This is a genomic window from Rhizobiaceae bacterium, assembly GCA_023953845.1.
GTDB lineage: Bacteria > Pseudomonadota > Alphaproteobacteria > Rhizobiales > Rhizobiaceae > Arvimicrobium.
Window position 1 is genome coordinate 563,691 of the sequence record JAMLJC010000001.1, and the last position, 57,671, is coordinate 621,361.

50 protein-coding genes (1 of these 50 only partly in view) are annotated in these 57,671 nt (G+C 65.1%); 26 read left to right on the forward strand and 24 right to left on the reverse strand.

All coding sequences use genetic code 11. The features are described 5' to 3' along the window. The 11 genes from M9955_02840 to M9955_02890 form a co-directional block, all read right to left on the reverse strand. On the reverse strand, positions 1-783 hold the 5' portion of the coding sequence (locus M9955_02840) for a PfkB family carbohydrate kinase (GenBank protein MCO5080577.1). It extends 111 nt beyond the left edge of the window; the window shows 783 of its 894 coding nt (coding positions 1-783); its start codon is at positions 781-783; the stop codon falls past the left edge of the window. Further along, complete coding sequence (locus tag M9955_02845; protein MCO5080578.1) at positions 780-1,643, reverse strand: MurR/RpiR family transcriptional regulator; 864 nt, start codon at positions 1,641-1,643, stop codon at positions 780-782. Before M9955_02845 ends, M9955_02840 begins: the two co-directional genes overlap by 4 nt. A gap of 11 nt (positions 1,644-1,654) precedes the next feature. After that, positions 1,655-2,632, reverse strand: coding sequence for a sugar phosphate isomerase/epimerase (locus tag M9955_02850; protein ID MCO5080579.1), 978 nt, complete (start codon positions 2,630-2,632; stop codon positions 1,655-1,657). 169 nt (positions 2,633-2,801) lie between these two features. Continuing rightward, positions 2,802-4,850 (reverse strand): bifunctional aldolase/short-chain dehydrogenase, encoded by a 2,049-nt coding sequence (locus M9955_02855; protein MCO5080580.1) that lies wholly within the window; start codon positions 4,848-4,850, stop codon positions 2,802-2,804. A gap of 164 nt (positions 4,851-5,014) precedes the next feature. After that, positions 5,015-6,433, reverse strand: a complete 1,419-nt coding sequence (locus tag M9955_02860) for a YncE family protein (protein MCO5080581.1) — start codon at positions 6,431-6,433, stop codon at positions 5,015-5,017. A gap of 138 nt (positions 6,434-6,571) precedes the next feature. Further along, a complete protein-coding gene (locus M9955_02865; protein ID MCO5080582.1) occupies positions 6,572-7,348 on the reverse strand; it encodes a 2,3-dihydro-2,3-dihydroxybenzoate dehydrogenase in 777 nt (258 codons plus the stop codon). Continuing rightward, positions 7,348-11,259: an amino acid adenylation domain-containing protein gene (locus M9955_02870; GenBank protein ID MCO5080583.1), complete on the reverse strand. Its 3,912-nt coding sequence runs from the start codon at positions 11,257-11,259 to the stop codon at positions 7,348-7,350. Before M9955_02870 ends, M9955_02865 begins: the two co-directional genes overlap by 1 nt. 6 nt (positions 11,260-11,265) lie before the next feature. After that, positions 11,266-11,502 (reverse strand): phosphopantetheine-binding protein, encoded by a 237-nt coding sequence (locus tag M9955_02875; GenBank protein ID MCO5080584.1) that lies wholly within the window; start codon positions 11,500-11,502, stop codon positions 11,266-11,268. Positions 11,503-11,517: 15 nt separating this feature from the next. Further along, positions 11,518-12,153: an isochorismatase family protein gene (locus M9955_02880; protein MCO5080585.1), complete on the reverse strand. Its 636-nt coding sequence runs from the start codon at positions 12,151-12,153 to the stop codon at positions 11,518-11,520. After that, positions 12,153-13,781, reverse strand: coding sequence for a (2,3-dihydroxybenzoyl)adenylate synthase (locus M9955_02885; protein MCO5080586.1), 1,629 nt, complete (start codon positions 13,779-13,781; stop codon positions 12,153-12,155). Before M9955_02885 ends, M9955_02880 begins: the two co-directional genes overlap by 1 nt. Continuing rightward, complete coding sequence (locus tag M9955_02890; GenBank protein ID MCO5080587.1) at positions 13,778-14,986, reverse strand: isochorismate synthase; 1,209 nt, start codon at positions 14,984-14,986, stop codon at positions 13,778-13,780. Before M9955_02890 ends, M9955_02885 begins: the two co-directional genes overlap by 4 nt. 166 nt (positions 14,987-15,152) lie before the next feature. On the opposite strand from M9955_02890, the gene M9955_02895 reads away from it, so the two are divergent. Further along, positions 15,153-15,656, forward strand: a complete 504-nt coding sequence (locus M9955_02895) for a cytochrome b (protein MCO5080588.1) — start codon at positions 15,153-15,155, stop codon at positions 15,654-15,656. A 21-nt stretch (positions 15,657-15,677) separates the two neighbouring features. Beyond that, positions 15,678-16,808 (forward strand): ABC transporter substrate-binding protein, encoded by a 1,131-nt coding sequence (locus M9955_02900; protein MCO5080589.1) that lies wholly within the window; start codon positions 15,678-15,680, stop codon positions 16,806-16,808. 56 nt (positions 16,809-16,864) lie between these two features. On the opposite strand, the gene M9955_02905 is transcribed toward M9955_02900, so the two are convergent. Genes M9955_02905 through M9955_02915 form a run of 3 tightly spaced genes read right to left on the reverse strand, consistent with a single transcriptional unit; the run spans position 16,865 to position 19,490 of the window. After that, entirely contained in the window at positions 16,865-17,611 is a 747-nt protein-coding gene (locus M9955_02905; GenBank protein ID MCO5080590.1) for a siderophore-interacting protein, read from the reverse strand. After that, complete coding sequence (locus M9955_02910; GenBank protein MCO5080591.1) at positions 17,608-18,438, reverse strand: ABC transporter ATP-binding protein; 831 nt, start codon at positions 18,436-18,438, stop codon at positions 17,608-17,610. The genes M9955_02905 and M9955_02910 overlap by 4 nt, the downstream gene beginning before the upstream one ends. Next, positions 18,435-19,490 (reverse strand): iron ABC transporter permease, encoded by a 1,056-nt coding sequence (locus M9955_02915; GenBank protein ID MCO5080592.1) that lies wholly within the window; start codon positions 19,488-19,490, stop codon positions 18,435-18,437. Before M9955_02915 ends, M9955_02910 begins: the two co-directional genes overlap by 4 nt. 166 nt (positions 19,491-19,656) lie before the next feature. Between M9955_02915 and M9955_02920 the strand changes: the two genes are divergently transcribed. The 9 genes from M9955_02920 (at position 19,657) to M9955_02960 (ending at position 30,777) form a co-directional block, all read left to right on the forward strand. Next, positions 19,657-20,589 carry an alpha/beta hydrolase-fold protein gene (locus M9955_02920; protein MCO5080593.1) on the forward strand — a complete coding sequence of 311 codons (933 nt, stop codon included), beginning with the start codon at positions 19,657-19,659 and terminating at the stop codon, positions 20,587-20,589. A gap of 219 nt (positions 20,590-20,808) precedes the next feature. After that, positions 20,809-21,831 (forward strand): tonB-system energizer ExbB, encoded by a 1,023-nt coding sequence (exbB, locus tag M9955_02925; protein MCO5080594.1) that lies wholly within the window; start codon positions 20,809-20,811, stop codon positions 21,829-21,831. A gap of 10 nt (positions 21,832-21,841) precedes the next feature. After that, the gene (gene exbD, locus M9955_02930; protein MCO5080595.1) at positions 21,842-22,288 is read left to right on the forward strand and encodes a TonB system transport protein ExbD; all 447 of its coding nucleotides are present in this window, start codon (positions 21,842-21,844) and stop codon (positions 22,286-22,288) included. Next, entirely contained in the window at positions 22,285-23,349 is a 1,065-nt protein-coding gene (locus tag M9955_02935; GenBank protein ID MCO5080596.1) for a TonB family protein, read from the forward strand. The genes exbD and M9955_02935 overlap by 4 nt, the downstream gene beginning before the upstream one ends. A gap of 219 nt (positions 23,350-23,568) precedes the next feature. After that, complete coding sequence (locus M9955_02940) at positions 23,569-25,824, forward strand: TonB-dependent receptor (GenBank protein MCO5080597.1); 2,256 nt, start codon at positions 23,569-23,571, stop codon at positions 25,822-25,824. Between the two features lie 115 nt (positions 25,825-25,939). After that, on the forward strand, positions 25,940-26,623 hold the full coding sequence (locus tag M9955_02945) for a Fe2+-dependent dioxygenase (protein MCO5080598.1): 684 nt from the start codon (positions 25,940-25,942) through the stop codon (positions 26,621-26,623). Between the two features lie 31 nt (positions 26,624-26,654). Next, positions 26,655-27,755, forward strand: a complete 1,101-nt coding sequence (locus M9955_02950; GenBank protein MCO5080599.1) for an alpha-hydroxy-acid oxidizing protein — start codon at positions 26,655-26,657, stop codon at positions 27,753-27,755. 203 nt (positions 27,756-27,958) lie between these two features. Beyond that, a complete protein-coding gene (locus M9955_02955; GenBank protein ID MCO5080600.1) occupies positions 27,959-29,926 on the forward strand; it encodes an AI-2E family transporter in 1,968 nt (655 codons plus the stop codon). A 146-nt stretch (positions 29,927-30,072) separates the two neighbouring features. Continuing rightward, positions 30,073-30,777 carry an SDR family oxidoreductase gene (locus M9955_02960; GenBank protein ID MCO5080601.1) on the forward strand — a complete coding sequence of 235 codons (705 nt, stop codon included), beginning with the start codon at positions 30,073-30,075 and terminating at the stop codon, positions 30,775-30,777. Positions 30,778-30,814: 37 nt separating this feature from the next. Here the strand turns inward: M9955_02960 and M9955_02965 are convergent. The 4 genes from M9955_02965 to M9955_02980 all read right to left on the reverse strand — a co-directional run bounded on the left by M9955_02965 (position 30,815) and on the right by M9955_02980 (position 36,069). Beyond that, positions 30,815-31,575 (reverse strand): IS5 family transposase gene (locus tag M9955_02965; protein ID MCO5080602.1). Its coding sequence is split into 2 segments (ribosomal slippage): positions 30,815-31,248 and positions 31,248-31,575, totalling 762 coding nucleotides; the frame shifts between segments, so codons are not numbered across the junction. Positions 31,576-31,685: 110 nt separating this feature from the next. Beyond that, on the reverse strand, positions 31,686-34,898 hold the full coding sequence (locus tag M9955_02970; GenBank protein ID MCO5080603.1) for an efflux RND transporter permease subunit: 3,213 nt from the start codon (positions 34,896-34,898) through the stop codon (positions 31,686-31,688). Continuing rightward, on the reverse strand, positions 34,895-35,857 hold the full coding sequence (locus M9955_02975; GenBank protein ID MCO5080604.1) for an efflux RND transporter periplasmic adaptor subunit: 963 nt from the start codon (positions 35,855-35,857) through the stop codon (positions 34,895-34,897). Before M9955_02975 ends, M9955_02970 begins: the two co-directional genes overlap by 4 nt. A gap of 11 nt (positions 35,858-35,868) precedes the next feature. Then, positions 35,869-36,069, reverse strand: a complete 201-nt coding sequence (locus tag M9955_02980; GenBank protein ID MCO5080605.1) for a DUF2892 domain-containing protein — start codon at positions 36,067-36,069, stop codon at positions 35,869-35,871. Between the two features lie 206 nt (positions 36,070-36,275). Here M9955_02980 and M9955_02985 point away from each other — a divergent pair, with 206 nt between their 5' ends. Beyond that, positions 36,276-36,611: a metalloregulator ArsR/SmtB family transcription factor gene (locus M9955_02985; protein MCO5080606.1), complete on the forward strand. Its 336-nt coding sequence runs from the start codon at positions 36,276-36,278 to the stop codon at positions 36,609-36,611. A 3-nt stretch (positions 36,612-36,614) separates the two neighbouring features. Here M9955_02985 and M9955_02990 read toward each other — a convergent pair whose 3' ends face one another. Both M9955_02990 and M9955_02995 read right to left on the reverse strand, forming a co-directional pair. Next, positions 36,615-37,199 carry an amino acid synthesis family protein gene (locus M9955_02990; GenBank protein ID MCO5080607.1) on the reverse strand — a complete coding sequence of 195 codons (585 nt, stop codon included), beginning with the start codon at positions 37,197-37,199 and terminating at the stop codon, positions 36,615-36,617. After that, positions 37,196-37,786, reverse strand: a complete 591-nt coding sequence (locus tag M9955_02995) for an amino acid synthesis family protein (protein ID MCO5080608.1) — start codon at positions 37,784-37,786, stop codon at positions 37,196-37,198. The genes M9955_02990 and M9955_02995 overlap by 4 nt, the downstream gene beginning before the upstream one ends. Before the next feature lie 380 nt (positions 37,787-38,166). Between M9955_02995 and M9955_03000 the strand changes: the two genes are divergently transcribed. From M9955_03000 to M9955_03020, 5 genes are read left to right on the forward strand one after another with little or no spacing between them, the layout of a single operon-like run. Beyond that, positions 38,167-39,306, forward strand: a complete 1,140-nt coding sequence (locus tag M9955_03000; GenBank protein ID MCO5080609.1) for a substrate-binding protein — start codon at positions 38,167-38,169, stop codon at positions 39,304-39,306. Positions 39,307-39,321: 15 nt separating this feature from the next. Further along, positions 39,322-40,065 carry an ABC transporter ATP-binding protein gene (locus M9955_03005; protein ID MCO5080610.1) on the forward strand — a complete coding sequence of 248 codons (744 nt, stop codon included), beginning with the start codon at positions 39,322-39,324 and terminating at the stop codon, positions 40,063-40,065. Then, positions 40,058-40,762, forward strand: a complete 705-nt coding sequence (locus M9955_03010) for an ABC transporter ATP-binding protein (protein MCO5080611.1) — start codon at positions 40,058-40,060, stop codon at positions 40,760-40,762. Before M9955_03005 ends, M9955_03010 begins: the two co-directional genes overlap by 8 nt. A gap of 5 nt (positions 40,763-40,767) precedes the next feature. After that, positions 40,768-41,625, forward strand: a complete 858-nt coding sequence (locus tag M9955_03015) for a branched-chain amino acid ABC transporter permease (protein MCO5080612.1) — start codon at positions 40,768-40,770, stop codon at positions 41,623-41,625. After that, positions 41,622-42,587 (forward strand): branched-chain amino acid ABC transporter permease, encoded by a 966-nt coding sequence (locus M9955_03020; GenBank protein MCO5080613.1) that lies wholly within the window; start codon positions 41,622-41,624, stop codon positions 42,585-42,587. The genes M9955_03015 and M9955_03020 overlap by 4 nt, the downstream gene beginning before the upstream one ends. A 31-nt stretch (positions 42,588-42,618) precedes the next feature. Here the strand turns inward: M9955_03020 and M9955_03025 are convergent, their stop codons facing one another. Together M9955_03025 and M9955_03030 are read right to left on the reverse strand one after the other, a co-directional pair. Beyond that, complete coding sequence (locus tag M9955_03025) at positions 42,619-43,437, reverse strand: SDR family oxidoreductase (protein ID MCO5080614.1); 819 nt, start codon at positions 43,435-43,437, stop codon at positions 42,619-42,621. After that, a complete protein-coding gene (locus M9955_03030) occupies positions 43,437-44,291 on the reverse strand; it encodes an NAD(P)-dependent oxidoreductase (protein MCO5080615.1) in 855 nt (284 codons plus the stop codon). The genes M9955_03025 and M9955_03030 overlap by 1 nt, the downstream gene beginning before the upstream one ends. Before the next feature lie 210 nt (positions 44,292-44,501). Here M9955_03030 and M9955_03035 point away from each other — a divergent pair, with 210 nt between their 5' ends. The 4 genes from M9955_03035 to M9955_03050 all read left to right on the forward strand — a co-directional run bounded on the left by M9955_03035 (position 44,502) and on the right by M9955_03050 (position 47,613). Beyond that, the gene (locus tag M9955_03035) at positions 44,502-45,104 is read left to right on the forward strand and encodes a cysteine hydrolase (protein MCO5080616.1); all 603 of its coding nucleotides are present in this window, start codon (positions 44,502-44,504) and stop codon (positions 45,102-45,104) included. 44 nt (positions 45,105-45,148) lie between these two features. Beyond that, a complete protein-coding gene (locus M9955_03040; GenBank protein MCO5080617.1) occupies positions 45,149-45,730 on the forward strand; it encodes a MarR family transcriptional regulator in 582 nt (193 codons plus the stop codon). A gap of 14 nt (positions 45,731-45,744) precedes the next feature. Continuing rightward, positions 45,745-46,947, forward strand: a complete 1,203-nt coding sequence (locus M9955_03045; GenBank protein MCO5080618.1) for an amidohydrolase family protein — start codon at positions 45,745-45,747, stop codon at positions 46,945-46,947. A 111-nt stretch (positions 46,948-47,058) separates the two neighbouring features. After that, complete coding sequence (locus tag M9955_03050) at positions 47,059-47,613, forward strand: hypothetical protein (protein ID MCO5080619.1); 555 nt, start codon at positions 47,059-47,061, stop codon at positions 47,611-47,613. Between the two features lie 11 nt (positions 47,614-47,624). Here M9955_03050 and solA read toward each other — a convergent pair whose 3' ends face one another. Beyond that, positions 47,625-48,788 (reverse strand): N-methyl-L-tryptophan oxidase, encoded by a 1,164-nt coding sequence (gene solA, locus M9955_03055; GenBank protein ID MCO5080620.1) that lies wholly within the window; start codon positions 48,786-48,788, stop codon positions 47,625-47,627. Positions 48,789-49,160: 372 nt separating this feature from the next. Between solA and M9955_03060 the strand changes: the two genes are divergently transcribed. Genes M9955_03060 through M9955_03080 form a run of 5 tightly spaced genes read left to right on the forward strand, consistent with a single transcriptional unit; the run spans position 49,161 to position 56,252 of the window. Next, on the forward strand, positions 49,161-51,209 hold the full coding sequence (locus M9955_03060; protein MCO5080621.1) for a hydantoinase/oxoprolinase family protein: 2,049 nt from the start codon (positions 49,161-49,163) through the stop codon (positions 51,207-51,209). Next, positions 51,206-53,227: a hydantoinase B/oxoprolinase family protein gene (locus tag M9955_03065; GenBank protein ID MCO5080622.1), complete on the forward strand. Its 2,022-nt coding sequence runs from the start codon at positions 51,206-51,208 to the stop codon at positions 53,225-53,227. The genes M9955_03060 and M9955_03065 overlap by 4 nt, the downstream gene beginning before the upstream one ends. A 44-nt stretch (positions 53,228-53,271) precedes the next feature. After that, on the forward strand, positions 53,272-54,114 hold the full coding sequence (locus M9955_03070; protein MCO5080623.1) for a sulfurtransferase: 843 nt from the start codon (positions 53,272-53,274) through the stop codon (positions 54,112-54,114). Beyond that, the gene (locus M9955_03075; protein MCO5080624.1) at positions 54,072-55,466 is read left to right on the forward strand and encodes an FAD-binding oxidoreductase; all 1,395 of its coding nucleotides are present in this window, start codon (positions 54,072-54,074) and stop codon (positions 55,464-55,466) included. Before M9955_03070 ends, M9955_03075 begins: the two co-directional genes overlap by 43 nt. 18 nt (positions 55,467-55,484) lie before the next feature. Next, entirely contained in the window at positions 55,485-56,252 is a 768-nt protein-coding gene (locus M9955_03080) for a VOC family protein (protein MCO5080625.1), read from the forward strand. Between the two features lie 9 nt (positions 56,253-56,261). Here M9955_03080 and megL read toward each other — a convergent pair whose 3' ends face one another. Further along, positions 56,262-57,464 (reverse strand): methionine gamma-lyase, encoded by a 1,203-nt coding sequence (gene megL / locus M9955_03085; GenBank protein MCO5080626.1) that lies wholly within the window; start codon positions 57,462-57,464, stop codon positions 56,262-56,264. Between the last annotated feature and the right edge of the window lie 207 nt (positions 57,465-57,671).

Sequence of the window (57,671 nt, forward strand, 5' to 3'; positions counted from 1 at the left end):
AGCCCCGACAAAGGCATCGCCTGCCCCATGCGTGCTGACGAGTTTTACCGGAAGTGCAGGCAGGCTGACCGTCTGTCCGGAGGCGGCGTCCCGGCCGGCAAGCCCGGCGGCGCCAGCGGTGACGACAACTCTCGGGAACGTGCGCGCAAGCATTTCCGCGGCGGCCGTTGCCGAGGCGAGATCGTCGACCGGCAATCCGCAAAACTGCTCGGCCTCGATGGCATTGACGACGAGGATGTCGACCAGTCCGGCGAACTCCTGCCCGAGAGCGCGATAGGGAGCGGCATTCAGGCAAACCGGCACGCCGGCGCGCCGCGCCGCCATGGCGGCGGCGAGGTTGGTGGTTTCCGGCATCTCGTTCTGAAGCACGAGCAGCCCGGCGTCGCTCCACAAGGTTTCGTCACCAAGGGCGGCGACGTCAGCCGCGAGATTGGCTCCCGACACGATCACCGCGCCATAGTCGCCCTCGGCGTCCATGATGGCCACGCTCATGCCGGAGCCGACGCCATCCAGCACGGCAACGCGCGAGGCGTCCACGCCGGAACGGTCCAGGCGGCGCATCAGATAGCGACCGAAATCATCGTTCCCCACCGCGCCGACCATGCGCACCGGGGCGCAGGCCCGCGCCGCCGCCACGGCCTGATTGCCGCCCTTTCCACCGAATTTCGGCCGCCAGCCATAGCCTGCCACAGTCTCGCCCTTGCGGGGCCTGTCCGGCGCATCGACGACAATGTCGTAGTGGAGACTGCCGACCACGACGACGGCGCGCGAGGAAGCGTTCACGGCCTGCGTCTCCTGCCGGCAACGGCGCCCATGGTGGCCGCAAGGTTGCGTTCCGCCGCCGCGAGATCGCGCCGGGCAACGGCGGCGAAAACCGCGTCGAAGAGGATCAGCTGCGCGATCCGTGCCGCCGCATTCTCGCCCAGCAGCGGCGATCCCTCGGCCGTGGAACACAGCACGACATCGGCGATCCCGGCGAGCGCCGAGGTCGGATAATTGGTCAGTGCGATGGTGCGCGCGCCCCGGCGCTTCGCGAATTCCAGCGGCTCGATCACCGCCTCGGTCGTCCCCGAATGCGAAATGCCGACGGCGACATCGCCTTCGCCGAGCAGCGCGGCGGACATCAGCATCATATGCGCGTCGTCGAACACATTGCTCCGGACGCCGATGCGCAACAGCTTGTGCGAGACGTCCCGTGCGATCTGTGCGGAGCCGCCGATGCCGTAGAAATCGCGCTGCCGCGCCGAGAAAATCGCCTCGGCAGCCTGCTCAAGCGCCGCCGGATCGAGGATCGAAAGCGTTTCCTCGATGGCCCGCATCGTCGTCCGGAACACCTTGGCCGCGATGTCGGCATCCGTATCGTCGTCCGAAAGCTCGCCTCTCTGCCCGCTGGTCGGCAACCGGTTGTAGGTGGCGAGCCCGGCGCGCAGCTCCTTGAAACCTGCAAAGCCAAGCTTCTTGGCGACCTTCACAACCATGGCCTCCGAGACCCCGGCATCGTCGGCGACTGATCTGAGCGACGTCGTCTCGTCGAAATCGCGCCGGGCGCGGATCGTCTCGACCACCTGTGCTTCGAGCGGCGTCAGCTGCGGCATCATCATTCGGATGCGTGGACCCACCGTCTTTGGATCGAGGAGAGACATGCCATCCTGCCTCAAAGGCCGATCAGCGCCTTGTTGACGCTGACCTGACTGGCGACCGCGTCCTGCATCGCGACGGCCGCCGCGAGCTGATTGTCGCCGTCCAGCCTGTCGGCGACCTCCATCAGCCGGTTCACGACGGCGATGTTGGCTTCGCACTCGGCCACGGGGTCGAGGCCGCTCGCGTCCGGAAAAGTGTCGAAATAGAGCGCACCGTCATAGCCGTCGCGGCGGATCTGGCGCAGCAGTTCCAGCGTCGAGCGTAGATGCACCGCGCCGACCATCAGGCCGTCGTCGCGCTTGCCATAGCCGTCGTTCAGGTGAACGCCAAGCAGGCGGCTTCGCCGATGCACCAGATGGGCGGCAAGCGCAGGCTGCTCGCCGGCATAGAGCGAATGCGCGAAATCGATGGTCACGCCGAGATTGGGTGACCCCGCCTCCTCGATCGCCAGCAGCGTCGTCGCGGCATCGCGCAGCAGCGCCTGCGCGCGCGGCTCGTCCGGCTTGTATTCGATACTGACGCGGCAGGCGGGATCGTGCGCCGCCACCTCCCGGATCGCTTCCACCTCCCAGTCCCAGACCTGCGCATAGTCGATCTGGAAATTGTAGTCGAACCCGTCCTGTCCGAGCCATATCGTCATCAGGTCGATGCCCATTTCCCGCGCTGCATCGATGCCGCGTTTGGTGAGGTCGATCGCCTCTCGCCTCACGGATGCGTTCGGATTTGTGAAGGCGCCGCGCTTGTAGACAGGATTTGTGTAGTAGCGCATGGCGAGACCGTTGATCGCCAGCCCGGCGCCGTTGATCCTGCGCGCAAGTTCCGACGGCTTTTCCTGCACGTGGTCGGGAAAATTCAGATCGACGTCCGTCAGGCCCTTCACCGTGGCGGCGCGTTCGACCATCTGCATGAAGGTGGGCTTGTCCCTGAGATCGGGCCAGAAAAGCTCCGGAGCGGAGCCGAACGAATTCAGACGAGTGGCAAATCGGGTCATTTCGCGCGGGCTGCTGATCAATGGATACTTCACAAGAATATATTAATTCGTGAAGTAGTCAAATCCAATCGAAGCGCAGAACGACGCAGTTCTGCTGGACAGACCCAAGGAGGCTAGGCAGACGCGCTGCTACGGAACCAGGTTTCGCTTTAGCCGCCTGCCGGCGCGCCTATCGCATCATCGCGGCGACGTTGCCCCCGTCGACCGTGACGACCGCGCCGGTGGATGTGCGGGCCTTGGCCAGATGCACGAATGCGGCGGCGACGTCGGCGCCGGTCACCTCGCGGCCGACGAGATTGCCGCGCATATAGACTTCGGGCGTGACGCCGCGCGCCTTGCTGCGTTCCGCGACCATCTGGTCCGTCATCAGCCCGGTCCGGATACGGTCCGCATTAACGGCGTTGGCCGTGATGCCCGAGGGACCGTGCTCGATCGCATACTGGCGCATCAGTGCCATGAGAGCGGCCTTCGACGTGCCGTAAGGCCCGAGATCGGGGCCGGGATTGACCGCCTGCTTGGAGACGTTGAAGACAAGGGCGCCGCCGGTCTTCTGCTTTTCCATCACCCGCACCGCCGCCCGCGCCATATAGTGATGGCTCCAGAAGTTCAGATCGAAAGCCTTCCGGAACGTCGCCTCATCCACGGACAGAAGCTTGCCCTGGAAGGCGGCTCCCGCATTCGAGATCAGGATATCGACGCCGCCGAAATGTGCAGCCACCTTCTCGACCGCCGCATCGACTGAAACCGGATCGGTGACGTCGCAGACGACCGGAAACCCGCCAAGCTGCTTCGCCTCACGCTTCAGCGCCTCCTCGTTGATGTCGAAAAGGGCGACTTCGGCACCCTCGGCCTTCAGCGCCTCCGCCACGGCCCGGCCGAGGCCGCTGGCGCCGCCGGTCACGATGGCGATCTGCCGGGTGAGCGGCTTCTCCAGATTCTTCGCGAGCTTGGCCTGCTCCAGCGACCAGTACTCGACGTCGAAGAGGTCCGGTTCCGGCAGCGCCTCGAAGGCCTCGATCCCTTCTGCATTGGTGATGACCTCGACGGTCGCCTCAACGCAATCCGCTCCGACCATGGCGCTCTTGCGCGTCGCACCCGCAGCGAAGATGCCTACGCCGGCGACGTAGAAGACGCGCGGCATGGGATCGAGCATCTTCTTGATGCCGCCGACGCGCACATTGTTGCGCTCGAAATACGCGATGTAGTCATCCTTGTAGGCGGCGACGGCATCGCGCACCGCCTTCGCCCATTGATCGAGCTCGCCCTTGACGGGTGCGGGCAGCGCGACGCCGAAACGCTTGATATGGATGACATGCTCGGGCGTCGCGTTGCCACGGCGCACCAGATCACCGGCGTTGCCGGCGTTGCAGAAATCCAGAATCTTCTCGCTCGTGCGGTATTCCAGCACGAAGCGCTTCGGCGCACCTTCCAGCCCGCTGTCGAGGGCGATGGCTCCGCGCAGGATCGGCGCGACCTCGCCGACTGAAGCGAGGTTTTGCGGCAGCGAAACGCCCGTGAACGGCCTGGCCCTGCCCTGCGCGATACGCTTTTCGGCCTTGTCGATCTTGGCGATCATATCCTCGTAGGACGTGCGCGAATCGTCGGACCAGGTGAAGATGCCGTGTTTCAGCAGGATCATGCCGTCGGCTTTCGGCTGCGCCTTAAAAGCCTTGTCGCAGGCCTTGGCGAGATCGAAGCCCGGCATGACGTAGGGAACCACGATGGAATCCGGGAACAGTTCACGGATGAGGTCCTCGCCATGCGGCTGGTCGGTCAGCGACACGATGGCGTTTGCGTGCGTGTGGTCGATATGCCGGAACGGCAGGATCGCGTGCAGGATCGCCTCGATCGAGGGATTCGGCGCATAGGGATCTAGCAGCAGCCGACGCTGAAGCATCACCATGTCCTCGTCAGAAAGCGTCTCAAACTCGACCATCGCCTGCAGCGGATGGAGTCTTACGGCGGGCAGGCCGGCGGGCTCGATGACACCCATGTCCCAGCCGCTGCCCTTGACGCACAGTACGTCGACCTCGCTGCCGTCCATGTCGGTCAGGACGGTCTTCACCGACGTATTGCCGCCGCCATGCAGCACGAGTTCCGGATCGCTGCCCAGAAGGCGCGTCGTATAGGTGCGGATGGCGAGGTCGCGATTGACGCCCTTCGCGACATAGGCATCCACGACCGATGCGAATTCGGCGTCGGACCAGCGTGACTTCATGATAATCCTCTCTTCGCCCGGCGTTTTTCCGGCGCCGGCTTGATGCACCGAAGAGAGGATTCATTCAAGGCCTGCATCCGTCGCGAACCCGCTTCGTATGCCGGCGCAACCTGCGGACGACGAACCGACGTATCCCTCCGCCGGCTGCGCCGCGTTCGGGATGATCAGGACTTCGGCGAAAGCCGCGTGATGCGGTCGCCCTGCTCGTCTTCGGGATTGCGCGCCTTGTTCACGGCGAAGGCATTGCCCTTGCCGTCGACAGATACGTGGTTCGAGAACGGCGCATTCTCCAGATTGGCGACGATGTTGCCGTCGACATCGACCACGGTGACCGTTCCGGCATCGCGGCTGGTGACATAGGCAAGGCGCTTGACCGGATCGAAGGCGACGTTGAGCGCGCCCGCGCCCACCGCGACATTGTGCAGGGTCTTGCCCGACTCTGCATCGACGATCAGCAGATTGTCGCTGCCCTGTCCCGCAACGAAGATGCGGTTCGTCTGCGCATCGTAGCTGACGCCGATCGCGGTGCGGGCTCCCTCGACCGGGAACACCTTGTCCACGGCAAGCGTCGCGACGTCGATGATGGCCGCCTCGGAGGTCGTGAGGCTCACGGTGTAAAGCTTGCCAGACGTCGCATCGAACCGCAGGCTGCCGACGGAGAAATCCTCGCCGCGCTTTGTCGACTTGATCTCGATGTTCTGGACGAATTCCAGCGACTTCGCGTCGAATACGGCGACGTTCGGTGTGCCGGTCGCGGAGGCGAACACCTTGCCGTCCTTCTCGTCAACGGCGACGTCGCGCGCGTGCTGCACGGTGCCGGGATCGAACTGCTTCAGCAGGGAAAGGTCGGACTGCTTGTAGGCGGCAACCGTATTCTGGCGAGTATTGGTGACCCAGACGGTGTCGTTCGCGTCATCGACGCCGACGCCATAGACCGCGAACACGCCGCCGTCGTTGTTTTCGGCACCCTCGCGCGCAGGCGCCGCGCCCGGCGTCACCTGAGCCTCGATCGCAAGCGTCTCCGGATTGACCTTTACAAGCGCAGAACTCTTTACCGGCGGCCGGCCGGTCGCCGCAGTCACGAACAGCACGTTGTTCCTGGCGCTGTAGGCGGACTGGTAGAGACCCGGAACCAGTTTCGCCGTTTCGGCGGAGAACTTGTCGGCGCCCGAAAGCGGCACGACTGGCGAAATCTTAAGGTCGATGGTTTCGGCGTGGTAGGGCTTGGCCGTGGTGACGACCAATTGATGCGTGCCGACAACCGCGTCGGCCGGCAAGGTAAATTTTACTTCGAACTTGCCTTCAGCATCGGCGACGACGGGGCTGCCGATGACACTGATGCCGCGCGAGATGGTGATCTCCTGTCCCGGCTTGAAGTCCTGACCCGAAACCTGGACTTCGCCGCCCGCAAGCACCGGGACACCGCGTTCGGCAGATGACGCCCGGGCGCGACCCGTATAGTCGGCATCCGGCGCGTCGAACGCGACCTGCGCCAACGCCGTGCTGAGCCCGGCCGCGAGGGCCGAGACGAGGATCACGGACCGCAGGCCGGCCCGGAAAGTGACGCCACGAAAATCTCTCATGCTTCTGTTCCTGTTTGCATTCGATTGATCGACAAGCGACGGAAGAAGCTTGCCGCGGCGCGCGGCTGGCAGTTCGTCGGCTGTGTCGGTCCTATATAAGATGACCTGTGTACTCAAGTTAATTTCGGGCAATGCGGCTCAGGCGCGTTGCGTCGCGCCGCCGTCGACATAAAGGTCGGCCATGGTGATGTGACCGGCACGGTCGGAAAGCAGGAAGACGACGGCGTCGGCGACGTCTTCCGGCGTCGCAAGCTTGGCGAGCGGTATGCCGGCCTTGAAGGTCTCCGGCGAGCCGGCGATGACCCGTTCGGCGCCTTTCTCGTCCGCCCACATGCCTGTCTGCATCGGCGTAAGCGTCGAACCCGGTGCGACGATGTTGCAGCGTATGCCGTGGGGGGCGAGTTCGAGGCCGAGCGAGCGCATGAACATGGTCGCGGCGGCCTTCGACGCGGCATAGGCGGCCATGCCGTGGCGCGGCACGCCGGCCGCGTTGGAGCTCACCGTCACCATGACGCCCCGGCGGCGCGGCGCCATGCGGCGCGCAAGCGCCCGGCACAGATGGAAGACGCCATCGACGTTCACCGCGAACACATGCCGCCATGCCGCGTCGTCCGTATCGACGGCGAGCATGTTGCAGAGAACGCCGGCCACGTTGACGCCGTAGCGGATCGGTCCCCAATCGGCTTCGACCTCTTCGACCAGCGCATCGACGGCGGCGCTGTCCGTCACGTCGAGCGGCATCAGGCAAAGGCTGGCGCTACCGCCGCCAAGCGCTTCATGCAGACCCTCGACGTTGCGGTCGGTCGCGACGACGCGCGCGCCCTCCTCCAGCAGCAGCCGTACCACGGCCGCGCCGATGCCTCCGGCCGCGCCCGTCACCACAGCGACGCCGCCGTCAATTCCGCTCGAACGCATCAGGCTTCCCCTTCGTCCATGCTTGCCAGCCGCCGCGCCAATTGCGGTGCGATGATTGCCACGGCCTCGCGGCTCGTCAGTTGCGGATGCAGGAACGGCACATCGATGACGTCGACCGCCGCCGCATAGGCGTGCCAGAGTTCGGGCTTCAGCGGCTTGTCCTTGTGGTCGAGCGCAGCGCGGACATGGACGATCGGCCCGTCAAGGCGGCAGTGATAGTGGCCGCGAACCAGTCGGTTCGTGTCCGGCACGACCCGCACGACGCCGGTAAGCACTTGCGGCGGCAGATTGCCGAGCAGGCTGTCGCTGGCGCGCAGGAAGTCCACGATCGCCTCGCGCGTCACCAGTTCCGGATACTGGTCCGCGTCGAAGCCGGCTATAGTCAGCAGCGAGCGCAGCGCCGCCGCCTCGTCCGGCTCGGGCTCGGCCCGCCAGCAGTCGGCCGGGTAGGAATCGAGCAGTGCGACCAGTCCGACCTCCTCGCCCTGCGCCCTAAGCTCGCACGCCATCTCCTGCGCGATGATGCCGCCGACCGACCAGCCGGCCAGATGATACGGTCCGTGCGGCCGAATGTCCTTGATCCTGCGCACATAGTCTTCGGCGAGCGCCGCGAGGCTTTCCGGCACGGGCACTCCGGGGTCGAGCGCAGGCGCCTGCAGGCCGTAGACCGGCCGATCCTCGCCAAGCGCCCATGCCAGCCAGCGATAGCCCCAGGCGATGCCGCCAGCCGGATGGACGATGAAGACGGGCGCGCCCTCACGGCCCTCGCCTGCCAGCCGGATGAGCGGCCCCAAGCCTTGATCGGCCGGCATCTCGTCGCGGTCGATCAGGCCGGCGAGCGCGCCGACTGTCGGATGCTCGAAGAGGGTGGCCAGGCCCGGATCGCGCCCGAATTCCTCTTTCACCCGGAGCATCAGATGGATCGCAAGCAGCGAATCCCCGCCCAGCGTGAAGAAGTCGCCGGACGGACTGGCTGGCTTTTCGAGGCCGAGCACATCGGCGAACAGCGCACCAAGACGCGCCTCGGTTTCGGTCGCGGGGTTTTCATCCGCACCGTCCTCCAGCGCGGGGGCCGGCAGCGCCGCACGGTCGAGCTTGCCGTTCGCCGAAACCGGCAACGCCTCGATCTGCACGAAGGCGGCAGGAATCATGTAGTCGGGCAGGGTCGCGGCAAGCCGTGCCTTCAGCGCCGGTACGTCGACAGGGCCGTCGGCGACAAGATAGGCCACGATCCGCTTCGCGCCCGGCATGTCCTCACGCGCGATGACACCGGTCTGCCGCGCCAGACCCGACGCCATGATCGCCGCCTCGATCTCACCGAGTTCGATCCGGAGGCCACGTATCTTCACCTGATGGTCTGAGCGGCCGAGAAACACCACCGCCCCGTCCTCGCGCCGACGCGCAAGATCCCCCGTCTTGTAGATGCGTTCGCCGGGCAGGAAAGGGTCGGGCAGGAAGCGGTCCGCCGTCAGGTCGTCGCGGCCGAGATAGCCGCGCGCAAGTTGCACGCCGCCGAGCCAGAGATGGCCGACGCTGCCCGGCGGCAACGGCCTCAGCCGCTCGTCCAGCACATAGAGCCGCGTGTTCCAGACCGGGAAGCCGATCGGAACCGGCGACGAAACGTCGTGCGGCGCGGCCGGCCAGTAGCTGACATCGACGGCGGCCTCCGTCGGGCCGTAGAGATTGTGAAGCTCGGCATCGATTGTCTTGTGGAAGCGGTCGCGCTGGTCGGCCGTCAGTTCCTCGCCGGAGCAGAAGACCCGTCTGAGCGTGAGCCCGTGCGAGGCGGGCGAGGCGAGGAACGCCGACAGCATCGACGGCACGAAATGCGCCGTCGTGATGTTCTCGTCCTGGATCAGGGCGGCGATTGCTTCGGGATCGCGATGCGCGCCGGGCGGTGCGATCACCAGCGTCGCGCCGGTCAGCAGCGGCAGGAAAAACTCCCAGACAGACACGTCGAAGGTCGCGGGCGTCTTTTGCAGGATGCGGTCGGACGCCTCGAAACCGTAATGCGTCCGCATCCATTCCAGCCGGTTGACGATGGCGCGGTGCTCGATGACGACGCCCTTCGGCTCGCCGGTCGAGCCGGACGTGTAGATGACATAGGCCATGTCGGCCGCTTGCGCCCGACTCGGCGGAACCGCGCCCTCCTGCGGCCATTGCGAAACGGGCAACACTCCCGCGTCGGCAGGAAACAGCCCGGCATCCGCATCGAAAGCCAGCACGCAGACCGGGCTCGCCGAGCGCAGGATGCGCGCCAGCCGCTCAGGCGGATGGTCGAGGTCGAGCGGCAGATAAGCGCCGCCGGCTCTCAGCACCGCCACCAACGCCACCACCAGTTCGAAGGAGCGCGGCAGCGCCACGGCGACGATGGTTTCGCGGCCGACGCCCAGCGCCGCCAGATTGGCGGCCAGCGCAGCCGAGCGCCTGTCGAGCTCGGCATAGGTCAGCGTCTCGCCGGCATAGATCAGCGCCGGCGCGTCGGGCGTCGCCGCGAAGCTGCGCTCGATCAGGGTAACCAGCGTGGCATCCACCACGTCATGGTCCGTCGCGTTCTCGCGGAAGATCGTGCGTTCGATCTCGTCGGGGCTTGCTGTCGGCACTCCGGCAAGGCTGGCCGACGTGACGGCGCGCGCGAGGAACGCACGAAGCCGAGCCGAATGGGCCTTTGTCTCCGCCTCGGAATAAAGGTCGGGATTCGTGTCGACCTCGAAGACCAGCGCCTCCGTCGCATCGCCACGGAAGGTGAAGGTGATGTCCTCGACCGCGCCCGCGCCGAGAATGTGCAGCTTCACGTCGAGGCCGGTCATCTTCGGCGGCAGATCGAAGGGCTGGACGTTGATGAGCGGGCCGTAGAGCCGGCGGTTGCCGCCGATCAGGCCGAGTTCGCGGCGAAGCTGCTCGCTGCGGTAGCGGCCGTGGCGTCGCGCCTTCGCCAGTTCTCGCGATACGCCGACCAGAAAATCGCCAAGCGGCTGGTCCTCGTCCGGCGAGACTCGCAGGGGCAGCACGTTCATCAGCATGCACGGCACGCGCGCGGCGGCGCTGCCCAACCGCCCCATATGCGGCACGCCCGCGACCAGTTCCGGCGCACCCGCCATGCACCAGCAATAGGCCGCGACCAGAGCGGTGAGCGCGTCGGGCCAGGTCACGCCGGTCGAGTCGGCGAGCTGCCGCAGGCCCGCCAGCAGTCCTGCATCGAGACGCGCCGTCTCGCGGCGGAACCAGTGCGCCGAGACCGGCCGGCCGGGCGCGAGGCTGGCGACTTCCGGCAGATCCCTGAGCTTCTCATGCCAATAGGCGCGGTCGGTCTCGCGCCTTTCCGACGCGCGATAGGCCGCATCGTCATCGAAGGCGCGTTGCAATGGCGGTGGCGGAGCGCCGGCCGGCTTGCCGCCCTTCATCGCGGAATAGAGTTCCGCCACCCGGTTGGTGACAAGCACGATACCGTAGCCGTCCGTCGCCAGATGATGGATGCGCTCGTACCAGAAGAAACGTTCCGGCCCCAGCCTGAACAGGGTGAAGGCGGCCATGCCGTCGCGGGAAAGGTCGAGCGGCGTGTCGGTATCGCGCCGCATCGCCGCATGCGCGGCCGCCTCTGCATCGGCCTCTCCCGACAGATCGACGATCCCGAGTTTTGGCCGGAGCGCCGGATCGACCACCTGCCTGACGCCGAACTCGTCCTCGACAAAGCGCAGCGACAGCGCTTCCGTTTCCGCCGCCATCCGGTCGAAAGCCTGCCGGAAGGCATCGATATCGAGCGCCCCGGCGATTTCGAGATATTGCCCGGTGTTGAGGATCGGGTTCGCCGGATCGATGCGCTGCACATACCAGAGGCCGGACTGCGCCTCGGTCAGCGGCACCCCATCGGACGCGCCGGAAAGATCGACGATGCGGACCGCGCCGGACATGGGCGGTCAGGCTTTCGCCTGATGGCGCTGCACCGCTTCCCACCATGCGGCAAGCGTGAAATTCTCGGCGGCCTCGCCGAAATCGAAATCCACGCCGGATTCCGTCCACTTCACCAGAAGGTTCATAACCCGCATGGAATCGAGGCCGAGATCCATCAGATTGTCGTCGAGTCCGATCTCCTCCGGATCCTCATGGATTATCGCGGCAATGTCGGCGCGCATCTGTTCGAGCGTGATGGTCATGGCAATTCCTTCCGGTCAGACCAGCGCGGCGACAAGCTGGTCCGTGGTCATCGGCACGCCGCAGCGCCCGGCCACCCACTTCACCGCCATGTCGTGCTCGGCGCGCGAAAAATCCGCCAGCGCATCGGCCGGGAAAAACGTCTCGATGTCGCGCTGGAACGCTTCGCCGGCCGTCATCAGGCAGCCGATATGGGCGTAGATGCCGGTGACGATCAGCTGGTCGCGCCCTCGAACCCGCATCATCGTCTCCAGATTGCTGCGCTGGAAGGCGCTGTAGCGATGCTTGACCAGCACGAAATCGCCGGGTTGCGGCGCAAGCTCCGGCACGATCGCCTGATGCTCGGGGATGCCGCGCATGCCCGGCCCCCACAGGTCGGCCTGCAAGCCACGGTCGCGGCGGTCCTGATCGCCGTCCTGAGCCGTGTAGAACACGGGGGCGCCCTTTTCCCGGCAGTGAGCGGCGAGACGCGCGATGTTGGCGGTCGCGGGAGCGATGGGCGAAGTGCCGGGCGTGAAGGCGCCGACGAAATAATTCTGCATGTCGTGGATGAGCAGCGCGGCGCGCGCCGTCTCCACCTTCCACGGTCCGCGCGACGCAGGAAGCTCCTCGGCGCGTGGCAGGTCATAAGGCGGGATCTTCGGCAGCGCCATCACGCCTTCTCCTGCTCGGCCTTGAGGAAGCGCTCGCGCAGCGCGGCGCGCAATTCCTTGCGGCTGATCTTGCCGACAGCCGTCGTCTGGAATTCGGAGACGAAGACGATCTGGTCGGGAACCTTGAACTCGGCGAGGTTGCGTCCGCGCACGAAAGCCTTCAACTCGGCGGCCTTCAGCTTGTCGCCATTCGGAATGATGAAGGCGCAGCTCCGCTCGCCGAGATAGGGATCGGGGATCGACACCACCGCCGCATCGAAGACGCGCGGATGCGCCAAAAGATGATCCTCGATCTCCTCGGCCGAAATCTTCTCGCCGGCGCGGTTGATGTGATCCGTCGCACGGCCCTGCACGACGAGATAGCCTTCCGGCGTGCGCTTCACGACGTCGCCCGTGCGGTAGAAGCCGTCCTCGGTGAAGGAGCGCGCATTGGCCCCGGCGTCGTTGTGGTAGGCGCGGATCGTGTAAGGCCCGCGCGTCAAAAGATTGCCCGGCTCGCCCTCCGGCACGGGATTGCCGCGATCGTCCATGATCAACACCTCGTCGTCGGGGCAGATCGGACGTCCCTGCGTCTCCACGACGAGGTGTTCGGGGTCGTCGAGGCGCGTGTAGTTGACCAGCCCCTCGGCCATGCCGAACACCTGCTGGAGCTGGCAGCCGAGCGTGGCGCGGACCCGCTTTACCGCTTCCGGCATGAACTTGGCCCCGCCGACCTGCAGCACCCTTAACGACGACAGGTCGTGTTTCGCAGCGGGTGCCGCCTGCATCCACAAGAGCGCCAGCGGCGGCACGAGGCCAGTGATCGTCACCTTCTCGCGCTCGATCAGCGGAAATGCCGTTTCCGGGCTGGGCGACGGGCAGAGCACGACACGGCTGCCCGCAAGGAGCGCTCCCATATAGCCGGGCGAACTCATCGGGAAATTGTGGGCGGCCGGCAGCGAGACCATGTAGACGCTGTCCGCGTCCAGCCCGCAGATCTCGGCGCTCGCGCGGAAACTGTAGATGTAGTCGTCATGCGTGCGCGGGATGAGCTTGGACAGGCCCGTGCTGCCGCCCGAAATCTGGAGGAAGGCGACGTCCGACGGATCGGGCCTGTGCGCTACGAAGCCCGGATCGGCCGCGAAAGCATCGAACGGCACGAATTCCTGCGCGTCGCCGACGACGATCACGTGCCGGAGCGCGGAAACTTCAGCCTGCACCTCGCGGGCGAGCTTGCGATAGTCGAAACCGTCCTGCGTCGCGGCGACGACATAGGCGACGGCCTCCGATTTCCGTGCGAAATGCGCGATCTCCGTCAGGCGATGCGCGGGCAGCGCGTAGACCGGCACGATACCCGCCAGGAACAGCCCGAACACGGCGGGGAAGAACTCGGGGATGTTGCCGAGCTGCACGACGACGCGGTCTCCGGGCGCCAGTCCGAGCGCGAGGTATCCGGCGGCGGCCGTCTCCGCCCGCCTCAGCAATTCGCCATAGGTCCAGCGCTGTTCGCCGCCGACGATGGCGACACGGTCGGGAAAGGCCGCCGCGCGTTCCTGCAGCATCGCCGGAAACGTCTCGCCGCGCCAATAGCCGGCGCGACGGTAGCGCTCGGCGAATTCGGCCGGCCATGTCTGGGCGAGCGGTATCATGCCGCCCTGCCCGCCACGGCGCGGCCCTGCTCGTCGACGCCGAGCGCCTTCAGCATGGCGAGGAATTTCGCCGAGGTCTCGTCCACCTCGCCTGCCGGGTCTGAGCCCGGCACGATGCCGGCTCCCGCGTAAAGCCGCGCCCGCGACCCGGCCACCTCGGCGCAACGCAGCGAGACGAACCATTGTCCATCGCCGCTTTCGTCGGTCCAGCCCACCGCGCCGGCATAGAAACCACGGTCGTAGCTTTCGAGTTCGCGGATCACCTCGGCAGCATGGTCGCGGGGCAGGCCGCAGACTGCCGGCGTCGGATGCAGCACCGCAGCCAATTCCGCCGCCGAAGTCGACGGATCCTTGAGTTTGCCGACAATGCGCGTTCCGAGATGCCACATGGTGGCCGTCGTCACCAGCGTCTCTGGGTCCGGCGCCGAAAGCTTGGAACAGTAAGGGTTGAGCGCATCGAACACGGCTTCCACCACCGCGCGATGTTCGCGTTGGTCCTTGTCCGAGGATTTGAGCGCAGCGGCGGCTTCCCGGTCGGATACGGGGTCGGCGTGGCGTCGCGCCGAACCTGCGAGCGGATGCGAGACGACCTCTCCGCCGGATTTAGCGACCAGAAGCTCCGGCGTCGCTCCCACCAGCACCCTCGGAACGTCTCCGGTCGAAGGCAGCCGCGTCAGGAACGTCGTCACGCTGCGGTCCGCCACGAGGCTGGCGAGCAATCCGTCTATATCGATCGGCGCACCCGCCACGAGCGAAAGGCTTCGCGACAGCACGACCTTGCGGAGACCGGCCGGAGGCTGCATGCGCGACAGCGCCGTGCGCACGGCCTCGCTGTAGGCCGCCGCATCCGGCTCGGGCGTGACCAGCCATCCGGTTGTGGCGGGATAGTTCGTCCTGCGTCCCTGCGTATTCGGCAGCGTATCCCCATCAAAATCGATCGCAACGGGCTGGAACAGGAAATCATCGGCGGCGCGATCGAAAGGTATGGCGCCGACAACAATCCGGGGACCATCCGAGACTCGTGCGAAAAACGCGTCCAGCCTCCCCACGAGCGTCGAGACCGGGCCCGCGGTCACCGGCCGCCGGACGCCTCGGGCGACGATCGCGGCTTTTTCCGAAAGCAGTCCGAAAGTCACTTTTCCGGCATCGCCGCCGCGGTTCTGCGCAAAGGGGGCATTGCCCGGAACCTCATGGTTATTTGACATTTCCTGCCGCCGACATGCACTGGTTTGACCGTTCCGGCCTGCCTCCGGCACGCCGTTTTCCCTCCCGATCGCGGGCAGACATATAAACATGAGATTGAATGTCAACTTACAAAACGGCAATACATCGGCTCATAGCGATGCGCCACCGCAGCATGGGAACAGCCGATTGCCGCAGAACGACAGATATGACCGCATAGCCGTCTGGCTGCACTGGCTGGTTGCGGCCGCCGTCATCGCGCAGTTCCTCACCGGCTGGATCTGGAGTTTCTTCGAGCGTGGCTCCGAGCCGCGATTCTATCTATTCCGTGCACATATCATGGTCGGGTCGGCGATCCTCGGACTGGCGATGGTCCGCCTGGGATGGCGTCTTACCCATCCCGCGCCGCCTCTGCCCGCCGGGATGAATCGCATGATGGTGCGGGCCTCGAAACTTACCCATGCGCTGCTCTATCTCGCGATTCTCGTTCAGCCGGTGCTCGGTCTCGTTTCCATCACGTCGCTCGGCAAGAGCATTGGCCGCTGGCCGCGCGAACTTCACGTGACGCTTTCCTTCCTCATCGCCGGCATCGTGGCGCTGCATGTAGCGGCGGCGTTCTGGCATCATTTCATCCGCCGCGACGGCCTGCTTCGCAGGATGTCGCCGCATGGCAGGACCCCGCGCGTGGCCTGACCGGAGGGATTTCACCAGATCATGCATACCTCCAGCCTTCGAAACCTTGGACCGAGATTTGCTCTCGCGTGGACCATCCTCGTCCTGGCGCTCGGCCTGCTTGGCCCGGCGACGACCGCGCGGGCCGAGATTTCCGCAACCGACGTGACGGGCAGGCAGATCGTGCTGAAGGAGCCTGCCAGGCGCATCCTGATCGATGACGGCCGCTACCTGATCGCGCTGTCCCTGATCCATCCGGATCCCGTCAGCGTGCTTGCCGCGTGGCCGAGGGACATCAACAGGATCGGGCCGGCGGTTTACGCCCAATACGCCGAAAAATTTCCGGCGCTCGAAACGCTGAAGGTGACGGCCAGCTCGGCCGGCAATTTCTCCGTCGAACAGGTGCTGGCGGCGGAGCCCGATCTCGCCGTCTTCTCGCTGACCTCGCGGCCCTCGTCGGAACAGATCGCGCAGGTCGAGACGGCGGGCATTCCCGTCGCGATCGTCGACTTCTTCGACCAGCCTTTGGAAAATCTCGAAACCAGCCTGCGTTTTCTCGGGGCCGTCACCGGCCATGGCGAACAGGCGGAGGCCTTCATCGCCTTCCGCGAAGGGAAGATGGAGGAAATCACGGCCAAGCTGGCATCCGACGGCGCGCCGAAGCCGCGCGCCTTCCTGGAACCGCATGCGGCGCGCACCGAGGAATGCTGCGCCTCGCCGGGCAAAGGCAATATCGGCAACTACATCGAACTGGCGGGCGGCCAGAACATCGGCAGCGCCGTCATTCCGGGCGTCACCGGCACGCTCAACCTCGAATATGTCATCGAGGCCGATCCGGACGTCTATATCGCCACGGGAGGGCCGCACATGGAAGGCACGAATGGCCTGCTCATCGGTCCCGGCTATGACGAGGCGACGGTGCTGGGCACCTTGCGACGCGTCGCGGCCCGCAACGGCATTTCGGAGTTGAAGGCCGTACGCGAAGGACGCGTGCACGGCATCGCACACCAGCTTCTGAATTCGCCGTTGGACATCCTGACGATCGAGGCGCTGGCCAAGTGGATACGTCCCGATCTTTTCGCGGATATCGATCTCGACGCCACACGCGATGAGATCAACAGGCGTTTTCTCGCAGTGCCTCTGGCCGGCATAAACTGGATCGACCTGAAATAGAGCGATTCCAGGCAAAGGCGGGTGGTTGGTCTGGGTTCGGAGCTGCGCCGTAGCGTTCAGTCGTCCACGTGATCGTGACCGCCGACGCGATCCGGCCGCCAGTAGCCTTCGGACGATATCTGTTCGCGCGCCATCCCCCTGGCGATCAGCGCGTGACGCTGACGGCGCACATTGCTCGTCTCGCCGATCACGATGGCGTGGCCCCTGCCCTGCGGCAGCGAAAAGCCCTCGATCGCCGATACCGCGACGTCATTCGGCCCACGGGCGACGCCGTTGCGATGCAGCCACCGTATGTCGGCGTCGGCCTGCGTTTCGATCGCGATTTCGTCACCGGGTCCGTCGACCTCGATCAACGTGAAGACGCACGCCCCGGCCGGCATGTTTTCGAGCATATGGGCGATCGCCGGGATACCCGTTTCGTCGCCGCTGAGCAGATGCCAGTCCGCGTCCGGCCTGAACCACGCGCCGCCGCGCGGACCCTTGGCTTCGATCCGATCGCCGCGCCTTGCATTCCTTGCCCATCTCGGTGAAGGCGTGTCGCCATGCAGCAGAAAATCCACGTCGAAGGTGCCGCGTTCGCGATCGGCGTTGCGTATCGTGTAATGCCGCCGGCCGGTCTCGCCATTCGGCAAAGGCATGGAGAAGACGATCGCCTGTCCCGGCTTGTAGTCGAATTCGGAGACATCGGGAGCCGTGAACACGACGCGGCGCATATTGCCGGGTGCGTCGAAACTGTCGACCACTTCGAGGTCCCAGCTTCGGAGGTTGGGGCGGCCGGACGGCTTCGCCGGAGCGTTGTTCATCGCTGATGATCCTGATGCTGTGGCGCGATTAGAGGGTTCGCCGCCTCGTCGAGAATCCCGTCGACCAGGACCTGGACGAAGCCGCGTGAACAGGACTCGATACGCGCCGCCACGCCATACACCTCCGCGAAAAGGCCGGGCGTCAGGGCGGTCGCGGGAGGGCCGTCGGTTGCGATCCTGCCTTGCGAAAGCACGATCATGCGATCGCACCAGCGCGCCGCAAGCGCGATATCATGGAGCACAAGCACGGTGACCATGCCGCGCTCGCGCGTGAGTTCGCTCACCACCTGCATCACCCGCCATTGATGCAGCAGGTCGAGCGCGCTCGTCGGCTCGTCGAGCAGCAGCACCGCAGGCTCGCGCGCCACGGCCTGCGCGAGGCTCGCCATCTGCCGCTGCCCCCCGGACAATTGATCGAGCGGCCGCATGGCAAGATCGGCGATGCCGAGCCTTTCCAGAGTCGCCAGCGCTCGCTGACGCATGTCGCCGGACACCGCTCCCATCGGCCGGCTCGCATGAAGCGCGCTGAGCAGCGCCTCGAAGACGGTCAGCGCTACACGCTGCGGAAGCGCCTGCGGCATATAGGTCACGTTCTGTGCATATTCCTGCGGCGTGAGCTTCAGCAGTTCGCGACCGTCCAGCCGGACGGAACCATCGGCGCGGATCAACCCCGCCAGCCCGCGCAGCAGCGTCGTCTTGCCGGCTGCATTCGGACCGACGAGCGCCACCATGGTGCCGCCCGCGATCGCCGGGATCGACAGCCGGTCGATGATGCGCCGCCCGGGGTAGGAGACGGAAAAATGCTCCACGACGAGGCTCCGCGTCATATCCGCTCGCGCCTCATGAAAATCAGCACGACGAAAAACGGCACGCCGACCAGAGCCGTGACGATGCCGACCGGCATCACCGCGCCCGGTACGAGAAGCTTGCTCGCCACCGACGACAGCGACAGCACCAGCGCGCCGGCGATCATGCTCGCCGGCAGCAGGAAACGGTGATCCTCCCCGACCAGCAGCCGCGCGATGTGCGGCCCGACGAGGCCAATGAAACCGATCGTCCCCACGAACGCGACGGACGTGGCGGCAAGCAGGCTGACCCGCAGCAATGACAGGAAACGAAGTCGCCCGACATTGACGCCGAAACTCATCGCCCTGTCCTCGCCGAGCCGGAGCGCAGTCATCTGCCAGGAGGCCATGAGGGTGAGAGGCGTCACCACCAGCAGAACGAGCGCGAGCACGCCGAGCTTGTCCCAGTTGCCGCGCGACAGGCTGCCCATGCTCCAGAAGACCAGTTGCTGAAGCGCCTCCTGGCTGGCGATGAACTGAATGAGCGCGACCAGCGCGTTGCAGGTGAAGACCAGTGCGATGCCGATGAGGACCAGCGTCTCCGGCCCCGCACCTCTCAGCCGTGACAAGGCTTGCAGCAGGAGCACCGACCCGAAGGCGAAGACGAAGGCATTGACCGACACGATCCACGACATCGAAAGGCCGGGAACGCCGATGCCGAGCACGATGGCCAGCGCCGCGCCGAGCGATGCCGCCGAAGACACGCCGAGCGTGAAGGGGCTGGCGAGCGGGTTGTTGAGCACGGTCTGCATTTCAGTGCCGGCGAGCGACAGGGCCGCGCCGACCAGAATCGCCAGCAAAGCCTGAGGCAGCCGCACATCCCAGATGATGACCCGCATCGGACCCGAGAGGCTGTCCGGCGCGAACAATCCGGAAACCGCGTCGAGCGGCGACAGGCTGGAAGGCCCGGTGACGAGATCGGCCGCGAAGGCGACCAGCATCGCCACGGCGAGCGCCGCGACGATCAGAATCCGCCGCCGCACAAGGCGCGAATAGTGCTCGAGTTGCGGCAGGGCGGTTGAATGGTCGCTCAAGGCGTGGACTCGGACGGCGCCGCGCGAGCGGCTGAAATCGGTCCCGAAAAAGCCGGTCGGGCTTTGCGGTCGCCGCGCTTATGCGATAGGTGAAATTTCCCGTCAAGTTTTCGCCATGCAGCGCTGGCACTGGTTTCCGCCGGCATTGCATGCAGAGTTGGAACCGATGACCGTTGCGCCGACCCGGCCCGAAGCCGCCATAGCGCCTCCCTCGCCCGCCGAGGCGAGACTGGCAATCTTCGACGCGCCTGCAAGCAGTCATTTATTATCCCGGCGTTCGCTTAAGATCGGGGACCGAACCTATCGCCTCTTTCTCGCAGCGCCGCTGGAGCCTGTCCCGGCAGGCGGCTTCCCGATCCTTTATGCTCTGGACGGCAACGCTATCTTCGATCTGCTGGACATCCCGCTTCTGGCATCGGTTCCGGGCCTCATCGTCGCCGGCATCGGCCACGACACGGCTTTGCGTTTCGATCCGCCGATGCGCTCCCTGGACTACACGCCGGCAATAGACGGCGCCGGCCCACGTCCCGATCCCGATCGTCCGGACCGCCGGATCGGCGGCGCCGAGATTATGCTCGACCGACTTTGCGGAATTTTGCGCGCCGAGGCCGAGAAGACCCTGCCCGTGGATGCGGCAAGACGAACGCTTTTCGGCCACTCCCTCGCCGGTCTCTTCGCGATCTACGCCCTGCTGACGAGGCCTGCCGCGTTCTCGCAGTTCATGGCCGCGAGCCCTTCCATCTGGTGGAACAATGAAGCGCTGCTGGACGTTGAGGCCCGCACCCCGCGCGACGCTCTGTTCGACAATCGCGTCTTCGTCACGCTGGGCGACAGCGAGAGGCGGTCGAGTGCGAGTGGTCCGCACTGGAACGGCCCTGCGCCGCATACGCTGGAGATGATACGCCGCCTGCGGTGCCGTTCAGGCATCGCCGTGGAGGCGACGGTCCTGCGGGGTCTCGGCCACGCTGCGACATTGCCGGCATCGCTGCCCCTGGCCCTTCAATTCGCCGCGACCGGAGCCTATTCCGGTCTCACCGATCCGGGCATTGTTGCAGCCGGTTGCGACACCGCACGGCATCCATGCGGAAATAATAGTTGAATGAAAAAGTCAAGAATGATAGCTGCGCTGTAAAAACGCAAGGTCGAAGAAGGCGGGATCGATATGCCGAAGGAAGGCGCCCGCAGCCGGCCAGCGAATTCGCCCACAGGCAGCGAAGACCAAGAGCAGACACCCATGACGTATGCATCGAACATTGCGCGCCCTCTTCGGTTTTGGGGAACGCGATACCGCCGGGCGACGCTCGCGGCGTTTCTGCTGGTGAGCGCCCTTGGTCTTACTGCCCTGCCCATCCATGCGCAGGAGAATCCAGCGCCGTCAGAGGCTCCCGCCGTCCAGCAGACGGCACCGGCAACACAAGCTCCCGAGCCTGCCACCACGCCGACTGCGCCCCGTGCGACGGGAGAGGCGACGCCGCCGGCTGAAATGCAGCAGGCCCAGCCTCCGGCGGATACCGCCACGCCTCCGGAAGCCGAGGAGACCGTTATCGGGGACGAGATCGTCCCTGCCGGGCAGGAGCGCGATTCCAACCTGCCGCATGACCTGTCGCCCTGGGGCATGTTCATGGCCGCCGACTGGGTGGTCAAGGGCGTGATGATCGGCCTTGCCTTCGCATCCCTGCTTACCTGGACCGTATGGGTCGCCAAATCGCTGGAGATCGCGGGGGCGAAGGCCCGCCTGCGAACCGCGCTCAAGGCCATCTATCAGGCGAACTCCCTCGAAGACGCGCAGAAACGCCTCGAACGACGCGGCGGCACCGGCGCCGCGCTGGTCCGCGCGACTGTCGAGGAGGTCAAGCTCTCCGAACCGGTGATCGATCATATGTCTGCGGACGGTCTGAAGGAACGCGTCGCCTCGCGCCTGTCTCGTATTCAGGCCCAGTCCGGTCGCCGGCTGATGCGCGGCACCGGCGTTCTCGCCACGATCGGCTCCACCGCGCCCTTCGTCGGCCTGTTCGGCACCGTCTGGGGCATCATGAACTCGTTCATCGGCATTTCCGAGGCGCAGACCACCAACCTCGCCGTGGTCGCGCCCGGAATCGCGGAGGCGCTGCTCGCAACCGCCATCGGCCTCGTCGCCGCCATTCCGGCCGTCATGATCTACAACGTCTTCGCCCGTTCGATCACCGGCTACAAGCAGGCATTGGGCGATGCGGTGGCCGGCATCGAGCGCCTCGTGAGCCGCGATCTCGATTTCCGCAAGCTCGGGCGGCTCTCGGCCGCACACGCCGCGAGACAGTCCCAGGCCACTCCCCGCCTCTCTCTGGCCGAAGCCGCCGAATAGGAGAAGAGCCATGGCCGGCGGCATTCGCGAAAGCGCGGACGACGACGAATTGCAGGAAAGCCACGAGATCAACGTCACGCCGTTCATCGACGTGATGCTCGTCCTGCTCATCATCTTCATGGTCGCCGCGCCGCTGGCGACCGTGGACATCAATGTCGATCTGCCGGCTTCGACGGCGACGGCGCAGCCGCGCCCCGACAAGCCGCTCTATGTGACGCTGAAGCAGGACCTCACCCTCGCGATCGGCAATGATTCGCTCCCGCGCGAGGCGCTGGGACAGGCGCTCGATCGCCTGACCGGAGGGGACAAGGAGACCCGCGTCTTCCTGCGCGCCGACCGCGCCGTCGACTACGGCGAGCTGATGGACCTGATGAACGTCATGCGCGCTGCCGGCTATCTCAAGATCGCGCTGGTCGGGTTGGAAACAGCCGGATCGGCTCCGGCCCCGGCACAATGAGCGCGTACAGCGCCGCATTGCCGGAACTTCTGCAGCCGCGCACCAGCCCGCGTGAAATCGGCATGTGGGTCGCTGCCGGCATGCTGGTGGTGGCGCTTCACGCCTATGCGCTTTTCCATGCACAGCAATGGAAGCCTTCCGAGCCGCCTGCCGAGGAAGCCGCTTCCGCCCTCATGATCGAACTCGCGCCCATGGCGGTCGCCCCGGACGCGGTGCCAGCCGAAATGGCTGAACTGGTCGAGAGCATGGAAGTGCCATCCGAACTCCCGCCGACGGAAATGGCCGAGCCGGAAACGACTCCGGCCGAAACCTTGACGAGCGAGATCGTCGAGGAGACCATGCCGCCCGAAACCGAACTGACGCAGGCCGAGCCGGTTGAGACCGAACCTGTAGAGACGGAGCCGCTGGAGACGGCCGAACCCGAGCAGGTGGAGCCTGTCGAAGCCGAGCCCGTCGAACCTGAAACGACGGCGCCGGAGCCGGTGCAGCAGGAGACCGTCGAGGAGGTCATTCCGGATCTCGTGGAGGCGCCGCTGCCGGAGGTAGCCATGGCGCTGCCGACGCCCAAACCCGACGTCGTCGAGGCCGAGCCTGAACCGGAACCCGCGCCGAAGCCGGTCGCCAAGAAGCCGGCGGAGAAGAAGCCCGCTCCCGAAAAGCCCGTCCGGAAAGAGGCGAAGAAGAAGCCGGTCCAGCCGGCGGTCGCGGCGAAGGCGAGCGCCAACGATGCGCCGAAGAAGGCTGCTCCTCGTCCGACCGAAGGCGCAAAGTCCTCGGGCGAATCGCCTGCCCGCTGGCAATCCCGCGTCAACGCCCATCTCAATCGCTTCAAACGCTATCCGGCCGGTGAGCGGGAGACGGGCCAGGCCGCCGTGCGCTTCAGCATCGATCCGTCCGGACGCGTGCTCAGCGCAGCGCTCGCCCGCTCGTCGGGCAATGCGGCGCTCGACCGCGCTGCGGTGGAAATGGTACGCCGCGCCTCCCCGGTGCCGGCCCCACCCCCTGCGATTGCGCGGTCGAGGATGAGCCTGACCGTGCCCGTCCGCTTCAGCCGGCGCTGAGCAGAGCGGCAACATCGTAGAATTGTGGCGCGCTCGCCACAATTCCCATACGAACGTCATCTTTTTGCCTCAACATACTTGACTCGTATTGTCATCTTTTCATAGTGGCGCTGCCTTTACAGGCATTTCACCCAGCGTGCTGACGCGCCAGGCAATCCACAATCTGAACATTTGACGGGGTCGTGCCGATCGGCCCCTCGATTATCGCAGGAGCAGAATATGAGCGGGGCAAACGGGACATCCACGGACCGGAAGATGGAACCGGCCGCGGTGAAAACGACTTTGGGGCTTCTGCCGCTCATCGCTTTTTCCGCCGCGCTTACGGGCCCGGCCTTCGCGCAGGAGGTCCAGCTGGAGGAAGTGAACGTCCAGGGCGGTTCCGGTACCACCGGCAACACGCTCAACACCGGCACCGCGTCGGGCACCGGCGGACGCCTGCCGGGAACCGTCAAGGACATCCCGCAGACCGTCAACGTCGTCCCGCAGGAAGTGATGCAGCAGCAGCAGACGACGACGCTCGAGCAGGCGCTGCGCAACGTGCCGGGCGTCACCATGCGCATCGGCGAGGGCGGCGGCGGCCTCAACGGCGACCAGTTCATGATCCGCGGCTTCGAAGCCAAGGGCGACATCTACACGGACGGCCTGCGCGACATCGGTGTGCGCGTGCGCGATTCCTTTGCCTATGAGGACGTGCAGGTGCTGAAGGGCGGTTCTTCCGAAACCTTCGGCATGGGCACCACCGGCGGCGCCATCAATGCGCGCATCAAGAAGGCCCATCTCGGCGACCAGACCTCGATCGATGCGGCCGTCGGCACCGGACCGTTCGGACGCACCGTCGTGGACTTCAACCGGCAGCTCAGCGAAACCTCGGCCGTCCGCTTCGTCGGCATGGGCAATCTGCAGACGCTTACCGACCGCGACCATATCGAGCAGAACGCCGCCGGATTTCTGGCGACCGGCAGCCTCGGAATCGGCACCAACCTGCAGTGGGACATCAGCTACCTGTACCAGTACGGCGACCGCAGGCCGGACTATGGCGTGCCGATGATCGCGCGCGGCACGGCAAGCATCGACAATCCAAGCCTGCCGATTACGGAATTCGGCGTGGCGCGCGATACCTTCTACGGCAAGAAGAAGGACCACGACATCACCAACTCGCATGTCGTCACATCGAACGTGACGTGGGAAGCGAACGAGAACGTCACCTTCTACAACGACACGCGCCTTTCCTACGACACGCGCGATTTCGCGACCTCGGTTCCCAGCATGAACGCCGACACCACGGCCGCTTTCTTCGCCGGAGACCCGAACGCGAAGCTGAGCGGCTATGGCGGCGGCAATCCGACCTACGATCAGGACACGTTCGGCTTCCAGAACGTCTCCACCATGGTGGCGGAGGTCGAGACAGGCAGCCTCAAGCACCAGATCGTCGCCGGCATCGACGTGTTCTACCAGACGAACACCCGCTACAACCACGCGCTGATCGGCACCAAAACCATTCCGAGCATCTGGAATCCGGACGCCACCTACGATGACGACGGCTATTCCTTCGACAGCGCAGCGTCGCAGATCCGCGAGGGCAGCGGCACCAATTTCGCCGTCTTCGCCAGCGACCGGGTCTGGTTCACGCCCGAGATTTCGCTGCTGGCAGGCGTCCGCTGGGATTATCTGGACAGCGACTTTTATACCGAAACGGCCACCGCCGTTACCGACGTCTCGCAGTCGAGCGATTTCGTCAGCCCGAAGGCCAGCCTGATCTGGGAGCCGACCCCCAATCAGACCTACTACCTGACCTATTCGTCCTCGGTCTCGGCCGTGCCCGGCCAGTTCGTCGCGAACGACGTCAATTCCATAAACGCCGCGCAGCCGGACAAGACCGAGGAGCGCAACCACATCTACGAGGTCGGTGGCAAGGTGAGCCTGCTCGACGGCAAGCTCGGCCTGACCGGCGCGGTATTCCAGGTCGACAAGGACGACGCCACCTACACGGACCCGACGACCGGCGATCCTGTCGCGACCGGCGAGAAGCACCGCGCGCGCGGCGTCGAGATCGGGGTGACCGGACAGATCACCGATGCCTGGAACGTCACCTTCGCCTATGCCTATGTCGATACCGAGGTTTTGGAATCGACGACTCCGGCGAATATCGGCAACAACATCCCGTTCGCCTCAGAGAACTCGCTGTCGCTGTGGACGGCTTACGAGATCGTCGAGCCGTTCGGCAAGGACGGCAAGCTGACGCTCGGCGGCGGCATCACCTATTCGGACGGCTACTACACCAACTCGGCCAACACCGGCTGGATACCGGAAAACTTCTCGCTGGATGCATTCGCCTCCTACGAGTTCGACAAGTTCCGCGTCGCCATAAATGCCTATAACCTGACCGACAATCTGAATTACTCGACGGGGTGGGGCAATCGCGCCGTCGTGGCCCCCGGCCGCAGCTTCGTCGTGTCGGCTGGGATGAAGTTCTGATCTCGCGGGGGCCGGCTAATATAACGCCGGCCCCCGCGCCAATGCAAACCGCCGCTCCGTCGTGATCGCACGGCGGGGTGGTATCGCCGTTTCTGCCAGTTGCCGGAATTTCCAGATGCTCGTCGTCATACCCGATATGCTCACCCCCGAAGAAGTCGCCTATGTGCGGCAGGTGCTCGAGCGCACCACCTGGGTCGATGGCCGCGCCACCGCGGGTGAACAGGCCGCACTGGTCAAGAAAAACCTGCAGGTGCCGGTCGATTCTCCCGAGGCGAAGGAGCTCAGCCAGATCGTGGTGAGGGCGCTGGCCCGCAACGCGACTTTCTCCTCGGCCGCGCTGCCTCTCCATGTGCTGCCGCCGATGTTCAATCGCTATGACGAAGGCATGACCTTCGGCGCCCATGTCGACGGCTCGATCCGCGTCATTCCGGGCACCGGGCATCGTATCCGCACGGATGTGTCCTCAACGCTGTTCCTGACGCCGCCCGAGGACTATGACGGCGGCGAACTGGTCGTGCACGACACCTACGGCACGCATCAGGTGAAGCTGCCGGCCGGCCACATGGTCGTCTATCCGGCCACCAGCATGCACAGCGTCACGCCGGTGACGCGGGGCAGCCGCTGGGCGTCGTTCTTCTGGACGCAGTCCATGGTCAAGGACGACTGGCAGCGGAACATGCTCTATGATCTCGACATGTCGATCATTCAGGTACGTCAGACCATGCCCGACGATCATCCCGCCGTCGTCGGCCTGACCGCCCACTACCACAACCTCATCCGTCACTGGTCCGACCTTTGACCAAGCAGGCGCCGCGCGACGGGGATCGGGGATGACCGCGACGCCGCTGGTCCCGACGGGCGTTGTATCGCTGGCCGACTATGAACGACTGGCGCGAGAGCGCCTGCCCGCCGCGACATGGGCCTATATATCCGGCGCGGGTGCCGACGGGTTGACGCGCCGCTGGAACCGCGAGGCCTTTGACGCGCTGAAGCTCGAAGGCCGTGTGTTCCCCGACATGCGAAACGCCTCCACGGCGACGAGCCTGCTCGGCGTCGACATCGACGCGCCGATCATTCTGGCGCCGGTCGCCTTCCAGAAGCTCGCGCATCCGGACGGCGAGGTCGCGACGGCCGTCGGTGCCGGCGCCACCGCCACGGTGATGACCGTGAGCACGCAGGCGACTTGCACGATCGAGGACGTCGCCGCGGCGGCCCATGCGCCGTTGTGGTTCCAGCTCTACATGTCATCCGATCGCGGCTTCACGCGCAGCCTGCTGCGGCGCGCGGAAGCCAGCGGCTATCGGGCAGTGATGGTGACGGCCGATGCCGCCGTCAACGGCGTGCGCAACGAGGAACAGCGCGCCGGATTCGAGCTCCCGCCGGGCGTCGGCGCGGTCAATCTGCTCGGTGCTCCAGTCCCGAGCGTCCGCGCCGGCCCCGGCGAGAGTCCCGTCTTTCGGGGACTCCTTGATCTGGCGCCCACATGGGACGATCTGGCCTGGCTTTGCGCCGAAACGGCGTTGCCCGTTCTGGTGAAAGGGATCGTCAGCCCGGCGGATGCCGAGCGCGCCTGCGCGCTCGGCGCGAAGGGCATCGTCGTCTCCAATCATGGTGGACGCACACTGGACACGCTGCCGGCCTCGATCGAGGCGCTTCCGGCCGTGGCGCGACGCGTTGCCGGGCGCGTTCCGCTCATTCTCGATGGCGGAGTGCGGCGCGGCACCGATGTGCTGAAGGCGCTCGCACTCGGCGCCAGCGCCGTCATGATCGGCCAGCCCGTCATGCATGCGCTCGCCGTCGCCGGCGCCACGGGCGTCGCGCACATGATCGCCATCCTGAAAGCCGAGTTGGAAGTGGCGATGGCGCTCACCGGCCGCTCCGACATCGCCAGCATCGATCATACGGTGCTGTGGGATAAAAGCGCTCGCTGACCCGCGATCGATCCCCGCTTTTGCGAAAACCATCGGCACAGAACCGCGAACCCCTCGCCTCGGCGGGAGTCCCCGCGATTTTCAACTGCTTTGATTTGCCGTTTCGCGCAGCGCGCTCTAATTCGTGAAGCTGAAAGGTTCGGGATCGGAACCTCGGCGACGAAAGCCTATGGAGGAGGGGCCGGCGCAGCCCGGAACGCACCATGTCATCACCGGCTAATGAACAGCCGTCGCGCGGCGTCCGGCCTGCTATGACGGTCCAGAACTATACTAGGATCGCCGTTCCGCCGGTGGTGACGCTGATCGGCGTGACAGCCTTGCTTTATCTGGGACGCGATGTCCTGCTGCCGCTGGCGGTCGCGCTGCTGCTCACCTTCGCACTTGCGCCGATCGTCTCGTTCCTGCGCCGGCGCGGCGCGCCGAGACCCGTCGCCGTGATCGCCACGGCGATCATCGCCTTCTCGATCATCGGCCTGCTGTCGTTTCTGCTCGCGGCGCAGGTGACGACCCTCGCCCAGAACGTGCCTTCATATCAGTCGAACATCATCGGCAAGATACGCTCGCTCAAGGCAGCCGGCGGAGAAGGTGGCATCATCGACCGCATCGCGGCAGCGATAGAACGCGTTGGCGCCGAACTGCGGGCCACGCCGGCTCCCGAAGCGCCGGTGGCCACGCCGGTCGATCCCCAGCCGAAGCCGATCCCCGTCGAGGTGGTTTCGAGCGAAGGGCCGCTGGAGATTCTCCAGAACATAGTGGTACCGCTCGTCCAGCCCTTCGCGACCGCCGGCCTGATCGTCATTCTGGTGATCTTCATGCTGATGGAGCGCGAGAACCTGCGGGACCGCTTCATCCGTCTGGCCGGCTCTGGCGACCTGAACCGCACGACGGAGGCGCTGCAGGATGCCGGCAAGCGCGTCGCGCAATATCTGCTGATGCAGCTCATCATCAACACGACCTATGCGATCCCGATAACCCTGGGACTCTGGGTGATCGGCGTGCCCAATGCCTTCCTGTGGGGCATGCTGACGCTCGTCCTGCGTTTCGTGCCTTATATCGGCCCCGCGATCGGCATGTTCCTGCCGATGCTGGTGACCTTCGCCGCCCTGCCCGGCTGGACGCCCGTCCTGATGGTGGCGGGCCTTTTCATCCTGATGGAACTGATCAGCAACAACATGATGGAGCCGTGGCTCTACGGTTCCCGTACCGGTCTGAGCTCGCTCGCCGTCATCGTGTCCGCCATTTTCTGGAGCTGGCTGTGGGGTCCCCTGGGCCTCGTCCTGTCGACGCCGTTGACCGTGTGCCTGGTCGTTCTCGGACGCCACGTTCCGCAGTTCGAATTCCTCGACGTTCTGCTCGGCAACGAGCCGGTGCTGGAGCCGCATGCCCGCGTCTACCAGCGGCTGCTCGCCGGCGACCCGGACGAGGCTGCCGACTATGCCGAGGAATTCCTGAAGGAGGAATACCTCGTCGACTTCTACGAGAAGGTCGGCATTCCCGCGCTGCTTCTTGCCGAGCGGGACCGACAGCGAGGCGTCATGGCGGAGGAGCGTCAGGCCCTTTTCGCCTCGTCGGTCCGTGCTCTGGTCGAGGATCTGGAGGAGACCGCCGAGGAAGAGGAGGATTCGGACGAGGAAGACGCTCGCACGGACAATGATGGAAATCCGACGATCGAACTGCCTGACGGCGAGGGCAAATCGCTGCTTTGCATCGGCGGGCGCGGCGAACTGGACGACGCCGCGGCCATTATGCTGGCCCAGGTGCTCGAAGTGCAGGGCGCACGGATTTTCCGTGCGACCTACAGGCAGCTTTCGAGCGACAGCATCATCCGCCTGCCGCTTGGCGAGATGCAGACCGTGGTCATCTCCTATCTTAACGCGGCGTCCTCGACGCAGGCGCGCTACGCCGTGCGGCGGCTGAAGCGGATGCGACCCGCACTGCGCGTCGGGCTTTTCATGCCGGATTTGCCGCCGCCGGACGAGACGCAGGGGGAGCTTTCGGCTGAAACGACGGGAGCCGACTTCATCGCGCGAACGCTGGCCGAAGCGGCCGAAAACGGCTTTGCGGACACCAAACCCGTCAAGATCAAGGGAACGCCAAAGCGGCTGGGGCCGCGCAAGCGCGCGAAGAGCACATCCCGGAAACCCGTGGAGGAAGCCGCCGCGCAGGCGTGATCGTCCGGACCATCATGGAGCACATGGCCACGGGACGCCGTGACGATGCGGGAGCGGCCCACGTTTCAGGCGCAGGCCTATGGGGTTCTGGCCGAACATTGTAAGGCTGTGCCGACAACGCAAGATCATGAAAAATGGAGTTTGAGATGTCGGCAGGAAAAGTGGCGCTTGTCACCGCAGGCGGCAGCGGCATGGGCGCGGCGGCGGCGAGGCGGCTCGCAGCCGACGGCTTCAACGTGGCGGTCCTGTCGTCCTCGGGCAAGGGCGAGGCACTCGCGACCCAACTTGGCGGTATCGGCGTTACCGGTTCCAATCAGTCGAACGACGACCTGAAGCGCCTGGTCGACGGCGCGCTCGACCGCTGGGGGCGTATAGATGTGCTGGTCAACAGCGCCGGCCACGGTCCGCGCAAGCCTATCCTCGAAATCACCGACGAGGACTGGCATACCGGCATCGACGTCTATTTTCTGAACGCGGTGCGCCCGACACGGCTGGTGACGCCGGTGATGCAGAAGCAGAAGTCCGGTGCCATCATCAACATTTCGACGGCCTGGGCGTTCGAACCGGGCGCCATGTTCCCGACCTCGGCGGTGGCCCGGGCGGGGCTGGCATCCTTCACCAAGATCTTCGCCGACACCTACGCCGTCGACAACATCCGCATGAACAACGTCCTGCCCGGATGGATCGACAGCCTGCCGGCGACGGAGGAACGGCGGGACAGCGTGCCGCTGAAGCGCTACGGCGCGGCAGAGGAAATCGCCGCCACCATTGCCTTCCTCGCCTCGGACGGCGCTGCCTACATCACCGGCCAGAACATCCGTGTCGACGGCGGCGTCACGCGGTCGGTGTAGACCGCAAGGTTCGTGCTAGGCTGTAGTGACGATTTAACTATCTGATCCAAATAGCTATGGCTGCGATGAGGACGAAGCCTCGGAAGTTTGCGAGGAGCTTGTCGTATCGCGTTGCGACGCGGCGGAACTGCTTGAGTTTGGCAAAGAAGCGCTCAATGAGGTTTCGTTCCTTGTAGATGCGCCAGTCGCAAGCGTGAGGACGCCTTCGTTCGGGCCTTGGCGGAATGACGGGGATAGCTCCAGCATCGAGAATGATGTCGTGGAAGGCCTCGGCGTCATAGGCGCGGTCGGCGATGACGTGGCGAGGTTTAAGGCCTTCCAGCAGGTCCTTGCCGTAGATCACATCGCCTCGGTGGCCCGGCGAGAGCACGAAGCGCACCGGCAGGCCGAGCGCATCGACGGCGGCATGGATCTTGGTTCCTAGCCCGCCGCGTGAACGGCCAAGACCCTGGGCGTCCGCTCCCCCCTTTTCCGCCGTGCCCCGGCGGCTTGGGGCTGTGCGCGGATGGAGGTGGAATCGATCGCGACCCAATCGAGGTCGGCTTCTTTGGCCAGTGCCTCGAACAGCTTTTCGAGCACACCCATCTCGATCCAGCGGTAGTAACGCCGCTTGGCTGTCTGATAGTTGCCATAACGCTCGGGTAGATCACGCCAGCGTCCACCCGAGCGGGCCATCCAGATCAAAGCGTCGACAAAGCGCCGGTTGTTGGTGCGTGGACCACGTCGACCCTTGCGACCACCCGGCACAAACGGCTCAATCCGCAGCCACTGTTCATTGCTCAGCCCATCCACATCCATGACTGACCTCCAAAAGCCAGAATGGAATCTGATTTGCGACTTAACTGGAATCCCTAAATCGTCACTACAGCCTAGAGCATTTCCTGTGAACCTCGGTCACAGGAAATGCTCTAGCTGCGCAGCACCCGGTAGATGGCCGGAATCACGAGAACCGTCAGCAGCGTCGACGATGCCAGGCCGAACAGCAGCGAGATCGCCAGCCCCTGGAAGATCGGATCGGTCAGGATGACCGCCGCGCCGATCATCGCCGCGAGCGCGGTCAGCAGGATCGGCTTGAAGCGGATCGATCCCGCTTCGATCAATATGTCGGTCAGCGTGCGCCCCTCCATGGATGCGTGACGGATGAAGTCCACCAGCAGGATCGAGTTGCGCACGATGATGCCGGCCAGGGCGATGAAGCCGATCATGGACGTCGCCGAAAATGGCGCGCCGAACAGCCAGTGCCCGCCGAGAATGCCGATGAAAGTCAGCGGGATCGGCGTCAGGATGACGAGCGGGATCTTGAACGAACCGAACTGCGCCACCACCAGTATGTAGATGGCGAGCAGCGCGACGATGAACGCACCGCCCATATCCCTGAACGTCACCCACGTCACTTCCCATTCGCCGTCCCACAGCAGCGTCGAGACCCTGTCGTCCGCCGGCTGGCCGTGCAGTGCGATCGCGGGCTTGGGCAAACCGGTCCAGTCCTGCGCGTCGAGCGCCTGCTGGACCGCGAGCATGCCGTAGAGCGGCGCCTCATAGTGGCCCGCAAGTTCGGCCGTCACCATTTCGGCCGCACGGCCATTGTGACGGAAGATCGGGTAGGACGACTGTTCCGTCACCAACCGCACAACATCGCCCAGTTCCACCACACCCCTGTCGCCCGGAAGGACGTTGGCGGGAATGGGCGTCGTCAACAAATCTTCCGTGATGCGCCGGTCGGCCTTGGGCCGTTCCAGCACGATCGGGACGGGCTGACGTCCCTCGCCGCGATGCGAGTAGCCGATGGTCGTGCTGCCGTTGAGGATGGCCAGCGTATCGAAAACGTCGCTCTCGTCGACCTTGAAGAAATCGAGGTCGTCGGTGGAGACCGTCGCCCGCAGGCGCCGCGCCGCCACGCCGTAGGAATTGTCGACATCCACGATGAACGGCACCGAGCGGAAGGCCGCCTCGACCTTTTCGGCGACGCCGCGGCGCGTGGCGGCGTGCGGACCATAAATTTCCGCGAGCAGCGTCGCCATCACCGGCGGTCCGGGCGGCGGCTCGACCACCTTGAGACTGGTGCCGGCGGGGACCGGAAGCGACTTGATGCGCTCGCGGATGTCCAGCGCGATCTGGTGACTCGACCGGCCGCGCTCCGATTTGGGCAGGAGATTCAGCGCCACTTCGCCCATGTTCGGGTCCGCACGGTAATAGGCATGACGGACCAACCCGTTGAAATTGAAAGGTGCGGCAGTACCCGCATAGGTCTGGACCGACCGGACCTCGTCCATCTGGGTGACGATCCGGGCAATGTCCTGAGCTACGGCATCCGTCGCCTCGATCGACAAGCCTTCAGGCAGATCGACGGTGATCGAAAGCTCGGACTTGTTATCGAAGGGCAGCAGTTTGACGGTTACGTCCTTCGTGTAGAAGAGGCCGAGCGAGCCAAGGGTCAGGACACCGACGGCGAGCAGGAACAGCCAGCTCGACAGCTTCGAAGCGAGGATGGGGCGCGCGACAGCGGCATAGACGCGTCCCAGCATGCCTCCATGCGCATGGTCGTCATGCGTGGTGGCCGGCATCCTGCCCGCCGTCTTGAGCATCAGCCACGGCGTGACGGTGACAGCGACGAAAAACGAGAAGATCATCGCGGCCGACGCATTTGCGGGGATGGGGCTCATATAAGGCCCCATCATGCCGGACACGAAGAGCATGGGCAGCAACGCGGCGACCACCGTCAGCGTCGCGACGATGGTCGGATTGCCGACCTCGGCGACCGCCGCGACGGCGGCGTCCCTACGGCTCGTTCCGCCGCGCATGCCCCAATGCCGGGCGATATTCTCGATGACCACGATCGCGTCATCGACGAGGATGCCGATCGAGAAGATCAGCGCGAACAGCGAGACCCGGTTCAGCGTATAGCCCATCACCCAGGACGCAAAGAGCGTCAGCAGGATCGTCACCGGTATGACGACCGCCACCACGATCGCCTCGCGGCGGCCGATCGCAAGCCACACCAGCGCGATGATCGACAGGGTGGCGAGGCCGAGATGGTAAAGCAGTTCGTTGGCCTTCTCGTTCGCGGTCTCGCCATAGTCGCGTGTGACCTCCACGACGACGTCAGCCGGCACGAGTGGTCCCCGCAGTTCCTCCACCCTGTGGAGAATCTGTTCGGCCACCGTCACCGCGTTGGAGCCGGCGCGCTTGGCGATCGCCAGCGTGACGGCCGGCACGCGGACCGGACCGGCTTCTCCTCCGGTGACAGTGGAAGCAAGGGTCTCCCCGGGCTCCGTGACGAAATCCACGGTGGCGACGTCGCGGACATAGACAGGGCGCCCGTCGCGCGTCGTCACCAGCAGGTTGCCGATCTCGGCAGGCGTCTTCAAAGTTTCGCCTGCGACCAGCATCACCTGCTCGCCTCCGTCCCGGACACGCCCCGCCGGAAAGGCGCGATTGGCGCCCCGCACCTTGGCCGCCAGTTGCTGCAAAGTGACGCCGCTCAGGGCGAGTTTGGCCGGATCGGCCGCGATGCGGATGCGCTCCTGGACCTCGCCGACCAGATAGGTCAGTCCGACATTGTCGATCTTGACCAGTTCCGTCCGCAGTTCACGCGCGATCCGTGTCAGCGCGCCGGCGTCGATGGCCGGCATCGCATCCGGCTTCGGCGTCAGCGTGAGCGAGACGATCGCCACGTCGTCTATGCCCCGGCCGACGATCTGCGGTTCGGGTACGCCGACCGGGATGCGGTCCATGTTCGCCCGCACCTTGTCATGCACGCGCAGGACGGCGGCGTCGGCCGAAGTGCCGACGAGGAAACGGGCGGTGACCAGAACGCCGTCATCCCGGGTCTGCGAATAGACATGCTCGACCCCGTCGATGCCCTTCACGATCGTCTCGAGCGGTTCGGCAATCAGCTTGACGGCATCGTCGGCGCGCAGGCCGTCGGCGCGCACGCGAATGTCGACCATCGGCACGGAGATCTGCGGCTCCTCCTCGCGCGGCAGCGAGACGAGCGCGATCAAACCGAAGGCAAGGGCTGCAATGAGGAAGAGCGGCGTCAGCGGCGACGAGATGAAGATGCGCGTCAGCCCGCCCGCTATGCCCAGAGCGGTTTTCCCTGCCGGTGTCGGTGTCGTCATGGCGTGACCACCATGTCGCCGGTCGTCAGGCCGGTGACGATCTCGACCATCGGCACGCCGTCATGTTCGATCCTTTCGCCGATGACGACTGCGCGATCGACCGTCGCTTCGCCTTCGGCCACCTGCACGTAATCCAGGCCGAACCAGCTGCTGACCGCAGCCGCGGGCACCAGGAGCGCGTCACGCTCCCCGACCGGCAATTCGACCAGCACGCGCGCATTCACGAACGCCGTATCGAGCCCCGGCACATCGACATCGGCCACCACGCGGCCGTTCTCGATCTGCGGATAAAGCTTCGCCAGGCGGCCCGTCATCTCGCCGCCATCCGTCGTCACCCGTATCGCGGCGCCCTCTTCCAGGCCGGTTGCATGACGCTCGGGCACGGCGAGGCGAAGATAGAAGCCGCCGCTGCCGATGGTGGCGACCGCTTCGCCAGCCATGACCACGCCGCCGCGCGTCAACGGCGTCGTGAGCACTTTCCCGGCAAGCGGCGCAAGCACGTCCCCTTCGGCCTGCTGTTGCAGGACGACGGCCTTCTGCGCCTCTGTGGCGGCGATCTGGTTGCGGGTCACCTCGACGTCGGTGCGCAACTGCTCCAGACGCTGAGCCGTAATGACGCCCTTGTCCACCAGCGCCTGTCCGCGCGCAAGCTCGGTCTCGGCCCGGTTGAGCTGGGCTTTCAGCGCCGCCAGTTGCGCATCGATCGCAGCCACCTGGAAGGCGAGCTTGTCGTCGCTGATGATCGCGATCTTCTGACCGCTTTCGACCGCATCGCCCTCGCCGACCATGAGCTGGACGACCGTGCCGCCGATACGGGCCCGCGCCGGAACGAGGTCCCGGGCCTCGACCTGACCGTAGACCGCCTTCCACTCCGTGGTCCGGACGGGTGCAATCTCAATCGTGCCGGCGACCGCCGCATCGGCGGCGAAGGTTGCGGCCAGGACAAGGAAGAAGCGCACCTTCCGTCTCCTCAGAATGCGCAACCCGGCTTGATGCCAAGCTTGCGGAAGACGAGCGCCGCCGGACAGAAGCCGGTCACCGACGATTGCAGCAGGTTCAGTCCGATGAACACGGTCAGCCAGACGAAGAGCGGCGATACCCAAAGGGAGAGCGCGACGGATGCGAGCACCATGCATCCGGCGAAGGCGAGAACTGTACGGTCGAGCGTCATCACAAATTCCTTTCATATGATGATGTGTTCATGTATAGGGATGCTCCATGAAATGCAAGAGCAATCGTCGTGCGTCGATGTGTGGAAAGTGCCCGTCAGACGCAGGCAGACCCCGGTTCGATTGTAGCCGCCGGAATGGAATGACCGTCGGGCGCCCTTGACGCGCTCCGGTCGGAAGCCGACTCTTATGAAAAGTCCATCAGATGATGATGCGAAAGATGCTAGCTATTGACACCGAGAAACTGGACGCCAATGCGCGCGACGCGGCCGCCCTCCTCGCCGCGATGGCGAACGAGAACAGGCTTCGGATCATGTGTCGCCTGCTGGAAGGCGAAGTGAGCGTCAACGATCTCGCGGCGCAGGTCGGGATGAGCCAGTCGGCCATTTCGCAGCAGTTGAGCAAGCTGCGCGCCCTGAAACTGGTGGACACGCGACGCAAGGCCAAGCAAATCTACTATCACCTCGCGTCGCCGGAGGTGCAGCGCATCCTGGAAACCTTGCACGGCATCTACTGCATGCCGTCTCCCGCCGAAGACGGCTGACGATCAGTTGAGGCCGTCCTCGCCCTTGACGTCTTCCTTCCGCAGCCCGCCGACGCGGGGGAGCGGTCGCCCCGAATCCGTGAGCCCTACCGCCACGACGATTTCGTCGGCGCGCGGCGCGTCTGGGATGCGCACTTCAATGCCGTCGAAATGGCTGCGCACCTTGGCTGCATCCTTGTGGCCGAGCGGCAGGTCGAAAGGCGACCCCGGGCCGCAACGTTTCTTCGAGGACGGGATGAGCGCGGCGCCCTTGCCCAGCAGGCGACGGACAGGCGCGCCGAGACGGGGGTGCAGAAGCGCGGCGGCATGCTCAAGTTCACCGTCTTCGCCCACGGCTGCGGCCTTGCCGAAACTCTCCACGCGATCGCCGGGGATACCGAGCGCCGCGATCGCACGCGCGGTAAGCAGTTCGCCGAGCTCCTCGCCGATCTCCATGAGCGGCGTGAGATCCTCGACGTAACGTCTCGCGAACGGGTTGCTGATGACGGCGGCCGCGACCGCGCGGCGGGTCGGCGGCGAGATCGCCTTGCCCGCCTCCATGGCGGTTTCCTCGACGAAGGTGACGATGCGGCGGACGGGAGCCTTCATCTCAGTCCGTCCTTGCCGCTGACCTGGGAAGCCTCAAGGCCGCCGGAGCGGGAATGGACGCGTGCGCCGGTGGTCATGGCGAGGACCAGCAGCATCTCGTTCGCGCGGGGCGCATCGGGAATTCCGACCTCGATCGCATCGAAGTGACTGCGGACATAGGAAGCGTTGGTGTGGGTGATCGGGATGTCGATACGCGTGCCCGGCCCGCCGACCTTCTTCGTCGACGGCACGATCGCGCGGCTGCGCTCTTCCCCCAGCAGCTCGCGCATGGCGTACCCGCCGGGGTTGTGCCAGAGCGCGCCGTGCTCCAGTTCGCCGGCTGTGCCGACGATGGCGCCTTTCCCATAGCCCTCGACGCGCGCCGGATCGCCGCCGAGAGCATCCAGCAGACGGCGGGCCATCATGGCGCCCAGTGGCTTCAGGTCCGCCATGAACGGCTGGATGTCCTCGACATAACGTCCGGCGAAGGGATTGGTGGTCACCGCCAGCACGGCTGCGCGCCGTGGCGGCACGGCGGCGGCGGGCCCGCCCTCGTGGAAGATCTCCTCAACCTGAACAAGGATTTTCCGGATCTGGATCTCGGCCACGGGCCCCTCCTTCCGCTCACATCAAATTGCAGTTCGTATGATTGGTAACGATCTGGAGCGCGAATGCAAGCCGCACCGCGCATCGTCGCCACGAGGAACGACGCGTTCCGCGATCAACCCGGCGGGACCCTCATGAAAAGCGGATGGAAAGGCAGGGTCGCAGTCGTTCGAACCTCACCGCCGCACCGATCTCGGGCAATCGCCGGGGCGGCTTAAAAATATGTTGACTGTTTGTATTCGCATGAAATGATCCGATAGCCGTCCATGACGGCCCACCCTGCGGGTGGCGGCATTCAAAACGACAAGAGGGAATAGCCATGAACCGGAACGGAAAAGTGACACTTGGTGGTCTGGCGTCACGTCGACGCTTCCTCGGCGGAATGGGCGCCGTGGTACTCGCGCCCCTCGCTGCGCCGATGATCGCGCGAGCCCAGGCTTCGACTTTCAAATTGGGCGTCCTGCTGCCCTTCTCGGGCGGGCTCGAGCTTTTCGCCGAGCAGGGGATGCAGGGCGTCCAGATGGCCGTGGACGAATATAACGTCGACGGCGGCGTGCTGGGCCGCCAGATCGAGATCGTGCAGGCTGACGACAAGACCGACCCGCGCACCGCCGTGGAACGTGCAACCCAGCTCATCCGGCGCGATCAGGTCAACGCGATCGTCGGGCCCGTCACCAGCGCCAACCGCGATGCCATCAAGTCGACCATCGAGCGCGGAGAAACGCCGCTGCTTTACGCCACCGACTACGAGGGCGGCGTCTGCAGCCCGTGGATCGCGTGCTATTCGGCCGTGCCTGCCCACTTCGTGGAGCCGCTGATCCCGTTCCTCGCGGAGACCAAGGGCGCCAAGAAGATCTATCTCTTCGGAGCCGATTATACGTGGCCGCAGAAGATGAACGCGGCGATCCGTGCGAAGATCGAGGCCACCGGCGGATCTGTCGCGGGCGAGGAATACACGCCCTTCGGAACGAAGGATTTTGCGCCTACGCTGCGCAAGATCGAGGAATCCGGCGCCGACTTCATCATCCTCACCCTGCCGGGCGCCGATGGCGTGACGTTCGTCAAGCAGATGGCGAGTTCCGGCCTGAAGAGCAAGGTCGGCATCTCGTTCCTCGGCTTCAACGAAAATTACCTGCCGGGCTTCAGCGGCGACGAGGCCGAGGGCATCATCGCCCCGCTGCCGTTCATGCAGGGGCTGGATCGTCCGGAGGCGAAGGAATTCGTGGCCAAGCAGCTGGCGAAATATGGCGAGAAAGCCAAAGTCACCTACTACGCGGATTCACACTACAATCTGACCCGCTTCTACCTGAACGCGGTGAAGAAGGCGAACACCGACGACAAGAAGGCCGTCATGGCGGCATTGCCGGGCCAGTCGCTGATGTCCGGCAACGGCGAAGTGACGTTGCGCGCCGGCGATCTTCACGTAGACCTGAACATTCTGATCGCTTCGGTTCAGGGCGGAGCGCTTGCGATGGAAAAATACATCGGCAAGGTGACGGCTCCGGACCAGTGCACGCTCTAGGATGACTCGGCAAGCATGTTCCTGACAGTCAGGGAACTCAAGAAGAGCTTCGGCGGCATCCACGCCCTTCAGGGCGTCAGCTTCGGGCTGGGTGCCGCCGAGATCAAATGCATCATCGGTCCGAATGGCTGCGGCAAGAGCACGCTGTTCAATGTGCTGACGGGCGTACTGGCCCCCGACAGCGGGACCGCCGAGCTGGAAGGTGTCCGCATCAGCGGCCTGCCGGCGCATCGGATCAGCCGCATGGGCATCGGACGCAAGTTCCAGGTGCCGGGGGTGCTGGCCGACCTGACGGTGATGGAGCATATGGAGATCGCGCTGGTCGCGCGCGAGACGGACGGGCGTCTCTGGCGTGCGCTTGGCTGGGGCGGCGACCGCGCCGCCGTGCTGGCGCGGCTTGAAAGCGCCGGATTGGCGGACTACGCGGATCAGGTCGCCTCGCAACTGCCGCACGGCATAAAGCAGAGGCTGGAGATCGCGGTGCTCGTGGCCCGCGGAGCGCGGCTCCTGCTCCTTGACGAGCCGACGGCGGGCATGACCGCCGCCGAGACGCAGGCGACCATCGATCTCATCCGCCGCATCAATCGCGAGACCGATACCGCCATCCTCGTCATCGAACATGACATGGCGTTCGTGCGCGGGCTCGCCTGCCCGCTGATCGTCATGATGCGTGGCCAGGTGCTGCACGAAGGCACATATGACGAGGTGCGCGCCGATCCGCAGGTGCGCGCGGCCTATCTGGGGGATCGCCATGCTTGAGATCGAGAAGCTCGTCTCAGGCTACGGCAAGGGCGCGTCGGTGCTGAAGGGCATCGATCTGCGGGCGGAACGCGGCGATCGTCTGGCGATCATGGGACGGAACGGCATGGGCAAGACCCTGCTGGCGAAGACCCTGATGGGCCTGGTCCGCCCGTCGGCGGGCAAGATCCGCTTCGACGGCGCCGAGATCGGCGGACTGCCCGCCCACCGGATCAGCAATATGGGCATGGCCTATGTGCCGCAGGGCCGCGAGATCTTCGCCGACTTCACCGTGCTGGAGAACCTGCGCATGGGCGTCATCGGCAAGCCCGGCCTCGGCATGGACCACCTGGACCGTATCTATGGCTGGTTCCCGATCCTGAAGGAGCGCGAGAACCAGCGGGCGGGCACCATGTCCGGCGGCCAGATGCAGCAGCTCGCCATCGCACGCGCTCTCATCGGCAGGCCGAAACTCCTTCTGCTCGACGAACCGTCCGAGGGCATCCAGCCCAACATCGTGCACGAGATCGCCGAGAAGCTGCGGATGATCTGCGCCGAGGAAGGGCTGACCGTCGTGGTGATCGAACAGAACTTCGACATGGTGGAAATCCTGGCCGAACGCGTGGCCTTCATCGAGAACGGAAAGATCACCGGCGAGGTGCCCGTGGCGCGGCTTTCCGCCGATCCCGACCTGATCACGCATCATATGGGGCTTTGAGGGCGATGGGCGGTTTTCTGGCACTGGCGCTGGATGCTTTGAACTACACCTCGGTCCTGCTTCTCGTCTCGATCGGGCTGGTGATCGTTTTCGGCATGATGCAGGTGATCAACCTCGCGCATGGCGAGTTCTTCCTCGTCGGCGCCTATGCCGTGCTGGTGCTGCAGGGTCTCGGCGTGCCGTTCTGGCTGACGCTTCCCCTCGCCTTCATCGTCGGCGGGCTTTTCGGATTGATCTGCGACGCGGCGATCCTGCGCTTCATCTACGACCGGCCGACCGACACCATTCTTGCGACCTGGGGCCTGTCGCTGGCGATAAGGCAGGCGATCGTCATCGTGTTCGGGCCGAATTCCCAGCAGGTGGTGGCGCCGCTGACCGAACCCGTGAATTTCCTTGGAATCTCCTACTCTTCATACCGGCTGGCGATCATCGCCATTGCCATCGCCGTCGCCGTGGTGGTCTTCCTGATCCTCTATCGCACGGCCTTCGGCCTCGCCGCCCGCGCGGCGATGGCAAACCGGCCGATGGCGCAATGCCTCGGCATCAACACGCGGCGTCTGGACCGCGTGACCTTCAGCCTCGGCGCAGCACTGGCCGGCTTCTCCGGCGCGGTCATGGCCCCGCTGATGAGCGTCGATCCACAAATGGGCATGGGCTTCGTGCTGCCGGCCTTCCTGTCGATCCTCGTCGGCGGCGTGGGCAGCCCGGCCGGCGCCATATGGGGTTCGGTCGTCATCGGCGGCTCGACCACGGTCGCCGCCTCATGGTGGACGCCAGTCATCGCTCAGATCATCGTCTTCTCGCTGGCGGTGGCGGTCATCCGCTTCCTTCCGGCCGGTCTCTCGGGGCTTCGTCGCAGATGAACATCCGGCTTCTTCTCACGCTCGCGGTCTGGCTCGTCCTGGGGCTGATGCCTTTCATGCTCGGCCTTTGGGAACTGGCCATGATGAGCCAGCTTCTGATCTATGGCATCGCGGCGCTAAGCCTCTCATTCATCTGGGGCGAGGTGGGGCTGGTCTGCTTCGGACAGGCCCTGTTTTTCGGGACGGGCGCCTATGTGATGGCGCTGACGGCCAAGGGCATGATTCCCGGCCTGCCTGAATCGGCGTGGCTTGGGCTCCTGCTCGGCATTGTGGGCGGAGCGCTGGCCGGGGCTCTCGTTGGGGCGGCGCTGTTCTTCGGCAAGGGACTAAGGACGGCCTATTTCGGCATCGTCACCATTGCCGCAGCGGTCATCGCCGAGCGGCTGACGACGAACTGGCGCTATATTGGCGGCTTCAACGGTCTTCTCGACGTGCCGCCCCTGACGCTGCCGGGAGCAATCGACAGCGCCGATCCGCTCGCTGGCTACGTTCTCGTTCTCGGTTTCGCGGTGCTGTCATGGCTTCTGCTGCTTGCCTTGCAGCGTGCGCCTTTCGGCACGATCCTGCGCGGCATACGCTGCGACGAGCGCCGCATGCAGAGTCTCGGCTTCTCGGTCCCTGTCTACAAGATCGTGGCGCTTGCGATCTCCGGCGGCGTCGCCGGCCTCGCGGGAGGCCTCTTTTCGCTGCAATTCTCCTTCGTCTCGCCAGCGGTGATCGGCCTCGCCATGTCGACCGAAATCCTGATCTGGGCGGCGGTCGGAGGCAAGGCGGTGCTGCTGGCAGCCTTCATCGGCGCACTGGCCGTGAAATGGGTCGAGGGCGTACTGTCGGAAACCATCGGCGCCTACTGGCTTCTGGTTATCGGGCTCGCTTTCGTGGCAGTGATCGTCATTTTCCCGCAAGGCTTGTTGGGGCGGCTGCTGGATCTCCGCCTGCCCCGGCGGCTGCGACGCACCTGAAGCGATTCGCCCTCCAGGGCGTGCAGTCCTGTCACGCCGGACTATTGCGAAGATGCCACGGAAATGCGGGCGCAGCAGGAGCGTTGGCCCATGACTGGAGCGTCTGTCCGCCGTCGATCAGCCAGTCCACGCCGGTAATATGGCGCGCTTCGTCCGAAGCGAGGAAAGCCACGGCGGCAGCGACATCTTCCGGCTGACCGATGCGGCGAAGCGGGATGCGGTCGGCGAAACGGCGCACGCTCTCCAGATAGCCTTGCCGGTCGGCGGCGGGCACGCCGAGCGAGGTTTCGACGACGCCAGGGCAGATGGCGTTCACCCGGATGCCATATCCGGCAAGGTCGAGCGCCGCCGAGCGGGTCAGCCCCGTAACCGCGTGTTTGCTGGCGATGTAGCCGGGGCTCCTTGACAGCACGTCCCACCCAGCCATGGAAGACCCCATATTGACGATGGAGCCGGGGCGTCCGCCCGCGATCATCGCACGGGCCGCCAGCCTCAGCACAAGGAACTGGCTGCGCAGATTGGTGCGGATCACATGGTCCCAATCGTCCGGAGAAATCTCGTGAACCGGGCTGACCGGACCCGATATGCCCGCATTGTTGAAAACCACGTCAAGCTGCCCGAATGCCTCCAGCACGGCTTCGACCGCCGCCCTCGCCCCGGCCTCCTCGGCCACATCCGCGCCGACCCCGACCCCGTCATTCAGCGTCGCGGCGAGTTCCGCGGCGCGTTCGTCGTTCAGGTCGGCCAATACGACGCGCGCGCCTTCAGCCGAAAAACGTTGCGCCGTCGCCCAGCCGATCGACCCTGCGCCGCCCGTCACCAGGACGGCCTTGCCCTCGAAGCGCTTCATCATATTTTCTCCGGCTCTGGATATTCGCGCCAGCCATGGCGCGGACGAAACCCGAGTTCACGTCTCGCCAATCCGGTGTCGATCAGCCCGGCATGGCCGCCAAGCGCGCCGCGCATTTCCGGCGCGTCCCCGAATGCCTCTGCCACCAGTTCCCGGCTTGGATGCTCGGAATAGCTGTCATCGGCGGATATATAGCATCGCAGATGACCGTGACCCTGCCACGTCAGGGCGGAGGCGAAGGCAGCGCCGGCGTCGCGGGCATCGAGATAGGCCCAGAGATCGGCCGCGGCGGCGGCCGTCTGCCGCCGCCGGCCGATATCCCGGTAGAAGGTTTCCGGTGTCTGCAACCACGGCATGCGCAGGCTGACGGCGCGGAACGCGCCCTGCCGCACCATCGCGTCCACAAGTTCCTCGCCGAGCCACTTGGTCGTGCCGTAAATATCCTGCGCGGCCACCGGATGGGTTTCGTCGAGCGGCAGGAAACGCGGAATTGGCAGAGCCGGCGCGAAGGGATAGCCTAGCACGCTGAACGAAGAGGCGTAGACAAAGAGCTTCGCGCCGCCAAGGCGGGCACCCTCCGCCGCGCTGTAGACGGTCGCCATGTTCACCCGGTAGATTTCGACGGCCGCCGTGCCCGTTGGGCGCGGGATGGCGGCGCAGTGGAGCACCGCGTCGGCGCCGGAAAACAGCTGGACAGACGCGCCGAGATCGGCGAGGTCCGCCGAGATCGTCTCCCAGCCTCCGGCTGGCTGGGGCGCACGGTCGATCCCGAGCACTGAGTGCCCGGCGGAAACGCAGGCGGCAGCCACGTGACGCCCCAGAAGACCGGCTGCGCCGGTGACAACGACCTTCATTCCGCTACTCCGTACCGACCCTGCCGCATTTTCGTTTGTCATCCAACAATACCTTGCCCAGACACACACCGGAAGGCGGCGAATTATCCCATATTATCGAAGCATTCTCTTGACTTTGCGCTGCTCGTCAATCCTTATGAATACAAACAATATCGATGATGGAAAGAGGCTCCTATGGACGTTTTCTCATCACATCGCCTGGCAGGAGGCATGGTTCTCGATCCCGCTACGGTAGCGGTGGTGGTGGTCGACATGGTCAACGATTTCTGCAAGCCGGGCGGCCTGATGGTTCTGCCCGGATATGAGCGGCTCGTGCCGCCCCAGCTTCAGGTGATCGAGGCCGCGCGGGAGCATGGCGTGCCGGTAATCTGGGTGCATGACGCGCACCGGGCCAACGTCCGCCAGGACCGGGAGTGGCTGAAGCGGACGCCGCATTGCGTGGAGAACACCTGGGGAGTCGAGATCATTGAGGATCTTGGGGCGAAGCCGGAAGAGATCCATGTCATCAAGCGCCGTTACTCGGCCTTCTTCCAGACGGACCTCGACCTGACGCTGAAGGATATGGGCGTCCGGCAACTGGTGGTCTTCGGCGTCGTGACCAATATCTGCGTCCGCTCCACGGTGCATGACGCCTTCTTCAACGGCTATGAGGTCGTGGTTCCGCAGGACTGCTGCGCGGCGACCGGACCGCGCGAACAGGAAAGCTCGCTCTACGACATCGCCACGCATTTCGGCACGGTCAGCGACGCAGCGACAGTCGCGGCGGCCCTGGCCGGAGCGGGCACGATCCAGGCCATCGAGATCCCGGCCTGAAGGCCGCCGGATATCGGATATGACCGACCTGAGCACAAGGGATGATGACGATGGCAGCGAAGCCCGAGAAAAGTCGCGGCCGCGTCCGCAGCATGACCGGTTTGTCCCGCGAGGAAGCGATCGTCCAGTTCGCCCGCAGCGGTTATGATCTCGACGTGCATCCCGCGCATCTCGTTCGCCGCGTGCATCAGCGCGCGACGCAACACTTCCAGCAGGTCATGGACGGCGACAATGTTTCGCCGGCTCAATTCGGGGCTTTGGCAACCATCCTCAAGCATGGCGCGATCTCCCAGAACCATCTCGGGCGGCTGACCTCCATGGACCCTTCCACCATCCTTGTCGTGGTCAGGAATCTCATCTCCAACGGTCTCGTGCGGCGACTGAAATCCGAGACCGACCAGCGCCTGACGATCCTGACCCTGTCAGACAAGGGCCAGAGCTATACGCTGGAACGATTGAAGAAATCGGTCGAGGTCGGGAAGAGACTGCTGGCTCCGCTGAGCGCCGCCGAGCAGGCGGTCTTCATGTCGCTGCTTGCCCGGCTTTGCGAGGAGGAACCGGGCGAAGCCACGGTGGTGCAGGAAGATTCATCGCGGCGCAACGGCGCCGCTGCCGCACCGATCTGACGGGAGTACGACAAATGGCGCACGAAGAAGCGTCGGCTTCGGCCGCAGGGCGGATTATTGTCCAGAATATCGGATTGATGCTCAGCGGCGACCTTTCGAAGCCGCTGCTCGAGGCCGATTCGATTCTGGTGGAAGATGGTCTGATCCGAGCTGTCGGACGGTCGGCCGACATGCCGGCTCCGGTCTCCGGCGAGGTCGTTATCGATGCGCAGAATTCGGCCGTGTGCCCCGGACTGATCGACAATCACATGCATCCCGTCGCAGGCGACTGGACGCCGCGCCAGAACCAGATGGGCTGGATGGAAAGCTCGGTGCATGGCGGCGTCACCACCATGATCTCCGCCGGCGAAGCGCATTATCCCAACCGCCCACGCGATGTGGTCGGCGTGAAGGCGCTCGGCATCGCCGCCCAGCGCAGTTTCTCCGGCTTCCGGCCGCTCGGCATGAAGATCATCGCCGGGGCTCCGGTGCTGGAACCGGGCATGACGGAAGCCGACTTCAAGGAACTGGCCGAAGCCGGCGTCACCCTCATCGGCGAAGTCGGCCTCGGCGGCGTCAAGGACGGACCGACCGGGCGCCGGATGATCGCCTGGGCGCGCAAATACGGCATGACCTCGATGACGCACACCGGAGGCCCGTCCATTCCGGGCTCCGGACGTATCGGCGCTGAGGTGGTGCTTGAAGTGGACGCCGACGTCGTCGCGCACGTCAATGGAGGTCCCACGGCGCTGCCGGACGAGGAGATCCGCCGCATCTGCGAGGAAGGAACGCGCGCGCTGGAGATCGTGCACAACGGCAATCTGCGCACGGGCCTGATGGTGCTGGAGATAGCGCGGCAGCGGAACGAGATGCGCCGGGTCCTGCTCGGAACCGACGGCCCTGCTGGGTCCGGCGTGCAGCCGCTCGGAATACTGCGCACCATCGCCCATCTCGCCTCGCTGTCCGAGGTCGCCCCGGAGGTGATCTTCTGCTTCGCGACGGGCAACACGGCGCGCGTCCGCAACCTGTCCGACCGTGGCGTCATCGAGGTTGGCCGCGCGGCCGATCTCGTTTTCCTGGATGCGGCCGAAGCCAGTGCGGGCGACGGCCTGCTGGACTGTCTGCGGCTGGGCAATCTGCCCGGCATCGGCATGGTGATGATCGATGGCGTCATCCGCACCGGGCGCAGCCGCAACACGCCGCCAGCGCGCAGGGTTCCGGTCCAGTCGGCGGCCTGAACCACGAGTGCCGGCGATCTTCACATTTGCGGCGGGTTGCCTTATGCGATCTGCCATTCAGATCTGGACGCTGCCGCATAGCCACACCAAAGCAAGCCAAAGCAACAACCGATGTCTCTTTCCTCCTTTGACTGGCACGCAACCGAAGCGTCGCCCGAAATCGTCGCTCTTGCCGAAACGGAAAAGAAGCGCGCAGGGCGCGTCACCAACATGAAAGGCGTCCTGCTGCATTCGGCTCCGGCGTTCCGCCTGTTTTCCGCGGTGCTTCCACTGAAGGAGAGCCTGCGTGCGCGCCTCGGCGCCCGCGCGGTCGACATCTTCTCGCTGGCGATCTCGGAAGACTCGCACTGCCTGCTCTGCTCGCTCTATTTCCGCCGGGCGCTGAAGAGTTATGGCGTCGATCCCGATGGCTACCAGCCGACCGAGGACGAGGCGGCGCTGATCGAGATCGCGCACCGCATCGGCGCGCATGAGGACGCCCATCGCGCCGCGCCGCCGGAAGCGCTGAAGCTGCTCGAGGCGAAGTACGGCGCGGCGACGGTGGTCGAGATCGTCGCCTACGGCGCGGCAATGCTGGCGACGAACAGGCTGAACACGACGCTGGGCATTCCCATCGACGACGATCTCGTCGCGACGGCCGACGCGGTCGAAGCGACCGCTGCCTGACAGGCGCCCGCCTACCCCTCCGGCAGGTTCCAGACACCCGGCATCGCAAGGCCCGGACGCCCGAACCGGAAGGCCCCGATGTCGGCGGGCGTGGAGCCGTCGACCAGCAGTTCCGACAGCGTACGTCCGATCACGGAGGCGAACTTGAAGGCATGCGTGGCGCCCACGACGCACACGCAGTTCGGATGGCCGGGAATCCGGTCGAGCACGAAATCGCCGTCCGGCGTATGCGTAAGCAGGCATGTCTTCGTGTAAAGGGTCGGGCCGGCGGCGCGCGGGATATGGTCGGCGAGGAAACGCAGCACGTCCGTTTCGTTCTTTGCGTCCGGCTCGAAACTGCGCCAATCCGGATCGACCGGCCGGAAACGGTCCTTGGCGATCTTGACGCCGGGCGCTCCATAGACCGGAAAACCATAATAGTTGTCATGGATCATCCAGATCCACACCGGGAAGCGCTCCGGCGTGAATTCCTGAAGGTTCGGGCTGTCGACATAGGTGACCTGTTCATGCGTCACGAGCAGCGGCAGCTCGACGCCGAAATGCGCCAGCAGCCGGTTCGTCCATGGGCCGCCCGCAAGCACGATCTTCTCTGCGGAGATGGTGCGCCCGCCCGCCATGATCCGGTATCCGCCGTTCTCCTGCCTGATCTCGGTCACTGGCGCGTTGTCGAGGAAGGTCGCTCCGTTGCGGCGCGCCAGACGACGATGGACGTCATTCGCCTTGATGGCTCCCACGAGCCCGCCGTCGGGCTGGTACACGGCATGGATTTCGTCGTCGAACCTGAATTGTGGGAAACGTCGGCGGATGGCGCCCGCATCGAGTATTTCATACGGCACATCGCACGCCGTCATGCTCTCATTGTAGGCGGCTTCATCGAGTGTCGTCTGCTGCGGCCAGAAATTCAGTTCGCCCGTCTTGACCACGACCTGCTCGCCGGCGTCCTTCTCGACCGCATCCCATGCCTCGTAGGCCTGCTGGGCGAACCGCACATACGGCACGGTGTGATAGGTGAGGCGGATGATGCGGGAATGGTCCTGCGACTCGCCCCGCACATGCCCGATCTCGAACTGCTCTATGCCGAGCACGTCGGCGCCTGCCCGCCGCGACAGCCAGTAGCAGGCGGCGCTGCCGAGCCCACCCAGTCCCAGAACGACATAGGTATAGCTGTCCTTCATGGCGCAACCTTCCACTCGCAGAAATTCCAAATATCACAACAATGATCCGGAATGCGATACAATTTGCCTTTCATTCTGCCGCCATCGGGATAAAGTCGTCGCCGGAACAAGTCGCGTCCGGCCTTGTCCATCCTGCTCTGCGGAAGGCGCGGTGATCAGCCGCCCGACGATCCGTGTGAAAAGCCGGGGCCGGGCTGGCGGAATGAGGCGGTCGGGCGCGGCTTGTTCCCGGCGACGCCGCAGCGACCGGTCGCTGCGGCGCGCGGCTCCTTTTCATGTCGCCGAAAGCAATGACATTCGGGAGCAGTGGAGGCCAGCCAATGGCTGCTTCGCCGCATGTGAGTTCGCCAGCTTGAAGGAGCGTCTTTGTCGATGAGCCAGAAGTCCATACGGTATCGTCTCGGCGTCGACATCGGCGGCACATTCACCGACGTCCTGCTCATGGAGGAGGACAGCGGCCGGCTTGTGGCGCTCAAGGTGCCGTCGAACCGTCAGAATCCGGAGGACGCAATCATTGCCGGACTCGAGCAACTGCATTCGCGGCACGGCATCGCGGCCTCGGACATCGTCTATTTTTCGCACGGCACCACGCTTGGCGTAAACACGCTGCTGGAGCGTGATGGAGCGGAAGTCGGCCTGCTGACCACGAAGGGCTTTCGCGACATCCTCGAATTGCGCAGGCTGAGACTCCCGAGGGCCAACGACCTCTTCCATCCGCGACCCCGCGCGCTTACGCCGCGCCGGCGCGTCGCCGAGATCGACGAGCGGATGGCGCAGGATGGCGAGGTCATCGTCCCGATCCGCCGCGACGACGTGCTCGCCGCCGCAGGGCAGGTGATCGAGCGGGGCGCCTCCAACATCGCCGTCTGCTTCCTGCACTCCTATCGCTTTCCCGAGCATGAGAAACAGGCGAAGGCATGGATTCTGGACGCGTTCCCGGATCTCTACGTCATCGCCTCTTCGGAACTCTGGCCGCAGCAACGCGAATACGAGCGCTGTCTCGTCAGCGTCATCAACGGCTACATCGGGGCGCGCATGCGCACCTATTTCGACACGCTCGAAACGAAGACAAGGAATGCCGGCCTCGCCACCCGCATCTTCTCGACCAAGTCGAACGGCGGTGTGATGGGGCTGGAGGCCGCCGGAGAACGGCCGGTCGAAACTCTGCTTTCAGGCCCGGCTTCGGGCGTCATCGGCGCGGCCTTCATCGGCCGCATGATCGGCGACGAGAAACTGATCACGCTCGACATGGGCGGCACCAGCGTCGACATCGCCGTGGTCAATGGCGAGATCCCTTATTCGAACGAGAACACGGTCGGCGATTTTCCGGTGCTGTTGCCGGCCGTCGACGTCTCAGCCATCGGCGCCGGCGGCGGTTCCGTAGCCTGGCTGGACGCGGAGGGCGTGCTCAAGGTCGGTCCCCGCAGCGCCGGCGCGCGTCCCGGCCCGGCCTGCTATGGCCGCGGCGGCACGGAGCCCACCGTCACGGACGCCTATGCCGTGCTCGGCATCATGGCGCCGAGCGGCCTGCTCGGCGGCGAGATGAAGCTCGACATCGAAAAGGCGCGCACGGCGCTCGCGACGATCGGCGACCGGCTTGGCAAGACGCCGGAGGAGACGGCGGACGCGATTCTCCAGGTCGCGACCGCCAACATCTACGCCGAACTCGTGCCGCAACTGGCGCGGCGCGGCGTCGACGCGCAGGAATTTTCGCTGCTTGCTTATGGCGCGGCGGGGCCTACGCATGTGTTCATGCTTGCGCGGGAACTGAACATACGTCGCGTGCTCATCCCGCCGACGCCGGGGCTGCTTTGCGCCCTCGGCTGTCTGGTGGCGGACCTGCGCGCCGATTTCGTCCGCAGCCTGTGGCAGGATGCGCGAGACCTTTCGGATCACACGTTGCTCGACACCTTTGCGGCGCTGGAGACCGAGGCGCGCGACTGGCTCGAACGGCAATATGTCGACGTGAGCCGCACCTATCTGATCCGCTCCGCCGACATCTGCTATGTCGGGCAGTCCTTCGAGATCAACGTCGTCTTCCCGGACGAGCCTCTGTCGGTGGATGCGCTCCAGAACTGGTTCCACGATCACTACGAACGCGTCTACGGCTTTGCCGACCGCAGCAATGCGATCCGCATCCTCGAGGCGCGCGTTCAGATCGTCGGCGTGACGCGCAAGCCCAACTTCGACGACCTGCGGCCCTTCTCCGCGGTCAGCGAAAGGCAGGTATCGTCGCGTCCGATCTACGAGCACGGCAAGTCCGTGAGCGGCGCCGTGATCCAGCGTTCGTCGCTGAAGCCCGGGGACACGTTCAAGGGTCCGGCCGTGGTCGAGCAGTACGACACAACCGTATATGTGCCGGAAGGTTTCGACGTCAGCGTCGACAGATGGTTCAATCTCGTCGGGGAGAGCGCGAAATGATCGAGGACAAGATCGGTCTCGAAATCCTCAGCAATCGCTTTCAGGCGATCGTCGACGAGATGGCGCAGGCGCTGTTCCGCACCGCGCACACGGTCTTCATCAAGGAGACGCAGGATTACGGCGCGGTGCTGGTCAGCCCCGGCGGCGAGGTCTTCGCCGCGTCGCGTCGCTATGGCGTGCTTATGATGGTCGGCATGCCGATGGACGATGCGGTCAAGGCGATGGGCGACGATGTTCGCGAAGGCGACATCTTCATGACCAACGACCCCGAGGCGACCGGAGGCATGTGCACGCATCTCAACGACGTGTTCCTGTGGAAGCCGATTTTCCATGACGGCAAGCTGATCTGCTACGCCTGGACCTTCGTGCATATGTCCGACGTGGGCGGACGCGTCTCCGGCTCCATCGCGCCGTCGAGCTACGAGATCTATCAGGAAGGCATACGCGTTCCGCCGCAAAAACTGTTCCGCGAGGGCGTTCTGGACGAGACGTTCCTGAAGATGTTCCTAGTCAACACACGGACCGGCGAGCAGAACTGGGGTGACATGAAGGCCTGTATCGCAGGCCTCACGACGGCGGAACGGCGCGTCAAGGAACTGCTCGGCCGCTTTGGAGCCGAGAAGATCAGCCAGGGCATCGTTGATGTCATGGATTATGCCGAGACGCAGGCGCGGCGCGTGATCTCGACCGTTCCGGACGGTATCTACAGGTTCAGCGACTTCATCGAGGCCGACATGGTCGGCCAGGGCCTGCTCCGCGTGAACTTGACGCTGACGATTTCCGGCGGCGAGATGCACATGGATTTCACCGGCACGGCGCCGCAGGTACGCGCCGCGCTCAATCTGCCGAGCTTTTCGAAGACCGGCCACTGGATGCTGATCACTGGCGTGGTGAACTGGCTTTGCACGCGCGAGCCAAACATCGCCTACAATGCCGGCCTCGTGCGGCCGATGAAGATCCATATCCCGAAAGGCACGATCATCAATCCGGAGCCCGGCGCGGCTTATGGCGGGCGCTATTCCACCTCGCACAAGGTCTGCGACGTCATCATCGGCGCGCTGTCGCAGGCCGTGCCGGACCAGTTGCCCGCGACCGATTCCGGGCAGGGTTCCATCCTGCTCGTCTCGGTTCCCGACATGGCGAGCGGCGAGACGCGCGTCAGCGTCATCCAGCCGCTGGTCGGCGGCTCCGGCGGCCGGCCTGTCGATGACGGCGTGGACGGCACCATGGTGATCCTGAACTTCCTCAAGAACGTGCCGACGGAACTGCTCGAACACGAAATGCCGAACCTGCTCATCCGACGCTATGCGCTGCGCGAGGATTCCGGCGGCGCGGGCCGCTATCGCGGCGGCACGGGCTCCATCGTCGAGTTCGAGACGAACGTGCCGTTCACGACGATCACCGCCCGCAACATGGAACGCTACCTGTTTCCGCCGGCCGGCCGCAAGGGCGGCACGCCGGGCACGACCGGCTACACCATTCTCAACCCCGACAGCGACAGTCCGGTCGACATCGGCAAGATCGATATTCTGGAGATGGATGCGGGCGATGTCCTGCGCCTCGGCACGCAGGGCGGCGGCGGCTATGGCGATCCGCTCGAACGCCCGGCCGCGACCGTCTGGGAAGACGTGCTGGACGAATATGTATCGATCGAAACAGCGCGGGAAAAATATGGCGTCATCGGCACGCTGGAGAGCGGTCTGGATGCCGCCGCCACCGAAACCTTGCGCAGGGAGATGCGCGATGCGCGGCGCGGCGCTCCGCTCAAGGAGTTCGACTTCGGGCCGGTGCGCGAAGCCTATCATGCGAAGTGGCCGGCGGCCCTGCATGACGCGATCAGCGCGATCACCCAGGACATGCCGCGCGTACAGCGCCAGACTTCCTATCGCGCGCTATATGCCGAGATCGGCAGGCGGCTCGACGCCGGCGAGTCGATCAGACCCGGCGACGTGCCGGATGTACTCGCGGCATTGCAGACCAACGGGCGGCGAGGCATGCGCGCCGCGTCGGCGAGGTGATCCGGGGCAATACGCGTTCAGGCGTTCACTGCGGAGGTACTACGATGAGCGAATGGCTGGTGACGACGGAATGGCTCGCCGGGCATCTTGGCGACCCGAAACTCGCGGTGCTCGACTGCTCCTGGTATCTACCGGAAGCGGGCAAGCATGCGATCGATGATTTTCGGCGGGCGCATATTCCCGGCGCACGGTTCATCGACCTCGGCGTCGTGTCCGATCCCGATTCGCCCTATGTGAACATGCTGCCTTCGGCGGATATCTGGGCGCGGGAGATCGGTCGGCTCGGCATCGATAACGACACGCTGGTTGTCGTCTATGACGCCGGCTATGTATCGGCGCGACTCTGGTGGATGTTCCGTGTCTTCGATCACGACAAGGTCCGCATTCTGGATGGCGGTTTCCGCAAATGGATGGCGGAAGGCCGGCCCACCGAGGCGGGCGATCCGAAACCTGCCGAAGCCGTCGCGTTCAATGCTAAAGTCCAGCCCGGCAAGGTGGCCGCGCTTGGAGAAGTGCGCGCCGCGCTCGATCTTGGCATCACGGTCGTGGATGCACGCACGGCCGCGCGCTTCGATGGAACCGAAGGTTCCGGCTATCCCGGCGTCGCCAGCGGCCATATGCCCAACGCCATCAACACGCCATGGGCGAAATTCTTCGATCCGTCCCGCAACCACGCATTCATCGACGCCGAAGCCGCCGCGAAAGTGTTCGCGGAAGCGGGCGCCGACATCCACGGTCCCGTCATAACCACCTGCGGCTCTGGAGTCACCGCCGCCATTCTCGGCTTCATGATAGAGCGAGCCGGCAACAGGGACTGGAAGCTTTACGACGGCTCCTGGCACGAATGGGGTCAGCGGCCGGATACGCCGAAGCTGGTGAAAGGCTGACGGCGCTGACCGCGGCGACCGGCAGCAAATCCTTCTGCGACGGGCTTCTTGTACGGCCGGTCGCAGGGGATGCGCCCCTTCCAAAGGCGGTTGATGTGGTCGTTGTCGGCGCCGGGATCGTCGGCGCGTCCACAACATGGTTTCTGGCACGGCGTGGCCTCAAGGTGGCGCTCTGCGAGAAGGGCGTGGTGGGCGGCGAACAGTCCGGTCGCAACTGGGGCTGGTGCCGCAACACGCTGCGCCATCCCTCGGAAATCCCGCTGATGCGGCAGGCGATGCGCGACTGGCGCGATCCTGCAGTGTTCGGAGGTCTCGACACCGGCTTTCGCACAAGCGGCATTCTCTATTTCACCGGCCGCAACCGTGACGACGAGAGCACCTATCGAAACTGGCTGGATTCCGTCGCGGAATATCGACTCGACAGCCGCATGGTCACTGCCGCGGAAGCCGCGCGGCTCGTGCCTGGCGGCACCCAGCGTATTGGCGGTCTCTACACCGCGTCCGACGGCGGAGCCGAACCGGAGCGTGCCACCGGCGTCATCGCCGAAGCGGCGCGAGCCGCAGGCGCGACGATCCATGCGGCCTGCGCCGTACGAACCATCGAGACGGAAGCTGGCAGGATTTCCGGCGTCGTCACCGAGCGCGGCCCGATCCGTTGCCGGGCCGTGCTGCTTGCCGCCGGAATTTGGTCGCGGCTTTTCGCCGGCAATCTCGGCATCGACCTGCCGCAACTCAAGGTCATGGGTTCCGTCATGCGCACGCATCCGCTGCCGGGCGGGCCCGATGTTTCTGTCGCGGGACGCCGCTTCGGTTGGCGCAAGCGCGATGACGGCGGCTATATCGTCTCACAGGCCGACGCCACGGTCTTCGATATCGTGCCCGACAGTTTTCGCCTGCTTCGCGATTTCCGTCCCGCCCTCGCCTCCGGTCTGCGCAGCCTCCGCCTGCGCGTAGGAAGACGCTTCATCGAGGAAGCAAGGCTTGCGCGCCGATGGACTTCCGATGCCGCAACGCCGTTCGAGCAGGTTCGCATTGCCGACCCGCAGCCCGCCAGTTGGGTGTTGAAGCAGGCCGCCGAGAAAGTGGCGGAAGCCTACCCGGTCTTCGCAGGCATGCAGATCGCGGGCTGCTGGGGCGCCCTGATCGACGTCATGCCTGATGCTCTCCCCGTCATCGGACCGGTCGCGGCCATTCCCGGTCTTTACATGGCGACCGGCTTTTCAGGCCACGGTTTCGGCATTGGTCCCGGCGCGGGCAGGCTTGCCGCCGAACTGGTGTGCGGAGAAAAGCCCTGCGTCGATCTGTCAGCCTTCCGGCTGGAGCGCTTCGTTCGCACCCGGTCATTTGTGTAGATATCGGGAGGTTTTCGAATGATCTCTGGTTTCGACCATACGGTCTATCTGGTCGCCGAGGCAGACGATCTCGATGCTGCGGCGCGCTGGTTCGAAAGTCTCGGCTTCGCCGTCACGGACCGGGACGACGAGGGCAAGGAGAGCGCGGCAACGGCACAAAAGCTCGTCTGTTTCGAGGATGGTTCCTATATCGAGATATTGACGATCCGGGATGCGGAGGCCCGCAAGCGGCATCGCTTCGCATCCCTCCTTGGCAATGGTGACGGCTGGGTCGACTCATCCGTCTGCACGGACGATCTGGCAGCCGTCGAAGCGTCCTTGCGCGATGCCGGCATGCCTTTCAGCGGTCCCCACCGTCATGAGCGCCGCCTGCGGTCCGGACAGCCGTGGGGCGTGAAACTGGTCCTGCCCGGATCGCGGGAAGGATACCCCACGCTGCCTTTCGTCATCGAGGATATTGCAGGGCGCGACTTGCGCATACCCTCGGCAAATACACGTCATGCCAACGGGGTTACCGGCACGGCCGGAATAAGCGTCTCCGTCACCGATCTGAACGCGGCCGCATCCGGATTCGAGACGCTGTTCGGTCCGGGGCAGGCTGTCGGATCGCCGTTCCATGAAGCGGAACGCGCACTGCGCTACCGTGTCGGCGCACAGTGGCTCGATGTGCTCGAGCGCCCGCAGGAACGGGTCGGCATGATGTCGATGGCTTTGACATGCCCCGCCATGAGAGAAACGATCTGGCTGGCGACGGGGCGCGGCGCGATGGCCTGTGTTCCCGCCTGAATGCTCAGCCTACAGCGCGTTCAGCGCCTGCTCCAGATCATCCAGAATGTCGTCGACATTCTCCAGCCCGACGGAAAGACGCAGCAGACCGTCACTTATGCCGTGCCTGACGCGTTCCTCGGCACTGTAGATAGCATGCGTCATGCTGGCCGGATGCTGGATCAGCGTTTCCGTATCGCCGAGACTGACCGCGCGTGTGATCAGCGTCAGCTTGTTCATGAGCGCCATGCCCATTTCGAGCCCGCCGTTCAGTTCGAACGCCATCAGCCCGCCGAAGGCGGACATCTGGCGCTTCGCAAGCTCGTGTTGCGGGAAGGCGGGAAGGCCGGGATAGGAGATGCTGGCGATCTTGGGATGCTTCTCCAGCATTTCGGCGACGGCGAGACCCGAAGCCGAATGCCGCTCCAGCCGAAGCTCCAGCGTCTTCAGCCCGCGCAACATAAGGAAGCAGTTGAAAGGCGACAGTGTCGCGCCCGTCATCCAGCGCAATCCGGTCTGACGCACCTGCTTGACGAGATCGGCGGGGCCGACCACGACGCCGGCGAGCAGATCGCCATGACCGCCGAGATATTTCGTGCCGGAATGCACGACGAGATCCGCGCCGAATTCGAGCGGCCGCTGGAGAACCGGCGTCGCGAAGGTGTTGTCGACCACGACCAGAGCGCCGACCTTCCGCGCGATCGCTGCCACGGCGGCGATGTCGATGACGCGCAGATTGGGATTTGCCGGCGTCTCGAAGAAGACGACCTTCGTCTTCTCGCCGATCTGGCCGGTCACCGTCTCCAGTCTGGTGAAGTCGGCGAGCTTGACGATCACGCCGAAACGGGTGAGCGCCTGCGTGAAATAGGCGAAGGTGTTGCCGTAGACGGTGTGATCGATCAACGCCTCGTCGCCGGGATTGAGCAGCGTCAGCATGATGCTGGAGATCGCGCCCATGCCCGAGGCGGTGGTCATCGCCGCCTCGCCGCCTTCGAGGCTTGCCATGCGCTCTTCCAGAATGGTCTGCGTGGGATTGCGCGTGCGTCCGTAAATGTAGCCGGCCCGTTCGCCGCGAAACATCTCCGATCCCGCTTCCGCCGTCTCGAAGGCGAAGGTCGAAGTCATGAAGATCGGCGGCGTCAGCGCGCCTTCATGCTCCGCGGGATCGTAGCCGAGATGGATGGCGCGGGTGGAAAAACCTTGCGGGCGGTTACGTCTCGAAGGGCCGCTCATGGAAATTTCCTTCCTTCGGCCGGCAAGCGCCGGTCTTCGATCGTCGGTACCCGCGCAACCGGATGTTGGCAACCCCGTTGCAATAAGGCGAAAGCGCTGAGGGAAACGGCGCGCCGGGAGGATTGCGATTGGAGAAAGAGCTAGCATCCGCTCGTCAGAAGTGTCAACATACATGAAGACGTATCATTATTAGGAACAACCTCAGCT

Bases quoted from the DNA above. Each gene is read 5' to 3' on its own strand.
- solA (MCO5080620.1), bottom strand. From the start codon at position 48,788: ATGAAGGACAGCTATACCTATGTCGTTCTGGGACTGGGTGGGCTCGGC.
- M9955_02960 (MCO5080601.1), top strand. From the start codon at position 30,073: ATGTCGGCAGGAAAAGTGGCGCTTGTCACCGCAGGCGGCAGCGGCATG.
- M9955_03045 (MCO5080618.1), top strand. From the start codon at position 45,745: ATGGCGCACGAAGAAGCGTCGGCTTCGGCCGCAGGGCGGATTATTGTC.
- M9955_02875 (MCO5080584.1), bottom strand. From the start codon at position 11,502: ATGACCATCACGCTCGAACAGATGCGCGCCGACATTGCCGCGATAATC.
- M9955_03020 (MCO5080613.1), top strand. From the start codon at position 41,622: ATGAACATCCGGCTTCTTCTCACGCTCGCGGTCTGGCTCGTCCTGGGG.
- M9955_03015 (MCO5080612.1), top strand. From the start codon at position 40,768: ATGGGCGGTTTTCTGGCACTGGCGCTGGATGCTTTGAACTACACCTCG.
- M9955_02880 (MCO5080585.1), bottom strand. From the start codon at position 12,153: ATGGCGCTGCCGAAGATCCCGCCTTATGACCTGCCACGCGCCGAGGAG.
- M9955_02935 (MCO5080596.1), top strand. From the start codon at position 22,285: ATGAGCGCGTACAGCGCCGCATTGCCGGAACTTCTGCAGCCGCGCACC.
- M9955_02905 (MCO5080590.1), bottom strand. From the start codon at position 17,611: ATGAACAACGCTCCGGCGAAGCCGTCCGGCCGCCCCAACCTCCGAAGC.
- M9955_03065 (MCO5080622.1), top strand. From the start codon at position 51,206: ATGATCGAGGACAAGATCGGTCTCGAAATCCTCAGCAATCGCTTTCAG.
- M9955_02885 (MCO5080586.1), bottom strand. From the start codon at position 13,781: ATGATACCGCTCGCCCAGACATGGCCGGCCGAATTCGCCGAGCGCTAC.
- M9955_03010 (MCO5080611.1), top strand. From the start codon at position 40,058: ATGCTTGAGATCGAGAAGCTCGTCTCAGGCTACGGCAAGGGCGCGTCG.
- M9955_02955 (MCO5080600.1), top strand. From the start codon at position 27,959: ATGTCATCACCGGCTAATGAACAGCCGTCGCGCGGCGTCCGGCCTGCT.
- M9955_03075 (MCO5080624.1), top strand. From the start codon at position 54,072: ATGGGGTCAGCGGCCGGATACGCCGAAGCTGGTGAAAGGCTGACGGCG.
- M9955_02860 (MCO5080581.1), bottom strand. From the start codon at position 6,433: ATGAGAGATTTTCGTGGCGTCACTTTCCGGGCCGGCCTGCGGTCCGTG.
- M9955_02920 (MCO5080593.1), top strand. From the start codon at position 19,657: ATGACCGTTGCGCCGACCCGGCCCGAAGCCGCCATAGCGCCTCCCTCG.
- M9955_03080 (MCO5080625.1), top strand. From the start codon at position 55,485: ATGATCTCTGGTTTCGACCATACGGTCTATCTGGTCGCCGAGGCAGAC.
- M9955_03000 (MCO5080609.1), top strand. From the start codon at position 38,167: ATGGGCGCCGTGGTACTCGCGCCCCTCGCTGCGCCGATGATCGCGCGA.
- megL (MCO5080626.1), bottom strand. From the start codon at position 57,464: ATGAGCGGCCCTTCGAGACGTAACCGCCCGCAAGGTTTTTCCACCCGC.
- M9955_03005 (MCO5080610.1), top strand. From the start codon at position 39,322: ATGTTCCTGACAGTCAGGGAACTCAAGAAGAGCTTCGGCGGCATCCAC.
- M9955_02855 (MCO5080580.1), bottom strand. From the start codon at position 4,850: ATGAAGTCACGCTGGTCCGACGCCGAATTCGCATCGGTCGTGGATGCC.
- M9955_02970 (MCO5080603.1), bottom strand. From the start codon at position 34,898: ATGACGACACCGACACCGGCAGGGAAAACCGCTCTGGGCATAGCGGGC.
- exbD (MCO5080595.1), top strand. From the start codon at position 21,842: ATGGCCGGCGGCATTCGCGAAAGCGCGGACGACGACGAATTGCAGGAA.
- M9955_02980 (MCO5080605.1), bottom strand. From the start codon at position 36,069: ATGACGCTCGACCGTACAGTTCTCGCCTTCGCCGGATGCATGGTGCTC.
- M9955_03025 (MCO5080614.1), bottom strand. From the start codon at position 43,437: ATGAAGCGCTTCGAGGGCAAGGCCGTCCTGGTGACGGGCGGCGCAGGG.
- M9955_02950 (MCO5080599.1), top strand. From the start codon at position 26,655: ATGACCGCGACGCCGCTGGTCCCGACGGGCGTTGTATCGCTGGCCGAC.
- M9955_03040 (MCO5080617.1), top strand. From the start codon at position 45,149: ATGACGATGGCAGCGAAGCCCGAGAAAAGTCGCGGCCGCGTCCGCAGC.
- M9955_02850 (MCO5080579.1), bottom strand. From the start codon at position 2,632: ATGACCCGATTTGCCACTCGTCTGAATTCGTTCGGCTCCGCTCCGGAG.
- M9955_03060 (MCO5080621.1), top strand. From the start codon at position 49,161: ATGAGCCAGAAGTCCATACGGTATCGTCTCGGCGTCGACATCGGCGGC.
- M9955_03050 (MCO5080619.1), top strand. From the start codon at position 47,059: ATGTCTCTTTCCTCCTTTGACTGGCACGCAACCGAAGCGTCGCCCGAA.
- M9955_02845 (MCO5080578.1), bottom strand. From the start codon at position 1,643: ATGTCTCTCCTCGATCCAAAGACGGTGGGTCCACGCATCCGAATGATG.
- M9955_02900 (MCO5080589.1), top strand. From the start codon at position 15,678: ATGCATACCTCCAGCCTTCGAAACCTTGGACCGAGATTTGCTCTCGCG.
- M9955_02985 (MCO5080606.1), top strand. From the start codon at position 36,276: ATGATGCGAAAGATGCTAGCTATTGACACCGAGAAACTGGACGCCAAT.
- M9955_02990 (MCO5080607.1), bottom strand. From the start codon at position 37,199: ATGAAGGCTCCCGTCCGCCGCATCGTCACCTTCGTCGAGGAAACCGCC.
- M9955_02870 (MCO5080583.1), bottom strand. From the start codon at position 11,259: ATGTCCGGCGCGGTCCGCATCGTCGATCTTTCCGGCGCGTCCGATGGG.
- M9955_03035 (MCO5080616.1), top strand. From the start codon at position 44,502: ATGGTTCTCGATCCCGCTACGGTAGCGGTGGTGGTGGTCGACATGGTC.
- M9955_02945 (MCO5080598.1), top strand. From the start codon at position 25,940: ATGCTCGTCGTCATACCCGATATGCTCACCCCCGAAGAAGTCGCCTAT.
- M9955_02890 (MCO5080587.1), bottom strand. From the start codon at position 14,986: ATGTCAAATAACCATGAGGTTCCGGGCAATGCCCCCTTTGCGCAGAAC.
- M9955_03030 (MCO5080615.1), bottom strand. From the start codon at position 44,291: ATGAAGGTCGTTGTCACCGGCGCAGCCGGTCTTCTGGGGCGTCACGTG.
- M9955_02940 (MCO5080597.1), top strand. From the start codon at position 23,569: ATGAGCGGGGCAAACGGGACATCCACGGACCGGAAGATGGAACCGGCC.
- M9955_03070 (MCO5080623.1), top strand. From the start codon at position 53,272: ATGAGCGAATGGCTGGTGACGACGGAATGGCTCGCCGGGCATCTTGGC.
- M9955_02910 (MCO5080591.1), bottom strand. From the start codon at position 18,438: ATGACGCGGAGCCTCGTCGTGGAGCATTTTTCCGTCTCCTACCCCGGG.
- M9955_02865 (MCO5080582.1), bottom strand. From the start codon at position 7,348: ATGCGTTCGAGCGGAATTGACGGCGGCGTCGCTGTGGTGACGGGCGCG.